The sequence below is a fragment of the Streptomyces sp. NPDC058683 genome (genome assembly GCF_042716195.1).
Taxonomy (GTDB): Bacteria; Actinomycetota; Actinomycetes; order Streptomycetales; family Streptomycetaceae; genus Streptomyces.
The window spans coordinates 1-50,441 of record NZ_JBHXSK010000073.1 but is presented as its reverse complement, the minus strand read 5'-3'; the positions used below and the strand labels follow the sequence as shown (position 1 = coordinate 50,441).

The following is a 50,441-nucleotide window of genomic DNA, read 5'->3' as shown; positions in this document are numbered from 1 at the left end:
TCGCCCAGTTCGGCGGCGAGTTCCTTGGCGGGGCGCTCCCGGTCGACGTGGTGGCGGGTACGGCCGGCGTGATGACAACCGCGGCTCCCGCCCGGCGTTCCAGCGGGACGACCGTGGCGATCGTGGTGGCTTCCGCCGCGACGACCGTGGTGACCGTCCCGCCTTCCGTCGTGATGACCGCGACGATCGTGGCGGGCGGAGTGACTTCCGTCGGGACGACAACCGGGGCGGTGGCGGTGGCTACCGGGGCCGGGACGACCGTCGGGACGACCGGCGCGATGACAGCCGTGGTGGCTTCCGAGGCCCCCACAGCGACGACCGAGGACATGGCCCCCGGCGAGACGACCGGCGCGATGACCGCCGAGACGACCGAGGCGGCTTCCGTCGGGACGACAACCGGGGCGGTGGCGGTGGCTACCGAGGCCGGGACGACCGGCGCGACGACCGTCGGGACGACCGGCGTGGCGACGACCGGCGTGGCGGCGGTTACGGACGCCGTGACGAGCGTGAGCGCGACCGGGACCGTGAGCCGATCAAGCGGCTGCCGATCCCGGAGGACGTCACCGGCGACGAGATCGACAAGGACGTACGCCAGGAGCTGCAGAGCCTGCCCAAGACGCTCGCGGAGGACGTCGCCAAGAACCTGGTGATGGTCGCGCGGCTCATCGACGAGGACCCCGAGGGTGCGTACGGCTACTCCAAGGTGGCCCTGCGGCTGGCGTCCCGTGTCGCCGCCGTGCGTGAGGCCGCCGGGTTCGCCGCGTACGCGAACCAGAAGTACAGCGAGGCGCTCGCCGAGTTCCGGGCCGCGCGGCGGATGACCGGCAGCGCGGACCTGTGGCCCGTGATGGCCGACTGCGAGCGTGGGCTCGGGCGGCCGGAGAAGGCGCTGGACATGGCCGGCGCCCCCGAGGTGCACAAGCTCGACAAGGCCGGCCAGGTCGAGATGCGGCTCGTCGCCGCCGGTGCCCGGCGTGACATGGGGCAGCTGGACGCGGCGATCGTGACGCTGCAGAGCCCCGAACTGGCGTCCAACTCCGTACAGCCGTGGACCGCGCGGCTGCGGTACGCCTATGCCGACGCCCTGCTCGCGGCCGACCGTGTGGGCGAGGCGCGGGAATGGTTCGCCAAGGCTGTCGAGGCCGACCGGGACGGCAGCACGGACGCCTCCGACCGGCTGGCCGAGTTGGACGGGGTCGAGTTCGTCGACGCCCTGAACGACGACGAGGACGAGGACACGGTCACGGTCACGGACGAGGAATCGGACGAAGACACGGACGAGGACACGGACGACGACGTGGACATGGACGACGACGTGGACATGGACGACGACGTGGACATGGTCGACGACGCGGACGAGTCCGAGGAGACCCTCGGCGAAGCCGCGACCGAGCCCGAGGCGGAGTCCAAGGCCACGACCGAGGCAGAGACCGAGGCCCAGGCCAAGTCCGAGGCCGAGGCCGACAAGGACTGATCACGGCGTTCGACAGAGGGCAGGCTCCGACCGGGGCCTGCCCTCTGTCGTTCTCGTCGCCGTTCTCAGATGTCGAGCGCCCGCAGCACCAGCCCCGACGCCGGCTTCGGGCCGAAGGACGTCGACTTGCGGGGCATCGTCACGCCCTGGCGGGCGAGGTCGCGGACGACCTCCTCGTGGACCGGGTGCAGGAGGACGGCCGTACTGCCGGCGCGTTCGGCCTTGGCGACCGTCGCCGCCGCATCGTGGATGTACGCGATGTGCGCGTTCGAGTCCTCGGGGATGCGCCAGACGTGGTCGAGGAGCGTGGCGTGCAGGACGGTCGCGTCGAGCGTGCGCCAGGCGGCCGGGCGGTCGGCGGGGACCGTGCGGGCCAGCAGATCCGGGTCCGGGCGGTCGATGAGGTGGAAGGCGCCGTCGCCGGCCAGCACGAACGCGTTGCCGGCGCACGCCGCGTCCGCGAGCGCCTCCTGGGCCTGCGGCAGGGGGACGTCGAGCCGTCGTACCCGGAAATGGTCCTGTACGGCCGCCAGGGCCTCCGCCACCGGCAGGCCGTGCAGCAGGCGGTGGATGGCGCGGACGCGCAGCGGGTAGCGCGCGGTGTCGACCAGGAGGACCAGGCCGTAGTCCCAGGGGCTGGGGGAGGCGTGCTCCGCGCGTAGACGCAAGTAGGTGGCCCACCGGTGGTGGCCGTCGGCGATCAGGGCCTGGTGGTGGGCCAGGTCGGACTGGACACGTGCCACCTCAGAGGGATCGGTGACCGACCAGAGGCGGTGGTGGAAGCCGTCCTCCGTGGTGGTGGCGAGGAGCGGCGGGCGGTCGGCCGCCTGTTCGACGACCTCGGCGGCCGTGCCGTTGCCCCGGTAGGTCAGGAGCAGGGGTTCGAGGTTCGCGGAGGTCGCGCGCATCAGCGCCGCGCGGTCGGCGACGACCGGGGGCATGACCTCCTCGTGCGGCAGCACCACGCCCTCCGACGGTTCCGAGACCCGCAGCGCGCCGATGACCCCGCGCTGGAGCATGCCGTTGCCGTCGTGCTGCTCGTAGACGTACAGGCCGGGTTCGGGATCCGTGGTGAGGATGCCCTCGGCCTGCCAGCGGTGCAGGGTGTCGGCCGCCTGTTCGGTGCCGGCGCTGGGAGTGCCGGCCTGCGGAAGGATCAGGCGGACGATGTTGTGCGGATCGGCGGACTGGAGGTGGTGTACGCCGTCGGGGCGTACGACGACGTCGTACGGCGGGGAAGTGACGGCGGCGAGGCTGCCGACCCGGTCGGGGTCGTAGCGAAGGCCTCGGAACGGGTTGAGTTCCAGGCCTCGGCGCTCCGTTGCTTCCGAGTGACCTGCAGTGTTCATCCCGGCATCGTACGTGTGTCAGTGGCGTGCGGGATGATCGATGGGGAAAGGCGGGACAACGAAGAGTGACTAGGAGCGATGGGGAATGAGCCAGGGTGTCGGGACTGGTCCCGAGGGCAGCGGACAGGCTCTGAGCACGGCGTATGACACGGCGCTGCTCGATCTGGACGGCGTGGTGTACGCGGGCGGCAGCGCGATCGCGCACGCAGTGGAGTCGCTGGCGGCGGCCCGCGCGGGCGGGATGCGACTGGCGTACGTCACCAACAACGCGCTGCGCACGCCGGACACGGTCGCCGGGCACCTCACCGAGCTGGGGATCCCGACCGGCGCCGATGACGTCATCACCTCGGCGCAGGCGGTCGCGCGGCTGATCAGCGAGCAGGTGCCGGCGGGTGCGCGGGTGCTGGTGATCGGCGGCGAGGGGCTGCGGGTCGCCCTGCGGGAGCGCGGGCTGGAGCCGGTGGACTCCGCCGACGACGACCCGGCGGCGGTCGCGCAGGGGTACGGCGGCCCTGACCTGGCGTGGGGGCGGTTCGCCGAGGCGTCGTACGCCGTCGCGCGCGGGGTGCCGTGGTTCGCGTCCAACACCGATCTGACGATTCCCAGCGGGCGCGGGATCGCGCCGGGCAACGGCGCGGCGGTGGAAGTTGTCCGGATCGCGACGGGTGCCGAGCCGCAGGTGGCCGGCAAGCCGCTGCCGCCGATGCACCGGGAGACGGTCCTGCGGACGGGTGCGAAGCGGCCGTTGGTGGTCGGGGACCGGCTGGACACCGACATCGAGGGTGCCTTCAACGGCGGGGTCGACTCACTGCTCGTCCTGACCGGTGTCACCGACGGGCGTCAGCTGCTCGCCGCGCCGCCGCAGCACCGGCCGACCTATGTCGACGCCGACCTGCGGGGGCTGCTCACCGGGCAGCCGGAGGTCACGGCGGCGGGCGACGGCTTCCGGTGCGGCGGCTGGACGGCCACGGCGGGGGCGGACCTGCTGGAGCTGAAGGGGGACGGCGAGGCCCTCGACGGGCTGCGGGCGCTGTGCGCGGCGGCCTGGACGGCGGCCGGGGACGGCTCCTGCGAGTTGGACGGAGGCAAGGCGCTGGCGCGGCTGGGGCTCTGAATCCGCGCTGCTCACCGGGACCGGGCATCGAGATCCAATGAGAGGGTAGGCTAACCTAACCGGGTGTTGGTCGACAGTCCTCCCGAACAGCGCGCGGAGACCGCCCCCGCGCCCCCAACCCGCCGGGCGATACGGACCCTTGGGCTCCTCGTCTCCGTCGTGATCCTGCTGCTCGTCGCGCTGGCGAGCATCGCGATCGGAGCGAAGGAGCTGCCGCTGGACCAGGTCTGGCACGGCCTGTTCCACGACACGGGGACCTACGGCGACGTGGTCGTACACGAGCGGCTGTCCCGGACCGTCCTCGGCCTGCTGGCCGGTGCCGCCCTCGGCCTGTCCGGGGCGGTGCTCCAGGCGCTCACCCGCAACCCGCTCGCGGACCCCGGCCTGCTCGGCATCAACGCGGGCGCGTCGGCCGCGGTCGTCACCGCCATCACCTACTTCGGTGTCACCACCCTCAACGGCTATGTGTGGTTCGCCTTCTTCGGGGCGGCCGCGGTGGGCGCGCTGGTGTGGTTCCTGGGCGGCAGCCGGGGCGCCACCCCGGTGCGGCTGGCGCTGGCCGGTACGGCGATCAGCGCCGCGCTCTACGGCTACCTCCAGGCCGTGATGATCACGGACGGCGCGGCGCTCAACAAGTGGCGTTTCTGGACGGTCGGTTCGCTGGCCTCCGCGAGCGACTCGACGATCGTGCAGGTGCTGCCGTTCCTCGCGGTCGGCACCCTGCTCGCCCTCGGCCTCGCCCGGCCGCTGAACGCGGTGGCGATGGGCGACGACACCGCCCGTGCCCTCGGCGCCAACCTGGGCCGCACCCGGGCCCTCGCCATGCTCGCCGCCGTCGTGCTGTGCGGCGCGGCCACCGCGGCCTGCGGCCCGATCGCCTTCGTCGGCCTGATGGTCCCGCACGTCGTGCGCTCCTTCACCGGCCCCGACCTGCGCTGGATCCTGCCGTACGCGACGATCCTGTCGCCCGTGCTGCTGCTCGGCGCCGATGTCGTCGGCCGGATCGTCGCCCGCCCCTCGGAGCTCCAGGTCGGCATCGTCACCGCGATCATCGGCGGGCCGGTCTTCATTCTTCTCGTACGACGGCGGAGGACGGCCCAGCTGTGAGGAACACTGCTGTGAAGACCACTGCTGCGAAGACCACCGCTGCGAAGACCACTGCTGCGATGACCACTGCTGCGAAGACCGCCGCTGTGAAGAACACGCGTACCCTGCGCACCCCCGGCGGGCTCTCCCTGCGGGCGGACCTGCGCGCGCTGGTCGTCGTGACCGCGCTGCTGCTGGCCGCGTGTGCCGCGAGTGTCGTGCTGATCGGCACCGGCGACTTCCCGATCTCCTTCGGCGACGTGGTGAGGACGCTGGCCGGCAACGGCACCCCGAGCCAGGACTTCATCGTCAACGAGCTGCGGCTGCCGCGTGTGCTGGTCGGTCTGCTGGTCGGCGCCTCGCTCGGTCTCGGCGGCGCGCTGTTCCAGGCCATCTCGCGCAACCCGCTCGGCAGTCCGGACGTCCTCGGTCTCTCCCAGGGCGCGACGTCCGGCGCGCTCGTCGTCATCGTGCTGACGTCCGGGGGCGCCGCCCAGGTCACGTTCGGCGCGCTGGTCGGCGGTCTGCTGACCGGTCTCGCCATCTATCTGCTCGCCTGGAAGCAGGGCGTGCACGGCTACCGGCTGGTCCTGGTCGGTATCGGTGTCTCCGCGGTCGTCACCGCGGTCAACGGCTATCTGCTCACCAAGGCCGACTTCGTCGACGCGACGCGCGCGGTCGTCTGGATGACCGGCTCCCTCAACGGCCGGGACTGGAGCCAGGTCTGGCCGCTGCTCGCGCTCTGCGCGGTCCTCGTCCCGCCGGCCCTCGCCAACGCGCGCGGCCTCAGGATGATGGAGATGGGCGACGACGTGTCCAACGCCCTCGGGGTGCGCGTGGAGCGGGTACGGCTGCTGCTGATGGTGTCGGCCGTGCTGCTGACCGCGGCCGCCACCGCCGCCGCGGGCCCGGTCAGCTTCGTGGCGCTCACCGCCCCGCAGCTCGCCCGCCGTCTCACCCGCTCGCCCGGCCCCAACCTGCTGCCCTCCCTCTGCATGGGCGCCACCCTGCTGGTCACCGCCGACTGGGCCTCCCAGCGTGCCTTCGGCGCCGACCAGCTGCCCGTGGGCGTGGTCACCGGTGTCCTGGGCGGCCTCTACCTGCTGTGGCTCCTTGTCACCGAACGCAAGGCGGGCCGGATATGAGCACGCGAGGCGGGCCGGGCATGAGCACGAACCCCGAGTCGGAGAGCAAGAACAAGAAGAGGAACCCTGTGAACCGCCTGTCCGCCGAGAACGTCACCCTCGCCTACGACCAGCGTGTCATCGCCGAGCAGCTGTCGGTGGAGATCCCCGACAACTCCTTCACCGTGATCGTCGGCCCCAACGCCTGCGGCAAGTCGACGCTCCTGCGCGCGCTGTCGCGGATGCTCAGGCCCAGCCAGGGCCGGGTGCTGCTCGACGGGCAGGTCATCCAGTCGATGCCGGCGAAGAAGGTCGCCCGCACCCTCGGCCTGCTGCCCCAGTCGTCCATCGCGCCCGACGGGATCACCGTCGGCGACCTGGTCGGCCGCGGCCGCTACCCGCACCAGGGCCTGCTGCGGCAGTGGTCCGCCGAGGACGAGCGGGTGGTCCAGGAGTCGATGGCCCAGACGGGGGTCGCCTCACTCGCCGACCGGTACGTCGACGAGCTGTCCGGCGGTCAGCGGCAGCGCGTGTGGATCGCCATGGCGCTCGCCCAGCAGACCCCGCTGCTGCTCCTCGACGAGCCGACCACCTACCTCGACATCCAGCACCAGATCGACGTCCTCGACCTCTGTGCCGAACTGCACGAGGAACAGGGGCGCACGCTGGTCGCCGTGCTGCACGACCTCAACCACGCGGCCCGTTACGCCACGCACCTCATCGCGCTGCGCGAGGGCGAGGTGATCGCCGAGGGCGCCCCGAACGACATCGTCACCGCCGAACTGGTCGAGGAGGTCTTCGGGCTGCGCTGCCAGATCATCGACGACCCGGAGACGGGCACCCCGCTGGTGGTGCCGGCGGCCCGGAAGGCACGTACGCGGGTGACGGTCACAGAAGCTTCCTGAGCCGGAACAGGTCCAGCAGGTTCGCGTCCAGCTTCACCCGGCCCGAGCCCCAGGCCCCGGCGAAGTTCAGCTCGCCGTCGACCAGGGCCACCAGGTCGTCGCCGGCCATGGCCAGCCCGATCTGCGCCTTCTCCCGGGGCGGCCCGGGGAACGTCTCCTCCACCTCGATCCGGCCGCCGGTGAGCCGGCCGGCGAAGGTGACGTCCAGGTCGGTGATGTGGCAGCTGACCGTGCGGTCCATGGCGGCGGCCGCGCGGACGTCGCCCTCGGCGCCGCCCATGGTGTGGGAGAGCTTGTCGAGTGCGGCGCGGCACTCCTCGATCGTGGCCATCGCGATCGACGGTACCCCAGCGGTTCGGGGTAGCGTCGGGGCATGACCGACTCTGTGCCCGAGGGCCGGGTGGCGGAGACGGCGGAAGCGGTCCCGGCCGAGCCCGAGTACGACCCCGCCGCCCCTGCCCCGCTGAACGTCCCCCGCACTCCCACCGGCAACGCCGAGGTCGACGCCCAACTCGACCGGCTGGGCGACACCGACCACCTCGCCACGGACGGGCATCTGGAGGTGTACGAGGATGTACACCGGGGGCTGCGCGACGCGCTGACCGCGCTCGACGCCCGCCCGGGACCTCCGGGCCCCCCGGCGCCCGCACCGCCGTACGGCACCAGGGCGCCCGCACCGTCGTCGTACCACCAGAGCAGGAGCTGAACCGAACGTGGCAGGAGTCGCACGCCGCCGTCTGGACGCGGAGCTGGTCCGCCGGAAGCTGGCGCGTTCGCGGGAGCACGCCAGCCAGCTGATCGCCGCCGGGCGGGTCTCCGTCGGCAAGACCCTGGCGACCAAGGCGGCCACCCAGGTGGAGACCGCCGCGGCCATCGTGGTGCAGTCCGACGACAACGACCCCGAGTACGTGTCCCGGGGCGGCCACAAGCTGGCGGGTGCGCTGGCGGCGTTCGTCCCGCAGGGGCTCGCGGTCGAGGGACGGCGGGCGCTGGACGCCGGCGCGTCCACCGGAGGCTTCACCGATGTGCTGCTGCGCGCGGGCGCCGCGCAGGTCGTCGCCGTCGACGTCGGATACGGACAACTCGCGTGGTCTCTGCAGAGCGATGAACGCGTCACCGTCAAGGACCGTACGAACGTACGCGAGTTGACGCTTGAAGCGATCGATGGGGAGCCTGTGGATCTTGTCGTGGGTGATCTGTCCTTCATCCCGCTCGGGCTGGTGCTGCCGGCCCTGGCGCGGTGCGTGAAGCCGGACGCCGACCTGGTGATGATGGTCAAACCGCAGTTCGAGGTGGGCAAGGAACGACTGGGCAGTGGGGGAGTCGTACGGAGTCCGCAGCTGCGGGCGGAGGCCGTGCGGGGGGTTGCCGACAAGGCGTGGGAGCTGGGGCTCGGGGTGAACGGTGTCACCGCCAGCCCGCTGCCCGGGCCGTCCGGCAATGTCGAGTACTTTCTGTGGCTGCGGGCCGGGGCACCCCGACTGGACCCGGCCGACGTTGACCGTGCAGTGGCGGAGGGGCCGCGTTGACACAGAACCGAGCTCGTACTGTTTTCCTGCTGGCCCACACCGGGCGGCCTGCGGCGATCCGCAGCGCCGAACTCGTGGTCAAGGGCCTGCTGGCAGCCGGAGTCGGCGTACGGGTCCTGGATTTCGAGGCCCGAGACCTGCCGCTCCCCGAGGAGGTCGAACTCGTCGAGGAGGCCTCGCCGCACAGCCTCGACGGCTGTGAGCTGCTGATCGTGCTCGGCGGTGACGGCACGCTGCTGCGCGGTGCCGAGTTCGCACGCGCCTCCGGGGTGCCGATGCTCGGCGTCAACCTCGGCAGCGTCGGGTTCCTCGCGGAGGCCGAGCGCGACGACCTCGACAAGGTCGTGGACCGGGTGGTGAGCAGGGCGTACGAGGTCGAGGAACGGATGACCGTCGACGTCGTCGTGCACCGCAACGGGGACATCGTGCACACCGACTGGGCGCTGAACGAGGCGGCCGTGCAGAAGGCGGGCGCCGAGAAGCTCCTCGAAGTCGTGCTGGAGATCGACGGGCGGCCGGTGACCGGGTTCGGGTGCGACGGGATCGTGCTGTCGACCCCGACCGGGTCCACGGCGTACGCGTTCTCGGCCGGCGGGCCGGTGGTGTGGCCGGAGGTGGAGGCGCTGCTGATGGTGCCGATCTCCGCGCACGCGCTGTTCGCGAAGCCGCTGGTGACGTCGCCGGACTCGGTGCTGGCGGTGGAGGTGCTGCCGCACATCCAGCCGGGCGTGCTGTGGTGCGACGGGCGCCGGACCGTCGAGCTGCCGCCGGGCGCGCGGGTGGAGGTGCGGCGGGGGGCGGTGCCGGTGCGGCTGGCACGGCTGCATCACGCGTCGTTCACGGACCGGCTGGTGGCGAAGTTCGCGCTGCCGGTCTCCGGGTGGCGGGGGGCGCCGCAGTAGCGGTTCGCGGCGGGTGGCCGGGGAACTTCGGCGGCTGCGGGTGGTTCGTGGTTGCTCGCGCAGTTCCCCGCGCCTCTTTGGGGCGCACCTCCACTCGCCCGGGTGACAGGGGGCCTCGCACTTCGTCGGCCGGACCTCGTAAGGTCTTCTCCGTGCTGGAAGAAATGCGGATACGGTCCCTCGGAGTCATCGACGACGCTGTCGTCGAGTTGTCGCCGGGGTTCACTGCCGTCACGGGTGAGACCGGTGCGGGCAAGACCATGGTCGTCACCAGCCTGGGGCTGCTGCTCGGTGGGCGGGCCGATCCCGCGCTCGTGCGGATCGGCTCCGAGAAGGCGGTCGTCGAAGGACGGCTCACCGTGCCCCCGGGCACCTCCGCGGTCGTACGGGCCGAGGAGGCCGGCGCCGAGCTGGACGACGGGGCGCTGCTGATCAGCCGTACCGTTTCCGCCGAGGGCCGCTCCCGGGCGCACCTGGGCGGCCGGAGCGTGCCCGTGGGGCTGCTCGCCGAGCTCGCCGACGACCTGGTGGCCGTGCACGGGCAGACCGACCAGCAGGGCCTGTTGAAGCTGTCCCGGCAGCGGCAGGCCCTGGACCGGTACGCGGGTGACGGGGTCGCCGTGCCGCTCGCCAAGTACGGCGAGGCCTACCGGCGGCTGCGGGCCGTGGCGGTGGAGCTGGACGAGATCGTCACCCGGGCGCGTGAGCGGGCTCAGGAAGCCGACATGCTGCGCTACGGGCTCGACGAGATCGCCGCCGTGGAGCCGCGGGCCGACGAGGACGTCGAACTCGCCGAGGAGGCCGAGCGGCTCGGACACGCCGAGGCGCTGTCGTCGGCCGCGACCGCCGCGCACTCCGCACTCGCGGGCAACCCCGAGGACCCCGAGGGCATCGACGCGGCCACCCTCGTCGCGGGCGCCCACCGCGCCCTGGAGGCCGTACGGTCGCACGACCCGGCGCTGGCCGCGCTCGCCGACCGGATCGGCGAGGTCGGGATCCTGCTCGGCGATGTGGCGGGCGAACTCGCCGGGTACGCCGACGACCTGGACGCCGACCCGCTGCGGCTCGCGGCCGTGGAGGAGCGGCGCGCCGCGCTCACCGCGCTCACCCGCAAGTACGGCGAGTACGGCGACGGCATCGGCGCGGTGCTGGCGTGGGCCGAGCGGGGTGCCGCACGGCTGACCGAACTCGACGGCGACGACGAGCGGATCGACGAGCTGACCGCCGAACGGGATGCCCTTCGTGCGGAACTGAGCGGCCTCGCACAGGCGTTGACCGACGCGCGCACCGAGGCCGCCGCGCGCTTCGCGGCCGCCGTCACCGCCGAGCTGGGCTCCCTCGCGATGCCGCACGCGCGCGTGTCCTTCGACATCCGGCAGACCGAGGACCCGGAGGGCGTGGAGGTCGGCGGGCGTACGGTCGCGTACGGCCCCTCGGGCGCCGACGAGGTCGAACTGCTCCTCGCCCCGCACCCCGGCGCCCCGCCCCGCCCGATCGCCAAGGGCGCCTCCGGCGGTGAGCTGTCCCGCGTGATGCTCGCGGTGGAGGTCGTCTTCGCGGGCACCGACCCGGTCCCGACCTACCTCTTCGACGAGGTCGACGCGGGCGTCGGCGGCAAGGCGGCGGTCGAGATCGGCCGCCGGCTGGCGAAGCTCGCCAAGTCGGCGCAGGTGGTCGTGGTCACGCACCTCCCGCAGGTCGCCGCTTTCGCCGACCGGCAGTTGCTGGTCGAGAAGACCAACGACGGCTCGGTCACGCGTTCGGGCGTGAAGGTCCTGGAGGGCGAGGAGCGGGTCCGGGAGCTGTCCCGGATGCTCGCCGGCCAGGAGGACTCGGAGACGGCCCGGGCCCACGCGGAGGAGTTGTTGGCCACGGCTCGGGCGGACAGGCCCTAGCGGGGCTGCCTGGCCGGCGCCGGGAGAAGGGGCCGGCGTGGTGGCTGCTGCGTGGCCGGTGGAGCGAAGAGCCGGGCCAGTGTGTCCAGGGGGGCGTCCAGGGCGTTCAGCGCGTCCATGGCCGTCCCCGCCGCCTGTGAGGGGGCGGCGGGACCTGGCGGTGCCGCGGGGAGCGGTTCGTGCTGCTGGTCCGTGGCCGGAGGGCGGCGGCCTATGGCGCGGCGCACTGCCAGGGCGCGGGCCTTGATCTCCGTCCGGCGACGGGTCAGGGCGGGGTCGTCGCTCAGCTCGGCCGGTGCCGACGCGACCGCGGTGGTCAGGGTGTCGAGCGGGGCGGCACACTCCTGCAGGGCCGCCGTGGCCCGCAGTGCCGTGTCGTTCGCCGCCCGGCCGGTGGTCAGGGCGGCCAGCACCCGCAGCGGTGCGGTGGCGAGGACCAGCTGGTCGACGCGGTTCGCGAACCGGGCCCGGGCCCGGCGCACGGCGCGTTCGTCGCGCCAGTCGGCCTCCAGCAGTTCGCCGAGGCCCGCCAGCGCGGCGGCGGTGCGGGCCCGCGCCACCGCGGCCGTACGGATCGGCAGGACCAGCCAGGACGATGCGAGGCCGATGCCCGCCCCGACGGCGATGCCGGCCAGCCGGGTGTGCAGAAGGTCGCCGGGGCTCTGCCCGAACCAGTCGTAGAGCAGGGACAGTACGGCCGTCACGCACGCGGCCCAGTACGCGTAGCTCAGCTCGCGCAGCCAGGTGGCCACGGCGAGCACCGCGAAGATGACGACGACGGCGGTGTCCGAACGAGGTCCGAACGATCCGGTGACGGCACCGGCCACCAGTGTGCCGACCGCCGCGCCGGCCGTGCGCCAGGCCCCCTTCACCAGTACGTCCCCTCGACTGCGCGCGCCGCTGCACACCAGGAAGGCGGTCAGTACGACCCAGGCCCAGTGATCGGGCCAGACGGTGCGGCCGACGACGAAGGCGGCGGTCAGGGCCGCCGCCATCTGCAGCGCCATCCTGGTGCTCGCCGGAAGGCCGGCGCGGGCCGAGGGCGTCGTCCTGACCGCCCAGACGGGCGGGGGAACGGGGACGAACCGGGTCCGGTGCGCCACCCAGGTCAGCAGGGTGCCCCAGACGACCGCGACCAGGGCCGTCACGGCCGCCCAGCCGGTCCGGGCGTGCCCGTCCGTGGGTGCGACCCCGGCGGGGATGACGAGCACGGCGACCAGGGGAAGCACCAGGAGCGTCCCGGCACGGGTGGCGTGCGTCCCGAAGCGGCGGATCCAGATCGCTCCGGCCACCCCGAGCACGAACACCGCGTCGCCCACGTTCGGGTGACGCTGGATCAGTGTGCTCAGCTCCGTGCCGCCGGCCACGGCACACGGCAGCACGGCGGCGGCCAGCAGCCGGTCGGTGGGGTCGAAGGCGCGCTGCACACGGCCGAGCGAGAAGGCGACGACGACGGCCTGTACGACGCTGTCGACGCGGAGTCCGGCCAGGTGCTCGATGAGCAGCGCCCAGCCGTACGTGCCGAGCACGGTGCCCATGACGACGGCCGTCTGCCGCAGGTACAGGCCTGTGGGGTCGAAGCGCAGGGTCTGGCGGAGCGAGCGCCAGAAAGTAAGCATTGTGTACCATCACCGCCGCTGTGAAGCTTGAGTTAAGGCAATCTGTCCGTTGGTTCGCCTACATTTATTCAGTGCTACCTTAACAACGTGGTGATGCTGAGACCAGAAGACCCAGAAGACGAGGACGCCGGAGACGCCGTGCGGGCGGGCGGCGCCGCGGGCCGGGACACCGCCGGGCGTCCCGGCGGCCGGCTGCCCGCGGAGGTCAGGCAGGGGGTCGTACGGCTCGCCCGGCGGCTCAGCGCGGAGCGGCCGGCGGACGGGCTCAGCCTCAACAAGAACAGCGTCCTCGGGCATCTGCTGCGCAACGGCCCGATGTCCGCGGGTGCCCTGGCCGCCGCGGATCACCAGCAGCCGCAGTCGCTGACCCGGGTCTTCGCCGAACTGGAGCGGGACGGGCTGGTCAGCCGTACCCGGGACAGCCACGACGGACGGCAGCGGATGCTGGAGCTGACCGAGGAGGGCCGCAAGACCCTCGCCGCCGACATGGCGCAGCGCGACGCCTGGCTGAGCCACGCCCTCGGTGACCTGACCGAGACCGAGCGGCAGGTGCTGCTGCTCGCCGCCCGCCTGATGAACCGTCTCGCCGACTCACCGGTCGCAACCCCTGACCCCCCGCCCCGACCCCGTTGACGGAGGCTTCCGTGCCCTGGTCCGACCACGCCATCTGGTGGCACGTCCACCCCCTTGGCTTCCTCGGCGCCGAGCGTGCCGCCCTGCCCCCGGACGAACCCCCGCGGCACCGGTTGCCGGCCCTCGCCGACTGGCTGGACCACCTGGTCCGGCTGGGCTGCAACGGTCTCGCGCTCGGCCCGGTCTTCGCCGCCGAGACCCACGGCTACGACACCGTCGACCACTTCCGCGTCGACGCACGGCTGGGTACCGAGGACGACCTGACCGAACTGGTCGAGCGGGCGAAGAGCCGCGGGGTCCGGATCCTGCTGGACGGGGTCTTCAACCATGTGGGCCGCTCCTTCGGGCCCTTCGCCGACGTGGTCCGCAAGGGCGCCGACTCGCCGTACGCGGACTGGTTCGTCCCGGAGGGCGACGACTTCCGCACCTTCGAGGGGCACCGCCACCTCGTCGCCCTCAACCACGCCAACCCGGCCGTCGCGGACCATGTGGTCGGCGTGCTCGACCACTGGCTCGACCGGGGTGTGGACGGCTGGCGGCTGGACGCCGCGTACGCCGTACCGCGGGCCTTCTGGCGCACCGTCACCGACCGGGTCAGGGCCCGCCATCCGCAGGTGTGGTTCAGCGGCGAGGTCATCCACGGCGACTACACCGCGTATGTGACCGAGGGCGGCCTGGACTCCGTCACGCAGTACGAACTGTGGAAGGCGATCTGGAGCTCGCTCAACGACGCCAACCCGCACGAACTGGCCTGGGCGTTCAAGCGGCACAACGCCCTGCTCGACACCTTCGCGCCGCAGACCTTCGTCGGCAACCACGACGTCACCCGTATCGCCAGCCGGCTGCGCGATTCCCGGCAGCTGGCCCACGCCCTCACCGTGCTGTTCACCGTCGGCGGGATCCCGTCCGTGTACGCGGGTGACGAGCGCGCGCTGCAAGGCGTCAAGGAGGAGCGCGAAGGCGGGGACGACGCGATCCGGCCCGCGTTTCCGGCCGGTCCCGCGGGCCTCGACCCCGGTCGGCTGCCGGTGGAACGGCTCCATCAGACGCTGGTGGGGCTGCGTCGCCGCAACCCCTGGCTGGTGCGGGCCCGCGCCCAGGTCCACACGCTCGGCAACGCGGTGCTCACCTACACCCTCACCGACCCCGCGGGCGGTGCCGCCGTCGCGGTCGGGCTCAACTTCGGCGCGGGGCAGGCCACGGGGTCGGTTCCGGCCGCGTCCTGGCAGCGGGCGGCCGGGGACGGGGACGTGGACGCCGTGTCCGGAACCGTGTCCCTGGCCGGTGCCGGCTGGTGCGTGGCCACCGCGCCGGAAATCCCCTGACATGCCGTGCCGGCGACCGGAAATATTTCGGAGCAGTCGACCGCATTGTTATCGATGACCAGAAGGGGGCGGTCACAAGGAGTCGGCCGGAAGGAATACCGGAAATGGTGTCCTCAATATTTGGGTGACGTCATCGTCGGAATCGAGGGATCTTTTTCCGGCTGGTTTCACGCCGCTTCGCGTCCGGGTCGTGCTTTGTTTCACGTCCGGGAGAGCCCGGCCCCCCGTCACGCCAGATAGGAGTCCTGGGCCCGGGCCCAGGCGTGCCGCCAGAGGGGCACCAGATGGCCCTGCTCCCCGCAGGCCGTGACATAGGCGACCAGGAGATCCTCCGACGGCATGCGCAGGCCGGCCAGGACATCGGCGACGGTGCTGCGCGGCAGCGGGCCCGCACCCAGGTCCCGGGCACGCTTCTGCAATTCCCGCAGGGATGGCTGACCGGCCGCCAGACGCACCCGGTGCATCGCCACCAGAAGGTGGGCCGGCTGATGGACGAATTCCAGCCTGCGCCGGGCGGAGAACGCCGGCGCCGGCTGCCCCGCGCTGCCCTGGGCGGGTCCCGCCAGCTGGGCGGCACGTTCCCAGCGCAGCCGAGCCTCCCGCCGGGTGGCCCCGCAGATCTGCGCATACGCCTCCACGACCTGGCGGCGGGGCAGCAGGGTGCCCCGGTCGGCGCGGTGCAGCGTCACGGCCGAACAGCCGGGCCCGGCGATCCCGTCCTTTTCGATCAACTGCGACATCCGCCGGTACGTCAGCCCGGAGCGCCGGCGCAGGAAGCGCAGCCACTCGGCCAATTCGTGATATGGCGCGGACTGTGGGATGGGAGCGGTGCTGCGTCCCACGACTTTCCCCCTGTAAATCGAGATTACGTTTCGCGGACGTTTCTCGGATGTTTGCCTTGTGGGTGACCTAGACGAATGCGGATCCGCAGGGGTTCGTGACGCGGATCAACCGTATGAACCGTGCCTGAGGAAGGTCAAGGGTAATTTACCTAGCTTTACCTTGGTGTACTGACTCCCCGCTTGATCGGGATTTCTGATTCATCATGTCCGAGAAGCGGAGAAACGCATTCCATGGGGCTGTGACACTGCAACGAGGGGTTTTCATACACGCGCGCAACGCCTCCGCGCCCGCTGTCCGGTGTGCCACGCCGGTGCCGCATTGCGATCGGATTCCGCGCTCTGTTGGCATGGATTCGCCGGCCGCAGGAATCCGGCCGTACCCACCACAGCAGACCTCCGTGGAGGAAACCCATGACTACGGCATCCAACGCCACCCTCGACGAGATCATCGAACTGCTCAAGGAAGTCAAGCCCGGTATCGCCGACCAGACCGTCGAGGCGGGCCAGTCAGTCGTCGAGGACCTGGGCCTGGACTCCCTCGACCTGCTCCAGCTCGCCCGCCGCATCAACCGCCACTTCGGTGCCGAGTTCGACCTGGACGCCTGGAACGCCGACGCCGACACGCACCAGCGCAGCGTCGCCTCGATCGCGGCCGCCGTCAGCGCCGTCGGCCGTGCCTGAGGCGGCCGCGGCCCCGCGGGTCGCCGTGGTGACCGGCGGCTCGCGCGGGATCGGCGCCGCCATCGCCCGTCGGCTCGCCGAGGACGGGTTCACCGTGCACGTGGTGTGCCACAGCGCCCTGGACGCCGGGCGTGCCGTGGTCAACGAGATCGAGGCCGGCGGCGGCCGGGCCACCCTGCACCAGGCCGACGTCGGCGACGAGGCCGCCGTGGCCGACCTGGTGGACAAGGTGACCGCACAGGACGGCGCGCTGCACGTCCTCGTGAACAACGCCGCCGTCATCGACGACCAGCTCCTCGCCGTGACCAGCACCGGCCGCTGGGAGAGGGTCTTGCGGACCAACCTCACCGGCCCCTTCCTGACCTGCCGGGCCGTGCTGCCGGTGATGCTCGACCAGGGCTGGGGGCGCATCGTCAACATCTCCTCCAACTCCGCGCGCACCCCCGGACCCGGGCAGAGCGCCTACGCGGCGTCCAAGGGCGGCATCGAGTCGCTCACCCGGGCCCTGGCGGTGGAGGTCGGCCGCAAGGGCATCCGGGTCAACTGCGTGGCGCCCGGCAAGGTGCGCACCGAGATGACCGCCGCCGTGGCCGACCGGCTCGGCAGCGACGGGGACGGCACCCGCTGGGGACTGCCGGAGGACATCAGCGGTCTGGTCGCGTTCCTCGCCCGGGACGAGGCCGACTACATCCAGGGCCAGACCTTCACCGTGGACGGCGGCCGCATGGTCATGCGCAGCGGCCCGGGACGGCGGTCCCGGTGAGCCGGGCCGGGAACACCGACAGCCGGGCGGTCTTCGTGAGCCGGGCCGGGAGCGCCGACGACAAGGGGGACCGGCCGTGGGAGACGTGAAGTACTGGGAGGACCTCGCGGCCGCGCCGGTACGCAGGTTCGGCCCGCTCGTCTTCAGCGGGGCGCTCCTCGACCAGCTCCTCGACCTGATGGGCGAGAAGCACCCGGTGCACGACAGCGACTCCTTCGCCCAGGGCACCGACCGCAGACAGCGGATCGTCCCCGGCGGCTTCATCCACTCGATCACCTCCGGCTGGGTCGTCCAGCACGGCTCGCCGGCGGCCATCGTCGGGATGCGCCGGTTCGGCTGGGACTTCGTACGGCCGCTCTACCCGGACACCCCCTTCTGGTTCACCACCTCCACCGACCGGGCGGCGGAGATCGACGACCGGATCGGCCTGATCGAGACCACCCGCCGGGTCTTCGACGAGAACGACCGGACCTATGCCATCGGACGCATGAGCGTCGTGCTGCTGCGGCGGGCCGAGCGGCCCGCCACCACGGGAAGGGCTCAGTGATGGGGACACCCAACGACAACCAGTACCAGCCGCTCAAGGGCAAGGTCGCCCTGGTGACCGGCGGTTCGCGCGGGATCGGCGAGGGCATCAGCCGCAAGCTCGCCGCCTGGGGCGCCACCCTCGCCGTCAACTACGTCGACCGGGAGCGCCCCGCCAAGGAACTCGCCGCCGAACTGGGCGAGCAGGGCACGGAAGTGACCCTGCACCGGGCCGACCTGAGCGACCCGGCACAGATCGAGAACCTGATCACGGAGATCGGCGAGATCCACCACGACCTGCACATCCTCGTCCAGAACGCGGCCGCCACGAAGTTCAGCCGCCTCACCGACGCCTCCCTGGCCGACTGGCAGTTCGTGCAGGACACCAACTCCCGGGCCACCTGGCTGCTCGCCAAGCACGCGCTGCCGCTGATGCGCGAGCGCCAAGGAGCCCGCTTCATCACCATCACCAACTCCACCACCACCCGGATCATCCCGCGCGCCGGCCTCTTCGCGGCCGCCAAGGCCGGCCTGGAGTCGCTGACGGACTACCTCTCCTACGAGCTGGCGCCCTACGGCATCGTCGCCAACTGCGTCCGGCCCGGGCTCGTACAGACCGGTGTCTTCAAGGTCCGCCCCGACTTCGCGCACGGCGTCGCCAAGGAACTGGCCGTCTCCCCGTGGCCGGGCGAGCGCATGACCACGCCGGAGAACAGCGCCGACGTCGTCGCCCTGCTCTGCCTGGAGGAGGCGTCCTGGATCGCCGGACAGACCATCACCGTCGACGGCGGCTACCGCCTGTGGGGCGGCATAGGCAGCGGAGGCCGCCGTGCCGAGTGACCGCCCCGACCGGCGCGTGACCGGCGGCCGCGCGGAGACCGACGCTCGCGTGACCGGCGGCCGCGCGGAGACCGACGCCCGCGTGACCGGCGGCCGCGCGGAGGCTGACGCCCGGGTGACCCCCGGCATCGTCGTGACCGGCACCGGGGTGATCTCCCCGGCCGGACTCGGCGCCGCCCGGCTGTGGGAGGCCATGGCGGCCGGCAAGACCTTCTTCGACGGGGGCGACGACGGCCCCCCGGCCTCCGGTCTGCCCTGGCCGGCCGCCGCCGTGGACACCTCGGAGATCACCTGGCCGGCCGGTCCCGTCTGGGCCAACGCCGGCAAGTACGCCAACCAGTCCGCCCGCTGGGCGGTCGCCGCCGCCCGTCAGGCACTCGAACAGGCCGGGATCAGCGGAGAGACCGAGGACGTCCGCGGCGGCACGGTCATGGCCGTCGCCAGCAGCGGGGACGAGCTCAGCGACGTCATCCCGCAGCTCGCGTCCCGCTACCGCACCGATTCCAGGCCCCTGGTGAAGTTCCTGCACGACGAGGTACCCGACTACTCCTACATCCGGGGCATCCCCTCCCAGCTCGGCCAGTTCGTCTCCATGGCCAGCGGCTTCCGCGGCTCCAACGTCGCCGCCTACGGCGAGGCCGCGGCCGGCGGCACCGGCGCGCTCGCCCTCGCGGTGCGCCTGCTGGAGTCCGGCGAGCTGGACCGGGTCCTGGTGGTCGGCGTGGGCGCGCCGCTGACCGTCACCGGCCTGGCCGCCTTCGACCAGGACGAGCCCTTCGGCACCCGTGCCGTCACCGGCGCCGGGCCCTTCGACGCCGAGCGCTCCGGCAGCCTCGCCGGACAGGGCGCCGCGGCCGTCCTGCTGGAGCGGGCCGAGGCCGCGGCCGGGCCCGCGCTGGCCCGGCTGCTCGGCTGCGAGGTGCTGGCCGCCTCCGACCTGCCCACGGCCATCGGACTCGCCGTCGATGCCGTGCTCGACGGCCGGGCCGCCCCGCCCACGGCGTGGTGGGCGCACGGCGCCGGATCGGTCCGGCTGGACGCCGTGGAGGCCGGGGCCGTGCTGCCCCGCACCGGGAGCGTGCCCGTGACCGGGTCCAAGGGCACCATCGGCAACGCGTTCGAGTGCTCCGCGCTGATCGACACCGCGCTGGCCGTCCGGAGCCTCACCCGGGGCGAACTGCCCCCGGTGGGCATGCTCGGCCACCCCGACCCCGCCCTCGGCGGCCTCGCCCCGGTCATCGGCGAGGTACGCCCGCTGCCCCCGGCGGCGACGGTCCTGCTGACGGCGCTCAACCAGGGCGCCGGCGCCACGGCGGCGGGCGCGCTGCTCCTCGCCGCGGCCGAAGCGGCGGCCGAAGCGGCGGCCGAAACCGCCGCCGACGGACGTACCGCAGACCACGGGAAGGCACGCGCATGACCGACCGCACCGACCTCACCGAGGCCGCCGACGACATCGTCATCACCGGTATGGGGGTGGTCACCCCGATCGGCGGCGACGTGGAGACCTTCTGGTCGGCCAACCTGGAAGGCCGCTCCGGGATCGTCCTGGAGGAGCGGATGGACACCACCGGGCTGCCCTGCGGCTGGACCGCCGGGCTGATCCCGGAGGACGTCAGGGAGAAGGTGGCCGCCGGACACGGCGCGCCCGGCCGCTCCTGGGGCGACGCCCTCATGCACGCCTGTGTGGAACAGGCCCTGACCGACGCCCGCCTGGACGAGCGCCCCGCCCTCGACGGCCCCGCGGCCCTGGTCTACGCACGGGTGTGGCCCGGCCCCACCGGATCGGATCCGCAGGACTACGTCACCCATATGGAGGACCTCGCCCGACGTTTCGACTCCGTCGGCAACCAACCCGCCGCGGTGCTGCGGTATCTGCGCGGCAGGAACCTGCCGCTGGAGACCCGTGACCTGTCCGTCTACCCGAGGGAGATCGCCGAGCGACTGGGCACGGCCGTCCTGCCCGTCCGGCTGGAGGCCACCTGCTCCGGCGGACTGCGGGCCATCGCCGAGGCGGCCCGGCTGCTGCGGTCCGGCCGGGCCCGCTACGCCGTCGTCTCGGCCGCGGTCTCCCGCAACACCCCCTACGTCCTCTCCCAGTACGGACAGCTCATGGCGCTGTCCCGCTGGAAGGGCGACCCGGCGCAGGCGTCCATGCCCTTCGACAAGCGCCGTACCGGCATGGTCATCAACGAGTCCGCCGGGGCCCTGGTCCTGGAGACGGCCGCGCACGCCGCCGCCCGCGGGCTCGCCGGGACCCATGCGGTCGTCGGGGGATGGGGGCTCGCGGTGGACACCAGCCACATGACCGCGCCCCGCGTGGAGATGGTCGAGCGCGTCATGCGCACCGCGCTCGCCGAGGCCGGCGCGACCCCCGACCAGGTCGAGGCCGTCAACGCGCACGGCACCTCCACCCGCCTCAACGACGTCACCGAGGCCCGCGCCCTGCACCGCGTCTTCGGTGAGCGGATGGCCGACCTGCCCGTCAGCGCGGTGAAGTCACTGACCGGGCACGGCTCGGCGGCCTCCGGTGTCGTGGAGACGGTGGCCTCCGCCCTCACCATGTGCCGTGGGGTCGTACCGCCGGTGCCTACCACCACCGAACCCGATCCGGCGTGCGCGGTCCGCACCTCGCTCACCCCGCAGGAACGGCCCGTCGCGGCGATGCTGAAGAACTCCTTCGGATTCGGCGGGCAGTACGCGTCGATGTTCTTCCGCCGACCCGCGGCGCCGCGACCGGCCCCGCAGCCGGGGTGAGCACGGTGGACCACCCGGACGGCCCGGAGTACCTCGGACAGGATTTCGAACGGGATCTCGAACGGGAGGAGACCGATCCCGTCGGCGCACACCGCGCCACCGTGGTGTGGCTGCACGGGGTCGGCCAGGTGCCCGCCGACCTGGTGGCCGTGGCCGACCGGCTGCGGCTCGCCGACGCGGGCGTGCGCGGGGTGTTCCCGCGCGCGCCCGTCGAGGCGCCGAGTCTGCTGACCGGGCTGCCGGTGCCGTGCTGGTTCCCGCAGAGCCTGTTCGCGCTGGACCGGATCGACGTCACCGGCCTGCTCGCCGCGCACCGCCGGCTGCGGCCCCTGCTGGCGGCGGAGACCGCACGGATCGGCGCCGAACGGACCCTGGTCGCCGGCTTCTCCCAGGGCGCCACGGTCGCGCTGACCCTGGCCCTGCGGCACCCCGAACCACTGGCAGGTACGGCCCTGTACGCGCCGTACCTGCCCCCGGACCTGTCCGCGCTGCTCCCGGAGGGCCGCCCGGCCCCCGCGAACAGCGGACTGCCGGTGTGGATCGGACACGGGGCACGCGACTGGATCGTGCCGGAGAGCAGCGGGGCGGGGCTGCGCGATCTGCTCGCCTCCTGGGGCCACCCGGTGATCTGGCAGCGCTACCCGGGCGGCCACGAGCCCTTCGCCGGGGTCCGGGCGTCCTTGCCGGCCTTCCTCAGCGAGGTGTTCGGGACCCCGGTGCCTCCGGTCGCGGACACCAACGGCCCCACAGCCCGGGCGAGCTGACATGACACCGGTCGTGCCGCCGGGCCCACCCTCGCCAGGAGAGGTGCGCGTCTGGCGCATCCCCCTGAGCGGTCCGGTGGCGCGCACCGGGCTCGCACGGGCGGCACAGGTGCTCGGCCCGGACGAACGGGCTCGGGCCGAGCGCCTGCTGCTGCCGGCGGACCGGGCCCGCTGGACGGCCGCCCGGGTCGCCCTGCGTACCGTGCTCGCCCGGTGCACCGGCATCGCCCCGGCCCGGATCCCCCTGGAGTACGGCCGGTACGGCAAGCCCAAGCTGCCCGGTCAGGGGCCCGACGGACTGGCCTTCAGCCTCAGCCACAGCCGCGACCGGGCGCTGCTCGCCGTGTGCCGGGGCGCTCCCGTCGGCGCGGACCTGGAACACCTCACGGCCGGGCCGTCGCGAGCGGCGGACCTGGACGACCTGGCCGCCGCCGTACTCGCCCCCGAGGAACTGCGCGCCTACACACGGCTGCCGGCCGCCCGGCGGCGCGCCGCCCTGCTGCGCCGCTGGACCGGCAAGGAAGCCGCGCTCAAGGCCACCGGACGCGGGCTGACCCTGGATGCCGCCCGGCGCCTGGCGGTGCCCGAGGGATCCGGTGCGCCCAGCGGCCTGCCCGGCGAGTGGACCCAGCTGCGCCCCTGGCCCGGGGCAGGGTTCACCGCGGCCGTCACCGTCCGAGGAAGGAACTGGAACCTTGTCTGCTCCGACTTCACCCACCTCGCCTTCGAAACCACCTGAACCAGGCGCCGCCCACCCCGACAGCCCGCTCGCCCTCACCCCGCCCGGCACCCGGATCGGGCTGCTCTTCCCCGGTCAGGGCGCGCAGCGCCCGGGGATGGACGAACCCTGGCGCGACACCGAGCACTGGCAGGTCGTCGAGCGGCTGTCCGAGGCCTGCGCCCGCGACCTCGGCGAGCTCCTGCTGCACACCGACGCCGACCGGCTGACCCGTACCGACAACGCCCAACTCGCCACCTTCACGCTGGATATGGTGGTGTTGGACGCGCTGCGGACGGCACTGGGCACGCTGCGCCCCGCCGTGTGCGCGGGGCACAGTCTCGGCGAGTACGCCGCGCTGACCGCCGCCGGAGTGCTCGACCCCGAGGACGCGGTACGGCTGGTCGCCGAGCGCGGCGCGGCCATGGCCGAGGCGGCGGCCCGGGTGCCCGGCACGATGACGGTGCTGGTCGGACCGGACGTGGCGCGGACGGCGGAACTCCTGGCCGGCCGGCTGCGCACGGCCGCGCGTGCCGAGGTCTGGGTGGCCAACGTCAACGGGCCCGACCAGGTCGTGGTCTCCGGCAGCCCCGCCGGCGTCACGGACCTCACGGAGCGGGCCACGGCCACCGGCGCGCGGGCGATCCGCATCCCGGTCGGCGGGGCCTTCCACAGCCCGCTGATGGCGGCCGCCCGGTCCCGCCTCGCCACCGCCGTCGCCCGCACCCCGGTCCGTCCCGGGCGGTGCCCGGTGATCGCCAACGTCGACGGCCTGGCCCACCAGGGCGACGCCCCCGCCGTCTGGCGTGCGCGGATGCTCGGCCAACTGGTGCTGCCGGTGCGCTGGTCGGACTCCATGGCGACCCTGGCCACCCTGCCCGGCGGCCCGCTGCGCCTCGTCGAGCTCGGCCCCGGCAGGACCCTGACCGGCATCGGACGCCGCCTGCTGCCGGCGCAGGTCCCGGTGCACCCGGTGGCCACCCCGGCCCAGCTGGCCGCCCTCGTCGCCGACGGCCGGCCGAACAGGTCGGCGGTCCGGGACCGGGGTGTCGCGGGTACGCCGGCCGGGTGAAGCCGGACGAACGACGAGGCCCGCGCGGCCCACCGCCGGAACACGCTCTGACCTTGGCACGCCGGTCCCGGCAGGTTCCGCCGGTCCGGGACCTCCTTCACCCGTACGGGTGGCGTGCTCCCGCGCATTGCCCCGGCCTGCCACCCCGTGTGGCTCCCCTGGTTCCCGGAACACCCGTACGTCCTGGCATCCTTGACGGGGACGCGGTGCCCGGCGGTGGCACGCCCGGTGACCCCTTCGGCCCGATACCTTCTCCACGTACCCTCGTGACCGCCCGACGCCGAACACAGGAGCCCGGCTGCGTGAGCCCCGTGAGCAGCAACGCATCGCACGGTCAGTCACCGCTGCGCACCGTGCAGGTGCTGGGCGGTGGCAACGCCGGCAGCAGTGCGCACGTGCGTTCGCTCGCCGCCGGTCTTGTCGCACGGGGCGTGCGGGTCACGGTGTGCGCCCCCGTCGAGGCCGACCGCGCCTACGACTTCTCGGGCGTCGGCGCCGACCATGTCCATGTGCCGCGCAGCAGTGACCCGGGGTCGGTGGCCGCGCTGCGTGCGGCCTGTACCGACGCCGACCTGGTGCACGCGCACGGTCTGCACGCCTCCTTCCGCGCCGTGCTGGCGCTCAGCGGCCGCCGTACCCCGCTCATCGTCACCTGGCACAGCCGGGCGGAGGCCGAGGGCGCCCGGGCGCATCTGCTGCGGATGCTGGAGCGGCGGGTGGTGCGGACGGCCGCCGTGGTGCTGGGCACCACCTCCGACCTGGTGGACCGGGCCCGCCGTACCGGCGCCCGGGACGCGCGGCTCGCCGCCGTGACGCTGCCCGGTCTGCGACGGCCCGTGGAGGAGGAGGCGGACCGGCTGCGGCCCAAGGTGCGGGCCGAACTCGGCGCCATGGGACGGCCGTTGCTGATCGCCGTCGGCTCCCTCGACCGGCACCGCGGCTACGACGTCCTGCTGGACGCGGCGCGTGCCTGGGGCCGGCTCGATCCGGTACCGCTGCTCGTCATCGCGGGGGAGGGGCCGCTGCGTACGGCGCTGCAGCGGCGGATCGAGGACGAGGAGCTGCCCGCCCGGCTCATCGGCCGCCGCGAGGACGTCACCGAACTGCTCGCCGCCGCAGATCTGGCGCTGCTGCCCAGCAGTTGGGAGTCGCGTTCGGTGCTCGCCCAGGAGGCCCTGCATGCTCGCGTGCCCCTCGTCGCGACCGCCGTCGGCGGTATCCCCGACCTGGTCGGCGACGCGGCCGAACTCGTCCCGTACGGCGACGCCACCGCCCTCGCCGACACCGTGCTGCGACTGCTCGGCGACCCCGAACGCTGCGAGGAGCTGCGGGAGAAGGGCGCCCGGCAGGCGGCGAGCTGGCCGACGGAGGACGAGACGGTCACCCAAGTGCTCAGCGTGTACGACGAGTTGACCCAGCCCCGGCCGTTGTAGCCGCTAGGGGACGTGCCGGCGGGCCCGCAGGGCGAGGCTCAACGCCAGTACCACCTGGGGGTCGTCGAGGTCGGTGCCCAGCAACTCGCCGATCCGGGCCAGGCGGTTGTAGAGCGTCTGCCGGTTGAGGTGGAGTTCGCGGGCCGTCTCCGCCTTGCGGCCGGCGTGCGCCAGATAGGTCTCCAGGGTGGGCAGCAAGGGCGGCTTGGAGCGGTTGTCGTGGTGCTGGACCGGGCCGATCGCCCGGTCGACGAAGGCCGCCAGGTCGGGGTGGTCGCGCAGCCGCCACAGCAGAAGGTCGATGTCGAGGCGGCGGGCGTCGTACCAGGGGCGGTCGGAGAGGCCCTGGGCCGCCGTCGCCGTCTCGGCCGCGTGCCGCAGGCCTGCCGAGGCGGCCGCCCAGCCGCCGGCCGCCCCGACCACCACGACCGGGGGAGCGGCCCCGGGGCGCTGCATCCCGGCGCGCTCCACGCCCGCCCGCAGCGCCGCCGCGACCCGGTCCGCGACCGTCGTCCGCTCGGCCTCCGAGCGCAGGCCCAGCAGGAGCGGGACGCGGCCCTCCACCGGTCGTACGCCGAGGAGCACGGGCACGCCCACGGCCGCCAGCTCCTCGCCGACCGCCCGGGCCAGCACCGCCCAGCCCCCGCCAGGGGACAGGGAGTCGCCGACCCGCATGACCACCGGCAGCAGCGGGCTGCTGCCGGGCTTGAAGCCGAGGACGCGGGCCTGGGCCGGGGCGTCCGACGCGGTGATGCGGCCCTCGGCGAGGTCGGTCAGGAAGTCGCCGCGGCCGCGGGCCGCCAGCTCCTCCTCCTGGCGGGCCTGCATCAGGACGACGGCCAGGATGCCGGCGGCCCGCTCGGCGGCGATGCGGTGCACGGGGGCGAGCGGCCCGCGTACCGGGAGCAGCACCAGCCGGGCGCGCACCGAGCCGGTCCCCGGCCCGCCGCCCGGCACGTCCACCAGGACCGCCCCGGTCGGCGGCGGCGCGTTCTTGTGCTGGCCGCGCAGCCCCTCCCACACCTGGAGCGGATCCGCGCCCTCGGGCCCCGGTCCGGCGGCGTACAGCAGCTGGCCGTCGGTGGTCTCCAGGAAGACCGGGTTGCCGCAGAAGCCGGCGAGGATCGCGAGGACCTGGGGGACTCCGCCACCGCCCAGCAGGGCCTCGGTGCAGCGGCGGTGCACCTCCTCGGCGCGCTGGAGGAGCGTGTAGTGGTGGTTGACGATCTCGGTGTGGATCTCCTCCGTCACCGTCACGAAGGGGACCTCGCGGTGCAGCACCACCAGCGGCAGCCCGGTCGCCCGGGCGGTGTCGACGAGGGTCGCGGGCAGCCGGGAGAAACGCGGACCCAGCTCCACCACCAGGGCGGCGATGCCCCGCTCGGCGAGCGTGCGCACGAACGCCCGCTGGTCGCCCGGCCGGGTGCCCAGGCCGTAGCCGGTGGTGAGCAGCAGCTCGCCGCCCTTCAGCAGCGAGGCGATGTTCGGCACCTCGCCGGCGTGCACCCAGCGCACGGTCCGGCCCAGCCGGTCGGCGCCCGCCAGGATCTCCGGGAGCCCGCTGCGCAGCCCGGGCAGCTCCAGCGCCCGCTGCACGGTGATCCCGCCCTGGGTGTCGAATCCGCTGCCCGTACCGCTGTCCATGGAGCGGACGCTACCTGGGCGAACGCCTTCCGGGCACCTTCCGCTAGAGCGGTTCGATGTTGTGGTTGAAGCGGAAAACGTTGTCGGGGTCCCAGGTCCGCTTCACCTTGCCGAGCCGCAGCGTGTTCGCCGTGCCCAGGCCGTCCCGCACCCGGTCGGGGCCCTCGTCGCCGATGAAGTTGAGATAGACCGCGCCGGTGGACCAGGGCCGCACGGCGGTCCGGACGCCCCGCACCCAGGCGACCGCCCGTTCGTCGTCGGCGGGCTCCGCCCACATGCCGAAGGGGTGCACGGCCCAGGACGCGCTCCGGTACGGCACCGGGTACTCGGCGGGCCCGGCCGCGATCGCGCCGCCCTGCGGGAACAGCACGTGCTGGGTGCCGGTCGGCACCGGCATGCCGTCCGCGCAGGCGCAGTAGGCGTCCACCGCCTCGTCGGGCAGCGCGGCCAGGTACTCGGCCGACCAGTAGTTCCGCAGCCCGGACGGGAAGTCGAGCATGCACTGGACCTCGGTGTACGGCATCGGGCCGACCACCTCCGCCTCGTGCGGCAGCGCCAGCAACGGTTCGGCGACCTTCCGCAGGCCCTCCTCGCCGCCGGCGTAGGTCACCAGGGCGACGCACACCGGCTTGCCCACCAGGTGCTCCGGTACGAACGGCAGCGGCGGGCCGGTGAGGTACTGCACCACGCCGGCCGCCTCGTCGGGGCCGGTGCGGATCACCTCGCGGAAGGTGCGCACCACGTCCGGGCCGGACTGCGGCGGATACAGCAGCAGCGCGATCGAGAACGCCGGCAGTTCGTGCAGTTCGAGGGTGAGGGCGGTGGCGACGCCGAAGTTCCCGCCGCCGCCGTGCAGGGCCCAGAACAGCTCCGGGTTCTCGTCGGCGTTCGCGTGCACGCGCTCGCCTTCGGCGGTGACCAGCTCGACGCCGAGCAGGTTGTCGACGGCCAGGCCGAAGGCGCGGTCCAGCCAGCCCGTCCCGCCGCCCAGCACGAACCCGCCGACGCCGGTGGTGGGGGCCCGGCCGCCGGTGGTGGCCAGGCCGTACGGCTCGGTCGCCCGGTCCAGATCGCTCGTCGTGGCGCCGCCCTGCACCCGTACCGCCTCCGCCGCCGGGTCGACGGTCACCGCGTGCATCCGGCGCAGGTCCACCACGAGCGCGCCGTCGCCGCTCGCCGCGCCCGCCACGCTGTGGCCGCCACCGCGCACCGCGATCGCCAGGTCCAGGTCCCGGCCGAACCGCACCGCGCGGACCACGTCGGCGTCGTCGGCGCACTGGGCGATCACGGCGGGCCGCCGGTCGATCATGGAGTTGAAGACGGCACGGGCGTCGTCGTACCCGACGTCCCCCGGCGCGAACACCGCACCGACCAGATCCTCACGAAGCGCGGCAAGCGCCGTGTGCGCCTTCGACGGGGGAGCCATGGCCGCCCCCTTCCGAAATCGGGGAGTCACTCCTGACCAGCCTAAGCGTGAGCGCCCCGTCAGGGGCACGGGGAAGCGTCGGACATGCGGCTGCCGCCGCGTGGGCGCGACCAGCCCCCACGCACCCGCGGACGACTACCCGCCGTACGCCCCCGACGCGGTCAGCCGCAGCGCCGTGTCGATCAGCGGCACGTGGCTGAATGCCTGCGGGAAGTTCCCCACCTGCCGCTTCAGCCGCGGATCCCACTCCTCCGCGAGCAGCCCGAGGTCGTTCCGCAGCGCGAGCAGCTTCTCGAACAGCTTGCGGGCCTCGTCGACGCGGCCGATCATCGCGAGGTCGTCCGCCATCCAGAACGAACAGGCCAGGAACGCCCCCTCGTCACCGGGAAGGCCGTCGACGCCCTCGTCGCCGCCCGAGGTCGGGTAGCGCAGGATGAAGCCGTCCGAGGTGGACAGCTCGCGCTGGATCGCCTCGATGGTGCCGATGACCCGCTTGTCGTCCGGCGGCAGGAAACCCATCTGGGGGATCAGCAGCAGCGACGCGTCCAGCTCCTGCGAGCCGTACGACTGCGTGAACGTGTTCCGCTCCTTGTCGTAGCCCCGCTCGCAGACGTCCCGGTGGATGTCGTCGCGCAGTTCCTTCCAGCGCTCCAGCGGGCCGTCCGCGTCCCCGGACTCGATCAGCTTGATGGTGCGGTCCACCGCGACCCAGGCCATCACCTTGGAGTGCACGAAGTGCCGGCGCGGCCCGCGCACCTCCCAGATGCCCTCGTCCGGCTCGTCCCAGTGGTCCTCCAGGTAGCGGATGAGCTTGAGCTGGAGGAGGGAGGCGTAGTCGTTGCGGGCGAGGCCGGTCATGTGGGCCAGGTGCAGGGCCTCGATGACCTCGCCGTAGACGTCCAGCTGGAGCTGGTGTGCCGCGCCGTTGCCGACCCGTACCGGGGTCGAGTTCTCGTATCCCGGCAGCCAGTCCAGCTCGGCCTCGCCCAGCTCGCGCTCGCCCGCGATGCCGTACATGATCTGCAGGTTCTCCGGGTCGCCGGCGACCGAGCGCAGCAGCCACTCGCGCCAGGCGCGGGCCTCCTCGCGATAGCCGGTGCGCAGCAGCGAGGAGAGGGTGATGGCCGCGTCACGCAGCCAGGTGTACCGGTAGTCCCAGTTGCGGACGCCGCCGATGTCCTCGGGCAGCGAGGTGGTGGGCGCGGCGACGATGCCGCCCGTCGGGGCGTAGGTCAGCGCCTTCAGCGTGATCAGGGAGCGGATCACCGCCTCGCGGTAGGGGCCGTGGTACGTGCAGTGCTCGACCCACTCCCGCCAGAACTCCTCGGTCGCCTCCAGCGACTGCTCGGGCTCCGGCAGCGCCGGCGGCTCCTTGTGCGAGGGCTGCCACGAGATGGTGAACGCGATCCGGTCGCCGGGGGCGACGGTGAAGTCGGCGTAGGTGGTGAGCGACTTGCCGTAGGTCTCCGCGGAGGTGTCGAACCACACCGAGTCGGGGCCGGCGACGGCGACCGTACGGCCCTCGTGCTTGTGCACCCACGGGACCACCCGGCCGTAGGAGAACCGCATCCGCAGCACCGAGCGCATCGGCACCCGGCCGGTGACGCCCTCGACGATCCGGATCAGCTGGGGCGCGCCGTCACGCGGGGGCATGAAATCGGTCACCCGGACCGTGCCGCGCGGGGTGTCCCACTCCGACTCCAGGATCAGCGAGTCGCCGCGGTAGGTGCGGCGGGCCGCGGTCGGCGGCTGGGAGTCGGCCGCGTGTGCCGGGCCGAGCCGCCAGAAGCCGTGTTCCTCGGTGCCGAGCAGACCGGCGAAGATGGCATGCGAGTCGAAGCGGGGCAGGCACAGCCAGTCCACCGTGCCGTCCCGGCAGACCAGGGCAGCGGTCTGCATGTCTCCGATGAGTGCGTAATCTTCGATGCGCCCGGCCACGTGCAACTCCAGTCGAACGGCCACGTCACCCCCCAGGCAAAAGGGGGCTGTCGCTAGTGCGGTCAAGGGGGGTTGTTGTTGTGCGTCGTTAAGCGGTGAAGCAAAGCAGCCCGCCGCGCCCTGAGGCAAAACGACAGTCATAGCTCAACGAACTGCCAAGCTCTCGTTGTTCCGGGGATGACGGGCGGGGGTGTGCCGTGTTTTCCGGCCGGCTCGGCAGCGAGTGTCCGAGCAGGATACGACGCACGTAGATGATCTGCGTGCCGCTCCGGGCAACCCGTGTGGGCCGAATGGGTGAGCCCTGGGTGAAAACCCGGTAAGCCAGGCCCCACGTCTGTGCCGATGTGTGTACGGAGCGTGGCCGGAAGCCATCTCTCCGCGGCGCTGATACCCTGGTAGCCCGTGGACCGGTGGGCACGAAACCCCCGAACCGCCGCGACGGCACCCCCGGAAACCTCCGGAGGGCGGCCGTACCGCATGACAGACCGCGACCACGGGAGCACCCTCTTGGCCATGCCGCCGAAATCTACGACGACCAAGCACATCTTCGTCACCGGGGGTGTCGCCTCCTCGCTCGGCAAGGGCCTCACCGCCTCCAGCCTGGGCATGCTGCTCAAGGCCCGCGGCCTGCGTGTGGTGATGCAGAAGCTCGACCCGTACCTGAACGTCGACCCGGGCACGATGAACCCCTTCCAGCACGGTGAGGTGTTCGTCACCAACGACGGCGCCGAGACCGACCTGGACATCGGCCACTACGAGCGTTTCCTCGACCGTGACCTGGACGGCTCCGCCAACGTCACCACAGGTCAGGTCTACTCGACGGTGATTGCCAAGGAACGGCGCGGCGAATACCTGGGCGACACGGTCCAGGTCATCCCGCACATCACCAACGAGATCAAGCACCGCATCCGCCGGATGGCCACCGACGAGGTGGACGTCGTCATCACCGAGGTCGGCGGCACGGTCGGCGACATCGAGTCGCTGCCGTTCCTGGAGACCGTCCGCCAGGTCCGCCACGAGGTCGGCCGGGACAACGTCTTCGTGGTGCACATCTCGCTCCTGCCCTACATCGGGCCGTCCGGCGAGCTGAAGACCAAGCCCACCCAGCACTCGGTGGCCGCCCTGCGCAACATCGGTATCCAGCCGGATGCCATCGTGCTGCGCTGCGACCGCGAGGTGCCGACCGCCATCAAGCGCAAGATCTCGCTGATGTGCGACGTCGACGAGGCCGCGGTCGTCGCCTGCCCGGACGCCCGGTCGATCTACGACATCCCGAAGACCGTGCACGGCGAGGGCCTGGACGCCTATGTCGTCCGGAAGCTGGACCTGCCGTTCCGCGATGTGGACTGGCGGACCTGGGACGACCTGCTCGACCGCGTCCACAACCCCGACCACGAGATCACCCTCGCCCTGGTCGGCAAGTACATCGACCTGCCCGACGCCTACCTCTCGGTCACCGAGGCGCTGCGCGCCGGCGGCTTCGCCAACAAGGCCCGCGTGAAGATCAAGTGGGTGACGTCGGACGACTGCAGGACCCCGGCCGGCGCCGCCGCGCAGCTCGCCGACGTCGACGGCATCTGCATCCCCGGCGGCTTCGGCGACCGCGGTGTGCTCGGCAAGGTCGGCGCGATCAAGTACGCCCGCGAGAACCGGATCCCGCTGCTCGGCCTCTGCCTGGGCCTGCAGTGCATCGTGATCGAGGCCGCGCGCAACCTGGCCGACATCCCGGACGCCAACTCCACCGAGTTCGACTCCGCCACCGGCCACCCGGTCATCTCCACCATGGCCGAGCAGCTGGACATCGTCGCCGGCGAGGGCGACATGGGCGGCACCATGCGCCTGGGCATGTACCCGGCCAAGCTGGCCGAGGGCTCCATCGTGCGCGAGGTGTACGACGGCAAGGAGTACGTCGAGGAGCGCCACCGGCACCGCTACGAGGTGAACAACGCCTACCGCGCGGAGCTGGAGAAGAAGGCCGGCATCCAGTTCTCCGGCACCTCCCCGGACGGCAAGCTCGTCGAGTACGTCGAGTACCCGCGCGACGTCCACCCCTACCTGGTCGCCACCCAGGCCCATCCGGAGCTGCGCTCCCGCCCGACCCGCCCGCACCCGCTGTTCGCGGGCCTGGTGAAGGCCGCGGTCGCCCGTCAGCAGGCCGAGGCCGAGCAGTCGAATTCGAAGTGACACACCGGTTGTACGGTGGCCGGGGCGCATACCTTCAAAGGGTGGGCACCCCGGTTTCATCCGGCCGGTGTTCCTGGCCGGTCTTCTGGAAGCGTGTGGGGAAGGGCAGGGCATGACGATCAAGGACACTCACGAGGAGTGGGAGATCCGGGCGACGGAGACCCCCTTCGTGGGCAACAAGACCTCCGTCCGCACGGACGAGGTGGTCATGCCCGACGGCTCGGTGGTCCGCCGCGACTACCAGGTCCACCCCGGCTCGGTCGCCGTCCTCGCCCTCGACGAGGAGGACCGGGTGCTGCTCATCCGCCAGTACCGGCACCCGGTCCGGCAGAAGCTCTGGGAGATCCCGGCCGGGCTGCTCGACGTCCCCGGCGAGAACCCGCTGCACGCGGCCCAGCGCGAGCTGTACGAGGAGGCACACGTCAAGGCCGAGGACTGGCGGGTGCTGACCGACCTCTACACCACCCCCGGCGGCTGCGACGAAGCCGTACGGATCTTCCTGGCCCGTGATCTCTCCGAGGCCGAGGGCGAGCGCTTCGAGACGGAGCACGAGGAGATCGACCTGGAGTACGCGCGGGTGCCGGTCGCCGAGCTGGTGCGCCTGGTGCTCGCGGGCGATGTGCACAACAACTGCCTGGTGACGGGCGTGCTCTCGCTGGTCGCCGCCCGCACCGGCGACGGCCTCGACACGCTGCGCCCGGCGGATGCGCCCTGGCCGGCCCGTCCCTTCGCGTCCTGACCCTCCGTCAGGCGGTCCGGTGTGACCATCGCCTGATCCGATCGGGCGATGTGCCCGCCGTGCTCCACCCGGAACGTCCGTGCACGTGAACTAGGCTCGACGCGATTGAGCCGAAACGCCCGAACCGGAGTCCCGGCGGGCATGCGTGTGCGGTGGGACGGGAGTGTGGCCCGTGACGGATCAGGCGGTGGACACAGGCGGCGCACGAGTGTCGGCGCCCGCGGCCACGGACGACGAATTCCTGGGCCGTACAAGGGAGTTGAAGGAACTGCGCGCCGACATCGAGCGCGCGGGCCTGGACACCATCGCCGGCCGCAAGGCCCCCCGCGCCCGGGTCCTACTCATCGCGGGCAGACCCGGTTCCGGCCGCACCGCCCTCGCCGGGGAACTCGTCCGACGGGTCGCCGCCGACTACCCCGACGGGGTGCTGCGCGCCCGCCTCGCCGAGCCCGACGGCACCCCCGTCCCCATCGAGCGCACCGCCCGTGAACTCCTCAGCGCCCTGCGGCTGCCCACCCCGGCCGGCGCCGCCGAGGACGACCTCACCCACGCCCTGCGCACCGCCCTCGCCGGGCGCCGGATGCTGCTCCTCCTCGACGACGCGCCCGGCGCCGAACACGTCGACGCACTGCTCCCGGACACCCCCGACTGCCTGGCCGTCGCCGTCTCCGGCGGTCCGCTCACCGGGATCTCCGACGTCCGCCCGTGCACCCTGGGCGGCCTCGACACCAAGTCGGCCGTGGAACTCCTCGCCCGGTACACCGGCTCGGTCCGCATCACCGTCGACCCGCGGTCCGCCGAGGCGCTGGTCGAGGTGTGCCAGGGGCAGCCGGCCGCGCTCACCCTGGCGGGCGGCTGGCTGGCGGCACACCCCCAGGTGGCCGTCTCCGACCTCGCCAAGCGGCTGCACGCCGACCCCGAGGACGCCACCGCCCTCGCCCGGGTCTTCCGGTTCGTCCACGACGACCTGGCCGCCCAGACCGCCCGGATACTGCGACTTCTCTCGCTGGCCCCGGCCGGCCTGGTCGACCCGCACACCGCCTCCTCCCTGGCCGGCTGCTCGGTCGACACCGCCCGCACCGCCCTGGACGAGCTGGTCCGCCTCAACCTGCTGCGCCCCGGGACCACCCCGCTGCCCCAGTACGAGGTTCCCGGCTGTCTGCACCCCCTGCTCCGGGGGCTGGCCGAGACCCAGGAACGCGCCGGGGAACTCCAGCTGGCCCGGGCCCGGATGCTGGAGCGCACGGTACGGCTGCTGCAGTCCTGCCGGGCGATCACCGAGACCGACAACCCGCAGGCCCGCGAGAAGCTCCAGGCCCTGCCCCGCGAGCTGCGCTTCCCCACCCCCCGGGCCGCCGCCGACTGGCTGCGGGACCGGCGCCCGGCCCTGCTCGCCGCGGCCCGCGCGGCGGTCGCCGACGGCGAGCTGGACACCCTGGCCCGCCGGCTGATGTCCCAGCTGGTCAAGGCCATGGCGGCACACTTCGGCACCCAGGCGGCCGCCCCCGACCTGTACGGGATCCACCGGCTCGTCCTGGATGTCGCCGAGCGCCGCCACCTGCCCCGCGAGCAGGCCGCCGCGCTGCTGAACCTGGCCGACCTGGACGCGCAGACGGGGCGTACCGCTGACGCTCTGGTGCGCTATCGGTCTGCTCTGGACGCCGGACGCCATGCAAATGACCCGTACGCGACCGGCCGCGCAATGGAATCCGTAGGTGGTGCCTACCAGGAGATGGGGGACTACGACCGGGCCGCCGACTGGTTCGGCCGCGCCCTCGCCCAGCGCCTCGCCCGCGACGAGCGCGCCGAGGCCGCCCGGCTCTACGGCCGCATCGCCGGTGCGCACACCTACGCGGGCCGCTACGGCGAGGCGCTGCGGGCCTGGCGGGCGGCCGTGTCCGGACACCGCAAGAACGGCGATGTGGCCGCCCAGGCGCGGGCGTTGAGCGAGCTGGCCCGGGTCCAGGAGTACGCCGGCCGGCCCGCGGAGTCGCTGCGCACGTGCCAGGAGGCGGTGGAGTGGGCGCGCCGCGCCGAGGACGCCCGGCTCCAGGCCGCGCTCCAGCTGCGGCTCGCCGACACGCTGGAGCGCCTTGGCGACTCCACCGCCGCGAGCCTGCACCGCTCCGCCGCCGAGCGCATGCTGGGTGAGGAGCCCCTCGACCTGGACTCCAACCCGGAACAGGGAGATAACACCTGCGAAATCCGTAGCGAGTCCGGCGAAGGTTGATGCAATGAAAGGCTAGACAGCCGGAACGCCTTCATTAAACTGGCTCTGCCGCCGGTTCTCCTGCGGTGTCTCCTGGTGTGTTCCCGCATGCCGGGTATGTGCTGTTATGCCCCCACACCCTCTGAGCCAAGGACCGTGATCGACGTGAAGGTCGGCATCCCCCGCGAGGTCAAGAACAACGAGTTCCGGGTGGCCATCACCCCCGCCGGTGTGCACGAGCTGGTGCGCCACGGCCACCAGGTCGTCATCGAGCGCGGCGCCGGCGTCGGCTCGTCGATCCCGGACGACGAGTACATCGCCGCCGGTGCGCAGATCCTGGACACCGCCGACGAGGTGTGGGCCACCGCCGACCTGCTGCTGAAGGTCAAGGAGCCGATCGCGGAGGAGTACCACCGCCTCCGCAAGGACCAGACCCTCTTCACCTACCTGCACCTGGCCGCGTCCAAGGAGTGCACCGACGCCCTCCTGGAGTCCGGCACCACCGCCATCGCCTACGAGACCGTCGAGCTGCCGAACCGCGCCCTGCCGCTGCTCGCCCCGATGTCCGAGGTCGCGGGCCGGCTCGCCCCGCAGGTCGGCGCGTACCACCTGATGCGCGCGGCCGGCGGCCGTGGCGTCCTGCCCGGCGGCGTCCCGGGTGTGCTGCCCGCCAAGGCCGTCGTCATCGGTGGTGGTGTCTCCGGTTGGAACGCCGTGCAGATCGCCATCGGCATGGGCTTCGACGTGACCCTGCTCGACCGTGACATCAACAAGCTGCGCGAGGCCGACAAGATCTTCGGCACCAAGGTCAAGGCCGTCATGTCCAACGCCTTCGAGCTGGAGAAGGCCTGCCTGGAGGCCGACCTGGTGATCGGCGCGGTGCTCATCCCGGGCGCCAAGGCCCCCAAGCTGGTGACCAACGAGCTGGTCTCCCGCATGAAGCCGGGGAGTGTTCTTGTCGACATCGCGATCGACCAGGGCGGCTGCTTCGAGGACTCCCGCCCCACCACGCACGCCGAGCCGACCTTCAGGGTCCACGAGTCGGTCTTCTACTGCGTCGCCAACATGCCCGGCGCGGTGCCCAACACCTCCACCTACGCGCTCACCAACGCCACGCTGCCCTACATCGTGTCGCTGGCGGACAACGGCTGGGTCGAGGCGCTGCGCCGCGACGCCGCGCTCGCCAAGGGCCTCAACACCCATGACGGCAAGGTCGTTTACCGCGAGGTCGCCGAGTCACTCGGCCTGGAGCACGTCGAGCTCGACACGCTGCTGGACTGAGCCGATCCGCCGAAGCGGTGACTAAGTCACCTTTTCGTAAAGGCGATACGTCAACAAGCCGCGTCAATCGCGCTCATCCGGCCGGACCTTGCCCGACAAGGTCCGGCCGGATGTGTGTATGGTCACTTTGCGACGCTCGGTCAACTCGCCTCGAACGTAACTCTTCGACCGATTCGCACACCGGTGAAACCTGCTGTGCGACGGCCGTACGCCCTTGACAGCGGGATGTTTCATTGCCGACACATCCTGCCGGGTCCGGCGGATTGTGTTGCTGCGAACGCCCGACACGCCATAGAGTCGCCGACTGTCGGCATGGTGCCACGCTGACCTGTCTAGAAGTTTCCTGGTCACCAAGGAGGTAAGACGACTTGTGAATGAGTCGACATTTTCTCCCGGGGGTGGTCAACCAGGAATGCCGGTGAGGGACCAGGGTCCCGCGGGGTTCGAGGCTGTCGGCTCCGTCGCGGTGCGCACCTTCGCAGCCCATCAGAGTTCGCTGACCACGCGGACAGCACACCAGAGCATGGATGGCCATCACGTGAACGCCATGGCCGGCGACGGAAGGGGCGCGCCCCACAGCCAGTTCGCCGACTACGACGAATTGCCCGACGGGCACTTCTACGACCCCGACGCCGAGTACGAGCCCGATCCGGAGTACGCGGCCACGCTCGCGCCCGACGCGGCCCGCCAGCGCCGCGAGCGCATCGGCCCGACCGGTCGCCCGCTGCCGTACTTCCCGATCCCGGGCCCGCTGACCAGTCACGGACCCGCGACGATCATCGCGATGTGCAACCAGAAGGGCGGCGTGGGCAAGACGACGTCGACCATCAACCTGGGTGCCGCACTCGCGGAGTACGGCCGGCGGGTGCTGCTCGTGGACTTCGACCCGCAGGGCGCGCTGTCGGTCGGTCTGGGCGTCAACCCGATGGAGCTCGACCTCACCGTCTACAACCTGCTCATGGAGCGGGGCATGGCGGCCGACGAGGTCCTCCTGAAGACAGCGGTCCCCAACATGGACCTGCTGCCCTCCAACATCGACTTGTCGGCCGCCGAGGTCCAGCTGGTCTCCGAGGTCGCCCGCGAGTCGACGCTGCAACGCGCCCTGAAGCCGCTGCTGCCCGACTACGACTACATCGTGATCGACTGCCAGCCTTCGCTCGGCCTGCTCACGGTCAACGCGCTGACAGCGGCGCACAAGGTGATCGTGCCGCTGGAGTGCGAGTTCTTCGCCCTGCGTGGTGTCGCGCTGCTGACCGAGACCATCGAGAAGGTCCAGGAACGGCTCAACCCGGAGCTGGAGCTCGACGGCATCCTCGCCACCATGTACGACTCCCGCACCGTGCACAGCCGTGAGGTGCTCGCGCGTGTCGTCGAGGCCTTCGACGATCACGTCTACCACACGGTCATCGGCCGCACGGTCCGCTTCCCGGAGACCACGGTCGCCGGCGAGCCGATCACCACGTACGCCTCCAACTCCGTCGGTGCCGCCGCCTATCGCCAGCTCGCCAGGGAGGTGCTCGCCCGGTGTCACGCCGAGTGAGTCTGCCGGGGGCCGACGAACTGTTCCGTACGACCGGGGGGATGGCGCTGCAGCCGTCCACTCCCAGGCGCCCGGCCAACGGCGAGGCCCGGGTGCCGGCTCCCGCGAGTCCCGCGGAGAGCGACGACACGGCGGCCGAGGCCGCCGACGACGCACCGCACTCGGTGCCCGTGCAGGGCGGCGACGGCGAGGGTGCGGAGCACGTGGCGGCGGGGGCCGAGTCGGCCGATGCCGGTGAGTCCCGCAACCACGCCCCGGCGCCTGCCGGGTCCTCGGTCACGGTCACGCCGTCGGCGGACCGGTCCGGGCGGCGGCAGGCGACGCAGGAAGGTTCTGGCGCCTCCGCCGAGCAGGCCCAGCCCCGCAAGCGCGGCGGCCGGGCGCCTTCCCGGCGGCCCAGCGGCCGCGAACGGCACGACGAGAAGATCACCGTCTATGTCTCCGCCGAGGAGCTGATGGACCTGGAGCACGCGCGTCTCGTGCTCCGCGGCGAACACGGACTGGCCGTCGACCGGGGCCGGATCGTCCGCGAGGCGGTCGCCGTGGTGCTGGCCGACCTGGAGTCCCGAGGGGACGCGAGCATCCTCGTACGACGGCTGCGCGGCCGGTAGAGGTAGCCTGCGGGGGCTATGACCTCGACCGACGCTCCCGTTTCCGGCCCCTCCGGCGGCCGTCGGCGTGTGCTGGGACAGGGGCCGGGCGCGGCGGCTGCGGCCGTTCCCGTGGAGCGGGAACCCGAGCCGGACGCGGTCGTACCGGAGCCGGAACCGACGCCGGAACCCGAGCCCGAGCCGGAGGCCGCTCCCGCCGAGGCTCCTGACGAGACCCCGGAACCGGAACCCGTCCCCGACGGTGTCTTCAAAGTCCGCCTTGCCAACTTCGAGGGTCCCTTCGACCTCCTCCTCCAGCTGATCTCCAAGCACAAGCTGGACGTCACCGAGGTCGCGCTCTCCAAGGTCACCGACGAGTTCATGGCGCACATCCGGGCCATGGGACCGGACTGGGACCTGGACCAGACGACCGAGTTCCTCGTCGTCGCCGCCACCCTGCTCGACCTCAAGGCCGCCCGGCTGCTGCCCGCCGCCGAGGTCGAGGACGAGGCCGACCTGGCGCTCCTCGAAGCCCGGGACCTCCTGTTCGCGCGGCTGCTCCAGTACCGCGCGTACAAGCAGATCGCCGACATCTTCAACCGGCGCCTGGACGAAGAGGCCCGCCGCTGGCCCCGTACCGTCGGCCTGGAGCCGCACCTGGCCGAACTGCTGCCCGAGGTCGTCATCAGCATCGGCCCCGAGGGCTTCGCCAGGCTCGCGGTCAAGGCGATGCAGCCCAAGCCCAAGCCCCAGGTGTACATCGACCACATCCACGCCCCGCTGGTCAGCGTGCAGGAGCAGGCCGGGATCGTGGTGGCGCGGCTGCGGGAGCTGGGCGAGGCCAGCTTTCAGGCGCTCATCGAGGACACCGACGACACCCTCACCGTCGTCGCCCGCTTCCTGGCCCTCCTGGAGCTGTACCGCGAGAAGGCCGTCGCCCTGGACCAGGAGACCGCGCTCGGCGACCTGATCGTGCGGTGGACCGGCGGGGACGGGCAGACCCAGCCGGTGGTGACCGACGAGTTCGACCGGCCGCCGGAGCCGCCCGAGCCGCCCAAGGAGGACAAGGCGTGACCGAGGACACCACACAGCTGCCGGCCGGGCTGCGCCCGGTCGCCGAACTCGACCTCAAGCCGGCCTTGGAGGCCGTCCTCATGGTCGTGGACGAGCCCGCCACCGCCGAGCACCTGGCCAAGCTCCTGGAGCGGCCGAAGCAGACGATCACGAAGGCGCTGCGGGCACTGGCGGAGGAGTACACCGCGCAGGGCCGCGGCTTCGAGCTGCGCTTCGTCGCGGGCGGCTGGCGGTTCTACACGCGGGGCGAGTACGCGCCCGCCGTCGAGCGGCTGGTCCTGGAGGGCCAGACCGCCCGGCTCACCCAGGCCGCGCTGGAGACCCTCGCGGTCGTCGCGTACCGCCAGCCGGTGAGCCGCAGCCGGGTCTCCGTCGTCCGCGGGGTCAACTGCGACGGTGTGATGCGCACCCTGCTCCAGCGCGGTCTGGTCGAGGAGGCGGGCGCGGAACCCGAAACAGGTGCGATCCTGTACAGGACGACGAACTACTTCCTGGAGCGGATGGGCCTGCGCGGCCTGGACGAGCTTCCGGAACTCGCGCCCTTCCTCCCGGAGGCGGAGGCGATCGAGGCCGAGACCCAGGAGGGCGTACCGTCGTTCGATCCGGACGCACCCGATGCGCCGGGAGCAGACGACGCAGACGACTAGACGGAAATTTGATGCGAAGCAGCAGCGGCAGGAACAGCAGCGGAAACAACGGCGGGAGCCGTGGTGGCAACAGCGGCGGCCGCGGCGGGAGCAGCGGTGCCCGCGGTAACTACCGCGGGGCCGGAAACGCCCGCGACGACAAGACGAGCGCCGGCCGGCCGAAGAAGCCGCGCCCGGAGGAGCGGCGCTACGACGTAGGCCCCGGCGCGACCCAGGACGGCCCGAAGTCGGGCCGCGGCGCCTCGGCACGCGGCGGCGCCAAGGGCGGCCCCAGGCAGGGCCAGGGCACCGGCCGCGGTCGTACGGCCCCGGCGAGCTCCCGTGAGTACGACGCCCGGGCCGAGGAGCGCAACCGGGAGCGGTACGCCGGCAAGCCGGACGTGAAGCTCCCCAAGACCTTCCCGGGCGCCGAGCAGGAGGGCGAGCGGCTGCAGAAGATCCTCGCCCGCGCGGGCTACGGCTCCCGGCGCGCCTGTGAGGAGCTGATCGAGCAGTCCCGGGTCGAGGTCAACGGCGAGATCGTCGTCGAGCAGGGCAAGCGGGTCGACCCGGAGAAGGACGAGGTCAGGGTCGACGGGCTGACCGTCGCCACGCAGTCGTACCAGTTCTTCTCGCTGAACAAGCCGGCCGGTGTGGTGTCCACCATGGAGGACCCCGACGGGCGGCAGTGCCTCGGCGACTACGTCACCAACCGGGAGACCCGGCTCTTCCACGTGGGGCGCCTGGACACCGAGACCGAGGGCGTCATCCTGCTCACCAACCACGGCGAGCTGGCGCACCGGCTGACCCACCCCAAGTACGGCGTGAAGAAGACCTACCTCGCGCACATCGTGGGTCCGATCCCGCGCGACCTGGGCAAGAAGCTCAAGGACGGCATCCAGCTGGAGGACGGGTACGCGCGCGCGGACCACTTCCGGGTCGTCGAGCAGACCGGCAAGAACTACCTCGTCGAGGTCACCCTGCACGAGGGCCGCAAGCACATCGTGCGGCGCATGCTGGCCGAGGCGGGCTTCCCGGTCGACAAGCTGGTGCGGGTCTCCTTCGGGCCGATCACCCTCGGCGACCAGAAGTCGGGCTGGCTGCGCCGCCTGTCCAACACCGAGGTCGGGATGCTCCTGAAGGAAGTCGACCTCTAGGACCCTGTAACCCCGCGAAGGGGCTTGCGCGGCTTTCTGACGGCCGGTTCCGGGTGGCCCGGAATCGGCCGCCGTCGTATCCGGGAACGGGACTCCAGCGGCCGCTGAGGGCTTGCGCGGTGACCTGGGACTCTTTATAGTCGTAACGACTATTAGTCGGATCGGGCAACACGAACCGAGCAACGAGACCGAGGGGGCGGGCGCATGCGGGGCTACGACAAGTACGCCTACGAACCCTTCGCCGTCACCGTCGACCTCGCCGTCCTCACCCTCCGCGCGGGTGCCCTGCACGTGCTGCTCGTCGAGCGCGGGCAGGAGCCGTACGCCGGCCGGTGGGCGCTGCCGGGCGGCTTCGTGCTGCCCCGGGAGTCGGCCGAGACGGCGGCCCGGCGGGAACTCGCCGAGGAGACCGGACTGTCGGACGTGTCGGGGCTGCACCTGGAGCAGCTGCGCACCTACAGCGAACCGGACCGCGATCCGAGGATGCGGGTCGTCTCCGTCGCCTTCACCGCGCTGCTGCCCGACGCGCCCGAGCCGCGCGGAGGCGGAGACGCGGCCCAGGCGCGCTGGCTGCCGTACGACCCGGCGCGGCCGCTCGCCTTCGACCACGACCGGATCCTGGCCGACGGCCATGAACGCGTCGGTGCGAAGCTGGAGTACAGCTGCCTGGCCACCGCCTTCTGCCCGCCCGAGTTCACGCTCGGCGAGCTGCAGAACGTCTACGAGACCGTGTGGGGCGTCGAACTGGACCGCCCCAACTTCCGCCGCAAAGTGCTCGCCACGCCCGGGTTCGTCGAGCCGGTGCCGGGTGCCGCCCGGCTGACCGGCGGCCGTGGCAAGCCCGCCGCGCTCTACCGGGCGGGCACCGCCGCCACGCTCCACCCACCCCTGCTCCGCCCGTCCCGGGAAGGACGCCCCGCATGACCTCGAACCTCGCGTACAAGCGTGCCGCCAGCGGCTCCCTGATAGGTCTCGCCCTCGGGGACGCGCTCGGCTTCCCGACCGAGTTCAACGACGTGCCCTCGATCCTCGCCAAGTGCGGGCCGTGGCGGGAGATGAAGCTGCTGAGGCCGGCCGTCGTCTCCGACGACACCCAGATGACGCTCGCGGTCGGGCACGGGCTGCGCACCGCCATGGACCGGGGAGTGCTCGCGCCTGAGCGGCTGGCGAGGCCGCTGCGGGAGGAGTTCGTGAAGTGGTACGAGTCGCCCGAGAACAACCGGGCGCCCGGCAACACCTGCCTGCGGGCCTGCGAGCTGCTGAAGGAGGAGGGGCGGGTCTGGCAGGACGCCAGTCAGATCGGCTCCAAGGGATGCGGGGCCAACATGCGGGTCGCGCCGGTCGGGCTCGCGCCCGGGCTGAGCGACGAACAGCGGGCCGGCGCCGCCCAGTTGCAGTCCGCCCTCACCCATGGCCACCCCACCGCCCTGGCCGCCTCCGACCTCACCGCGCGTGCCGTACGGCTGCTGGCGACGGGGACCGAACCGGCCGCTCTGGTCGGGCAGTTGCGGTCGTACGCCGTCGACAACCGCACCCACTACCACCAGACCTGGCTCGGCGACCTGTGGACCCGGAGCCAGGACGCGACCCCCGCGGCGTTCATCGCGCGCGGCTGGGACGAGTGCCTGGCGATACTCGACCGCCTTGAGGAGGCCGTGCGGACCGCCTCCCCGGAGGCCGACCCGTGCCTGGCCACCGGCGCCGGCTGGATCGCCGAGGAGGCCCTGGCCACCGGTCTGCTGTGCTTCCTGCTCTTCCCCGACGAGCCGGTGACGGCCCTGCGCCGGGCCGCCTGCTCCTCCGGCGACTCGGACTCCATCGCCTGCCTGACCGGCGCCTTCGCGGGCGCCTGGCTGGGCGTCGACGCCTGGCCGACGGAGTGGGCCGACCGCATCGAGTACCGAGGCGACCTGCAGACGCTCGGCGCGCTCTGGGACGCTTGACCACCACGACTGCAGGGGCTTCGCGGTCACCCAGCCACCTGCCCGAGCTGATCGCCGCCAAGGCCGCCCCCGCGCACGGCGGCGCCGATGTCGAGCACGCGCGCGTGGAGGCCGACGTGGAACGGCTGCACGGGCTGCTCGACCGGGCGCAGAACGCGTCAGCGCTGCCCGACGCGCTCAGGGCCCACGACGCCCTGCACGACCTCCTGGTGCGGGTACGGCCGCAGGGCTGAGTCGCGGCGGACCCGGAAGAGGAAGTCGGCCACGCGGGCGCGGTCGGGTTCCGGCGGGAGTGGGCTGCCGTGGCGGGCCCGCTCGGTCTCCTCGGCGAGGCGGGTCATGCGGGTCTCGACCTCCGGCCAGGGGACCTCGCCGCGCTTCACCGCCAGGAGGGACTCGCGCGCGTCGCCGACGTCGATCGTCAGCTCGCCCGTGCGCAGCAGGTCGCGGGCGCTCGTCAGGAGCCGCAGGAGATGCATCGCGTGCTTCCAGCGCGGGGCGCCGTGCACCCGGACGTCGGCGTCGAGCTTGCGGCGCTGGCCCAGGGCGTAGCGGGTGAAGGTGTCGTACGCCTGCCGGGAGAGGAAGGCACCGCGCAGTCCGCGCAGTTCGCGGCCGGTGTCGTCGAGGTGCTCGACCAGGGGCGAGTGCAGGCACTCCAGGATGTTCGGGTTGGCCCGCAGCGCCAGCTCGCAGAATCGCTCCAGCTCCCAGGAGAACCGCTCCTCGCCGGGGCCCTCCACATGTGTCGGCGGCTTCTCGAAGCGCCAGAACAGGGGCGTGGGGGCGAGGAACACGCCCCGGCGGTCGGTGTCGCTGTCCTCCGTGGCCAGACCGAAGGCCCTCGACCCCATGACACAGGCGTAGATCGTGTGGTCGCGTACCAGGTCCTCGGGCTGCATGCCCGGGAGCGTACGCAACCGGTCACGCGAGGGTGATCGAATTTCCGGTCACCGTGATGGACTCGGCCGGGAGCGGTTTCGTCGCAGGGCCGTGCGCGACCGAACCGTCGGCGATGTGGAACTTGCTGCCGTGGCAGGGGCAGTCGATGGTGCCGTCCGCCACCTGGGACACCGTGCAGCCCTGGTGGGTGCAGATCGCCGAGAAGGCCTTGTACTCGCCGCTCTTCGGCTGCGTCACCACGATCTTCTGCTCCTTGAAGATCATGCCGCCGCCCTCCGGGATCTGGCTGGTCTGCGCCAGCGCCTTCCCGGCGGTCGCGCTGGCGGATCCGGAGGAGGACGCCTCGGCGGAAGCCGATGCGGAGGCCGAGGCCGGCTCGGAGGCCGACGCGGAGGCGGCAGGTGATTCGGACGAGCTGGAGGAGCTGTTGTCGTTGCCGTTGCTGCATCCCACGCAGCACACGGCGAGCGCCGACGCGCCCGTCGTGAGCATTGTGCGGCGGGTGGAACCGTCGGTCATGTCGTCACTCCGAACGTGCGGAAGAACCAGAAGGCGGACGCCAGGGAGTCGCTCCGGGCGCAGCAGCAGCATCTTGGCACTGAAAGCACCTGAAGAAGAAGTAAGTCGTGATGGAGTGCCATAAAACGTGCTTTCCGTACGCCTGATAGCCCAACGCGTCCTGACGGTGCGGTGCGCGGGGCGTCTCATCGCGGGCGCCCCCCGAGCGGGACGGGCCTCCGCCGAGTAGCGGGACGCAGCGATGGGGACGACATTGACCAGGGGGTCCGCCGGCGTCCGCCGACGTCTTCTCGAAGGCTCTGAAGGACACCGAAAGGCACCGAAAGGCATGGTCATGGCAGGCAACGATCTGGAACGCATGCTCGGCAGCCTCCTGGGCGGCGACGGCAAGGACGCCGGGCTCCTGGGCGCGCTGATCGGCTCCCTCAGCCACGGCCAGGGCGGGGGTTCGCTGGGCGGCCTCCTCGACAGCCTGGCCAGGTCCGGTCTCACCGCACAGAAGGACTCCTGGGTCGGCACCGGCACCAACCAGCCCGTCACCGCCGACCAGATCCAGCAGGCCCTGCCCGACGACACCCTCCAGCAGGTCGCCGAGCAGGCCGGCGTGAGCCCGCGGAAGGCCGCGGACCGGATCGCCCGGGGACTGCCCCAGGTCGTCGACCGGCTCACCCCCGAGGGCGAGGTGCCGCAGGCTCCGATCGAGGACCTGGTCCGGCAGCAGTCCGGGTGAGCCGCCGTCTCAGCGGGCGGGCACCGCGCACGGGCCCGGCGCCGGCCTGACTAGGCTGGACGGACCAAGACGCCGACGTCAGAACAGGAGCAGTGCCGTGGCGGTACGAGCGGTCCGGGGGGCCGTCCAGCTGGAGCGGGACGAGGCCGGTCACATGGACGAGCAGGTCGGAGCGCTGCTCACCGCCGTCCTGGAACGGAACGGACTGACCCCCGACGACCTGATCAGCATCTGGTTCACGGCCACGCCCGACCTGCACAGCGACTTCCCGGCGGCCGCCGCGCGCAAGCTCGGCATCGTCGACGTGCCCCTGATCTGCGCCCAGGAGCTGGACATCGAAGGCGCCATGCCCCGGGTCGTACGGATACTGGCGCACATCGAGTCCGACCGGTCCCGCGCCGAGATCGGCCATGTCTACCTCGGCGCCGCGGCCGCCCTGCGCAAGGACATCGCCCAGTGAGGACCGCACTCGTCATCGGCACCGGCCTGATCGGCACGTCCGCCGCGCTCGCCCTCTCCCAGCGGGGCGTGGTGGTGCACCTCGCCGACCACGACCCGGAGCAGGCCCGCACGGCGGCCGCGCTCGGCGCCGGCACCGGCGAGACCCCGGACGGTCCCGTCGACCTGGTGATCGTCGCCGCCCCGCCCGCGCATGTGGCCGCCGTCCTCGCGGACGCCATGAGCAGCGGCCTGGCGCGCGGTTACATCGACGTGGCCAGCGTCAAGGGCGGCCCGCGCCGCGACCTGGAGGCGCGGGGCCTGGACCTGTCGTCGTACATCGGGACGCACCCCATGTCCGGCCGGGAGAAGTCCGGACCGCTGGCCGCCACCGCCGACCTCTTCGAGGGCCGCCCCTGGGTGCTCACCCCGACCCGGGACACCGACACCGAGGTGCTGAACCTCGCCCTGGAACTGGTCTCGCACTGCCGTGCCGTCCCGGTCGTCATGGACGCCGACGCCCACGACCGTGCGGTCGCCCTGGTCTCCCACATGCCCCACCTGGTCTCCAGCATGGTCGCGGCCCGTCTGGAGCACGCCGAGGAGGCGGCCGTACGACTGTGCGGGCAGGGCATCCGGGACGTGACCCGGATCGCCGCCTCGGACCCCCGGATGTGGATCGACATCCTCTCCGCGAACCCCGGTCCGGTCGCCGACCTGCTCGCGGACGTCTCCGCCGACCTCGACGAGACCGTGCGCGCGCTGCGGGCCCTGCAGTCCTCGGACGACGCCAAGCGGCACGAGGGCGGGTCCGGCATCGAGGACCTGCTGCGGCGCGGCAACGCGGGCCAGGTCCGGGTGCCCGGCAAGCACGGGTCCGCGCCCCGCGCCTACGAGGTCGTGGCGGTGCTCATCGACGACCAGCCCGGCCAGCTGGCCCGGATCTTCGCGGACGCCGGCGCGGCCGGCGTCAACATCGAGGACGTGCGCATCGAGCACGCGACCGGACAGCAGGCCGGTCACGTCCAGATCTGGGTGGAGCCCAGGGCGGTGCCGGTGCTCACCACGGCGCTGCGGGACCGGGGCTGGGCGCTGCGGCAATAGGCTGAATCCGGCGGTCGCGGGGGCCGGTAACCTTGTGCGGGGCGCGACGGCGCCCCGCACACCACCCACCACCCTGCACCCGGAAGGTGTCCCCCCGTGGAAAACGGCGCCGCAAAGCCCGTGATTGTCGCGATCGACGGCCCCTCGGGCACCGGCAAGTCGAGCACGTCCAAGGCCGTGGCCACCCAGCTCGGCCTGAGCTACCTGGACACCGGCGCCCAGTACCGGGCGATCACCTGGTGGATGGTGAACAACGGCATCGACCTCACCGACCCGACCGCCATCGCCGCGGTCGCCGGCAAGCCGGAGATCGTCTCCGGGACCGACCCGGCCCACCCGACGATCACCGTCGACGGCGTGGACGTCGCCGGCCCGATCCGCACCGAGGAGGTCACCTCCAAGGTCAGCGCGGTCAGCGCCGTCCCGGAGGTGCGGACGCGGATCAGCGAGCTGCAGCGGTCGCTGGCCCACGCCACCGAGACCGGGATCGTCGTCGAGGGCCGGGACATCGGTACGACCGTGCTGCCCGACGCCGACCTGAAGATCTTCCTCACCGCCTCCGCCGAGGCCCGCGCGGCCCGGCGCAGCGGTGAACTCAAGGGCGCCGACGTCAACGCCACCCGCGAGGCCCTGATCAAGCGGGACGCGGCCGACTCGACCCGCAAGACCTCGCCGCTCGCCAAGGCGGGCGACGCGGTCGAGGTGGACACCACCGCGCTGACGCTGGCCCAGGTCATCGAGTGCGTCGTCACCCTCGTCGAGGAGAAGCGGGCGGGGAAGTGAGCCTTCCGTCGAACGCGTCGAAAGCGTCGAACCCGTCGATTCCGTCACAGCGGGGCGCCGAGGTGGGCCGGCGCATCGGTGTCGGCCTCATGTACGGGCTGTGGAAGCCGCGCGTGCTCGGTGCCTGGCGGATGCCGGCGCACGGCCCGGCGATCCTCGCCGTGAACCACTCCCACAACATCGACGGCCCGATGGTCATGGGCGTGTCGCCCCGGCCGACGCACTTCCTGATCAAGAAGGAGGCGTTCATCGGGCCGCTGGACCCGTTCCTGACCCGGATCGGCCAGCTGAAGGTGGACCGGCAGTCCACCGACCGCACGGCGGTCACCCGTGCGCTCGGCGTGCTGACGGCCGGGGGAGTGCTCGGCATATTCCCCGAGGGCAGCCGGGGCGAGGGCGACTTCGCCTCGCTGCGCGCGGGCCTCGCCTACTTCGCGGTGCGCTCCGGGGCGCCGATCGTGCCCGTGGCCGTCCTGGGAAGCTCCGAGCGGAGCGGACGGCTGGTCAAGGGGCTGCCCCCGCTGCGCGCCCGCGTCGACGTCGTCTTCGGCGACCCCTTCGAGGCGGGGGACGGCAGCGGCCGGCGCACCCGCGGCGCACTGGACCAGGCCACCGAGCGCATCCAGAAGCAGCTCACCAGCCACCTGGAAAACGCCAGGCGTCTGACCGGACGCTAGGCGACACTAAGTAGTGGATCAGCCCGATACGGGGCCTATCCACCGATCACCACGATGAACGACGAGGTACGGACTTCATGAACGACCACATCCAGCCCGGCGACTCGGCTGAGCACGAGTACGACCACGGGGCGCTCGGCGACGCCGAGTACGCGGAGTTCATGGAGCTCGCCGCCGAAGAGGGCTTCGACATCGAGGACGTCGAGGGTGCCATCGAGGCGGCGGGCCACGGCCCGCTGCCCGTGCTCGCCGTCGTCGGCCGCCCGAATGTCGGCAAGTCGACGCTCGTGAACCGCATCATCGGCCGCCGCGAGGCCGTCGTCGAGGACAAGCCCGGCGTCACCCGCGACCGCGTCACCTACGAGGCCGAGTGGGCGGGCCGCCGCTTCAAGGTTGTCGACACCGGCGGCTGGGAGCAGGACGTCCTCGGCATCGACGCCTCCGTGGCCGCCCAGGCCGAGTACGCGATCGAGGCGGCCGACGCGGTCGTCTTCGTCGTCGACGCCAAGGTCGGCGCGACCGACACCGACGAGGCGGTCGTACGACTGCTGCGCAAGGCCGGCAAGCCCGTGGTGCTGGCCGCCAACAAGGTCGACGGACCCAGCGGCGAAGCCGACGCGGCCTACCTCTGGTCCCTCGGCCTCGGCGAGCCGCACCCGGTCTCCGCCCTGCACGGCCGCGGCACCGGCGACATGCTCGACGCCGTCCTGGAGGCGCTGCCCGAGGCGCCCGAGCAGACCTTCGGCACGGCGGTCGGCGGCCCGCGTCGGATCGCGCTCATCGGCCGCCCGAACGTCGGCAAGTCCTCCCTTCTCAACAAGGTGGCGGGCGAGGAGCGGGTCGTCGTCAACGAACTCGCCGGCACCACCCGCGACCCGGTCGACGAGCTGATCGAACTCGGCGGGATCACCTGGAAGTTCGTCGACACCGCCGGTATCCGCAAGCGGGTCCACCTCCAGCAGGGCGCCGACTACTACGCCTCGCTGCGCACCGCGGCCGCCGTCGAGAAGGCCGAGGTGGCGGTCATCCTGATCGACGCCTCCGACAACATCTCGGTCCAGGACCAGCGGATCGTCACCATGGCCGTCGAGGCGGGCCGCGCCATCGTCGTCGCCTTCAACAAGTGGGACACCCTCGACGAGGAGCGCCGCTACTACCTGGAACGCGAGATCGAGACCGAGCTCGGCCAGATCGCCTGGGCGCCCCGGGTCAACGTCTCCGCGCAGACCGGCCGCCACATGGAGAAGCTGGTCCCCGCCATCGAGACCGCCCTCGCCGGCTGGGAGACCCGCGTCCCCACCGGCCGGCTCAACGCCTTCCTCGGCGAGCTGGTCTCGGCCCACCCGCACCCGGTCCGGGGCGGCAAGCAGCCCCGCATCCTGTTCGGCACCCAGGCCGGCACCAAGCCCCCGCGGTTCGTCCTCTTCGCCTCCGGCTTCATCGAGGCGGGCTACCGGCGCTTCATCGAGCGCCGGCTGCGCGAGGAGTTCGCCTTCGAGGGCACCCCGATCCACATCTCCGTGCGGGTGCGCGAGAAGCGCGGCAAGAAGAAGTAGCCGTACGCCCGAGGGGCGGCCACCGTCATCGGT

General features: G+C 72.5%; 48 protein-coding genes and 1 pseudogene. 40 read left to right on the top strand and 9 right to left on the bottom strand.

Features of this window, described 5'->3' with window-relative positions; genetic code table 11:
- Positions 1-113 precede the first annotated feature (113 nt).
- On the top strand, positions 114-650 hold the full coding sequence (locus tag ACFWXC_RS48035) for a hypothetical protein (protein ID WP_384489731.1): 537 nt from the start codon (positions 114-116) through the stop codon (positions 648-650).
- Positions 533-1,474, top strand: a complete 942-nt coding sequence (locus tag ACFWXC_RS48030) for a hypothetical protein (RefSeq protein WP_384489737.1) — start codon at positions 533-535, stop codon at positions 1,472-1,474. The genes ACFWXC_RS48035 and ACFWXC_RS48030 overlap by 118 nt, the downstream gene beginning before the upstream one ends.
- 65 nt (positions 1,475-1,539) lie before the next feature.
- Here the strand turns inward: ACFWXC_RS48030 and ACFWXC_RS48025 are convergent, their stop codons facing one another.
- Entirely contained in the window at positions 1,540-2,823 is a 1,284-nt protein-coding gene (locus ACFWXC_RS48025) for a DUF1015 domain-containing protein (RefSeq protein ID WP_384489729.1), read from the bottom strand.
- Between the two features lie 85 nt (positions 2,824-2,908).
- Here ACFWXC_RS48025 and ACFWXC_RS48020 point away from each other — a divergent pair, with 85 nt between their 5' ends.
- The 4 genes from ACFWXC_RS48020 to ACFWXC_RS48005 all read left to right on the top strand — a co-directional run bounded on the left by ACFWXC_RS48020 (position 2,909) and on the right by ACFWXC_RS48005 (position 7,052).
- Positions 2,909-3,937 carry an HAD-IIA family hydrolase gene (locus tag ACFWXC_RS48020; protein WP_384489727.1) on the top strand — a complete coding sequence of 343 codons (1,029 nt, stop codon included), beginning with the start codon at positions 2,909-2,911 and terminating at the stop codon, positions 3,935-3,937.
- A 63-nt stretch (positions 3,938-4,000) separates the two neighbouring features.
- Positions 4,001-5,044 (top strand): FecCD family ABC transporter permease, encoded by a 1,044-nt coding sequence (locus tag ACFWXC_RS48015; protein ID WP_384489725.1) that lies wholly within the window; start codon positions 4,001-4,003, stop codon positions 5,042-5,044.
- Between the two features lie 59 nt (positions 5,045-5,103).
- Complete coding sequence (locus tag ACFWXC_RS48010; RefSeq protein WP_384489735.1) at positions 5,104-6,168, top strand: FecCD family ABC transporter permease; 1,065 nt, start codon at positions 5,104-5,106, stop codon at positions 6,166-6,168.
- A gap of 20 nt (positions 6,169-6,188) precedes the next feature.
- Complete coding sequence (locus ACFWXC_RS48005; RefSeq protein ID WP_384489723.1) at positions 6,189-7,052, top strand: ABC transporter ATP-binding protein; 864 nt, start codon at positions 6,189-6,191, stop codon at positions 7,050-7,052.
- On the opposite strand, the gene ACFWXC_RS48000 is transcribed toward ACFWXC_RS48005, so the two are convergent.
- On the bottom strand, positions 7,036-7,383 hold the full coding sequence (locus ACFWXC_RS48000; protein ID WP_351699480.1) for a sterol-binding protein: 348 nt from the start codon (positions 7,381-7,383) through the stop codon (positions 7,036-7,038). The genes ACFWXC_RS48005 and ACFWXC_RS48000 overlap by 17 nt on opposite strands.
- A gap of 42 nt (positions 7,384-7,425) precedes the next feature.
- Here ACFWXC_RS48000 and ACFWXC_RS47995 point away from each other — a divergent pair, with 42 nt between their 5' ends.
- The 4 genes from ACFWXC_RS47995 to recN all read left to right on the top strand — a co-directional run bounded on the left by ACFWXC_RS47995 (position 7,426) and on the right by recN (position 11,378).
- Positions 7,426-7,758 (top strand): hypothetical protein, encoded by a 333-nt coding sequence (locus ACFWXC_RS47995; RefSeq protein WP_384489721.1) that lies wholly within the window; start codon positions 7,426-7,428, stop codon positions 7,756-7,758.
- 7 nt (positions 7,759-7,765) lie between these two features.
- Positions 7,766-8,581, top strand: a complete 816-nt coding sequence (locus ACFWXC_RS47990; RefSeq protein WP_384489719.1) for a TlyA family RNA methyltransferase — start codon at positions 7,766-7,768, stop codon at positions 8,579-8,581.
- Complete coding sequence (locus ACFWXC_RS47985; protein ID WP_384489717.1) at positions 8,578-9,483, top strand: NAD kinase; 906 nt, start codon at positions 8,578-8,580, stop codon at positions 9,481-9,483. The genes ACFWXC_RS47990 and ACFWXC_RS47985 overlap by 4 nt, the downstream gene beginning before the upstream one ends.
- Before the next feature lie 164 nt (positions 9,484-9,647).
- Positions 9,648-11,378, top strand: a complete 1,731-nt coding sequence (gene recN, locus ACFWXC_RS47980; RefSeq protein WP_384489733.1) for a DNA repair protein RecN — start codon at positions 9,648-9,650, stop codon at positions 11,376-11,378.
- Here the strand turns inward: recN and ACFWXC_RS47975 are convergent.
- A complete protein-coding gene (locus tag ACFWXC_RS47975; protein ID WP_384489715.1) occupies positions 11,375-12,997 on the bottom strand; it encodes an FUSC family protein in 1,623 nt (540 codons plus the stop codon). The genes recN and ACFWXC_RS47975 overlap by 4 nt on opposite strands.
- Before the next feature lie 93 nt (positions 12,998-13,090).
- On the opposite strand from ACFWXC_RS47975, the gene ACFWXC_RS47970 reads away from it, so the two are divergent.
- Entirely contained in the window at positions 13,091-13,630 is a 540-nt protein-coding gene (locus tag ACFWXC_RS47970) for a MarR family winged helix-turn-helix transcriptional regulator (protein WP_384489713.1), read from the top strand.
- Positions 13,631-13,641: 11 nt separating this feature from the next.
- Complete coding sequence (locus tag ACFWXC_RS47965; RefSeq protein ID WP_384489711.1) at positions 13,642-14,955, top strand: alpha-amylase family protein; 1,314 nt, start codon at positions 13,642-13,644, stop codon at positions 14,953-14,955.
- A gap of 227 nt (positions 14,956-15,182) precedes the next feature.
- On the opposite strand, the gene ACFWXC_RS47960 is transcribed toward ACFWXC_RS47965, so the two are convergent.
- Entirely contained in the window at positions 15,183-15,797 is a 615-nt protein-coding gene (locus ACFWXC_RS47960) for a helix-turn-helix domain-containing protein (RefSeq protein WP_384489709.1), read from the bottom strand.
- Positions 15,798-16,208: 411 nt separating this feature from the next.
- On the opposite strand from ACFWXC_RS47960, the gene ACFWXC_RS47955 reads away from it, so the two are divergent.
- From ACFWXC_RS47955 to ACFWXC_RS47910, 10 genes are all read left to right on the top strand, one after another.
- The gene (locus tag ACFWXC_RS47955) at positions 16,209-16,478 is read left to right on the top strand and encodes a phosphopantetheine-binding protein (protein ID WP_384489707.1); all 270 of its coding nucleotides are present in this window, start codon (positions 16,209-16,211) and stop codon (positions 16,476-16,478) included.
- Positions 16,471-17,241, top strand: a complete 771-nt coding sequence (locus ACFWXC_RS47950; RefSeq protein WP_384489705.1) for an SDR family NAD(P)-dependent oxidoreductase — start codon at positions 16,471-16,473, stop codon at positions 17,239-17,241. The genes ACFWXC_RS47955 and ACFWXC_RS47950 overlap by 8 nt, the downstream gene beginning before the upstream one ends.
- A gap of 76 nt (positions 17,242-17,317) precedes the next feature.
- The gene (locus tag ACFWXC_RS47945; RefSeq protein WP_384489704.1) at positions 17,318-17,788 is read left to right on the top strand and encodes a hypothetical protein; all 471 of its coding nucleotides are present in this window, start codon (positions 17,318-17,320) and stop codon (positions 17,786-17,788) included.
- Positions 17,788-18,606 (top strand): SDR family NAD(P)-dependent oxidoreductase, encoded by an 819-nt coding sequence (locus ACFWXC_RS47940; RefSeq protein ID WP_384489702.1) that lies wholly within the window; start codon positions 17,788-17,790, stop codon positions 18,604-18,606. The genes ACFWXC_RS47945 and ACFWXC_RS47940 overlap by 1 nt, the downstream gene beginning before the upstream one ends.
- On the top strand, positions 18,596-20,023 hold the full coding sequence (locus ACFWXC_RS47935) for a beta-ketoacyl synthase N-terminal-like domain-containing protein (RefSeq protein ID WP_384489700.1): 1,428 nt from the start codon (positions 18,596-18,598) through the stop codon (positions 20,021-20,023). The genes ACFWXC_RS47940 and ACFWXC_RS47935 overlap by 11 nt, the downstream gene beginning before the upstream one ends.
- Positions 20,020-21,360, top strand: a complete 1,341-nt coding sequence (locus tag ACFWXC_RS47930) for a beta-ketoacyl-[acyl-carrier-protein] synthase family protein (protein WP_384489698.1) — start codon at positions 20,020-20,022, stop codon at positions 21,358-21,360. Before ACFWXC_RS47935 ends, ACFWXC_RS47930 begins: the two co-directional genes overlap by 4 nt.
- Positions 21,357-22,124 (top strand): alpha/beta hydrolase, encoded by a 768-nt coding sequence (locus ACFWXC_RS47925; RefSeq protein ID WP_384489696.1) that lies wholly within the window; start codon positions 21,357-21,359, stop codon positions 22,122-22,124. The genes ACFWXC_RS47930 and ACFWXC_RS47925 overlap by 4 nt, the downstream gene beginning before the upstream one ends.
- A gap of 43 nt (positions 22,125-22,167) precedes the next feature.
- Positions 22,168-22,863, top strand: a complete 696-nt coding sequence (locus ACFWXC_RS47920) for a 4'-phosphopantetheinyl transferase family protein (protein ID WP_384489694.1) — start codon at positions 22,168-22,170, stop codon at positions 22,861-22,863.
- The gene (locus ACFWXC_RS47915; protein ID WP_384489692.1) at positions 22,820-23,914 is read left to right on the top strand and encodes an ACP S-malonyltransferase; all 1,095 of its coding nucleotides are present in this window, start codon (positions 22,820-22,822) and stop codon (positions 23,912-23,914) included. The genes ACFWXC_RS47920 and ACFWXC_RS47915 overlap by 44 nt, the downstream gene beginning before the upstream one ends.
- Positions 23,915-24,216: 302 nt before the next feature.
- Positions 24,217-25,347, top strand: a complete 1,131-nt coding sequence (locus ACFWXC_RS47910) for a glycosyltransferase family 4 protein (protein WP_384489690.1) — start codon at positions 24,217-24,219, stop codon at positions 25,345-25,347.
- A 3-nt stretch (positions 25,348-25,350) separates the two neighbouring features.
- Here ACFWXC_RS47910 and ACFWXC_RS47905 read toward each other — a convergent pair whose 3' ends face one another.
- The 3 genes from ACFWXC_RS47905 to ACFWXC_RS47895 all read right to left on the bottom strand — a co-directional run bounded on the left by ACFWXC_RS47905 (position 25,351) and on the right by ACFWXC_RS47895 (position 30,355).
- Positions 25,351-26,991: a PucR family transcriptional regulator gene (locus ACFWXC_RS47905; RefSeq protein WP_384489688.1), complete on the bottom strand. Its 1,641-nt coding sequence runs from the start codon at positions 26,989-26,991 to the stop codon at positions 25,351-25,353.
- A gap of 43 nt (positions 26,992-27,034) precedes the next feature.
- Positions 27,035-28,417: an FAD-binding oxidoreductase gene (locus tag ACFWXC_RS47900; RefSeq protein ID WP_384489686.1), complete on the bottom strand. Its 1,383-nt coding sequence runs from the start codon at positions 28,415-28,417 to the stop codon at positions 27,035-27,037.
- Positions 28,418-28,552: 135 nt separating this feature from the next.
- Positions 28,553-30,355, bottom strand: a complete 1,803-nt coding sequence (locus ACFWXC_RS47895) for a glycoside hydrolase family 15 protein (protein ID WP_351740322.1) — start codon at positions 30,353-30,355, stop codon at positions 28,553-28,555.
- 513 nt (positions 30,356-30,868) lie between these two features.
- Between ACFWXC_RS47895 and ACFWXC_RS47890 the strand changes: the two genes are divergently transcribed.
- The 12 genes and pseudogenes from ACFWXC_RS47890 to ACFWXC_RS47835 form a co-directional block, all read left to right on the top strand.
- Positions 30,869-32,539: a CTP synthase gene (locus tag ACFWXC_RS47890; RefSeq protein ID WP_384489684.1), complete on the top strand. Its 1,671-nt coding sequence runs from the start codon at positions 30,869-30,871 to the stop codon at positions 32,537-32,539.
- Positions 32,540-32,651: 112 nt separating this feature from the next.
- Positions 32,652-33,278 (top strand): NUDIX domain-containing protein, encoded by a 627-nt coding sequence (locus ACFWXC_RS47885; protein ID WP_384489682.1) that lies wholly within the window; start codon positions 32,652-32,654, stop codon positions 33,276-33,278.
- A 172-nt stretch (positions 33,279-33,450) separates the two neighbouring features.
- Positions 33,451-35,508 (top strand): tetratricopeptide repeat protein, encoded by a 2,058-nt coding sequence (locus ACFWXC_RS47880; protein ID WP_384489680.1) that lies wholly within the window; start codon positions 33,451-33,453, stop codon positions 35,506-35,508.
- Between the two features lie 135 nt (positions 35,509-35,643).
- Entirely contained in the window at positions 35,644-36,768 is a 1,125-nt protein-coding gene (gene ald / locus ACFWXC_RS47875) for an alanine dehydrogenase (protein ID WP_384489678.1), read from the top strand.
- A gap of 412 nt (positions 36,769-37,180) precedes the next feature.
- The gene (locus ACFWXC_RS47870; RefSeq protein ID WP_384489676.1) at positions 37,181-38,308 is read left to right on the top strand and encodes a ParA family protein; all 1,128 of its coding nucleotides are present in this window, start codon (positions 37,181-37,183) and stop codon (positions 38,306-38,308) included.
- Positions 38,293-38,919: a hypothetical protein gene (locus tag ACFWXC_RS47865; RefSeq protein WP_384489674.1), complete on the top strand. Its 627-nt coding sequence runs from the start codon at positions 38,293-38,295 to the stop codon at positions 38,917-38,919. The genes ACFWXC_RS47870 and ACFWXC_RS47865 overlap by 16 nt, the downstream gene beginning before the upstream one ends.
- Positions 38,920-38,937: 18 nt before the next feature.
- Entirely contained in the window at positions 38,938-39,972 is a 1,035-nt protein-coding gene (locus ACFWXC_RS47860; protein ID WP_384489672.1) for a segregation and condensation protein A, read from the top strand.
- Positions 39,969-40,619, top strand: coding sequence for an SMC-Scp complex subunit ScpB (gene scpB, locus ACFWXC_RS47855; RefSeq protein WP_384489670.1), 651 nt, complete (start codon positions 39,969-39,971; stop codon positions 40,617-40,619). The genes ACFWXC_RS47860 and scpB overlap by 4 nt, the downstream gene beginning before the upstream one ends.
- An 11-nt stretch (positions 40,620-40,630) precedes the next feature.
- Positions 40,631-41,755, top strand: a complete 1,125-nt coding sequence (locus tag ACFWXC_RS47850) for a pseudouridine synthase (protein ID WP_384489668.1) — start codon at positions 40,631-40,633, stop codon at positions 41,753-41,755.
- Between the two features lie 204 nt (positions 41,756-41,959).
- Positions 41,960-42,679 carry an NUDIX domain-containing protein gene (locus ACFWXC_RS47845; RefSeq protein ID WP_384489666.1) on the top strand — a complete coding sequence of 240 codons (720 nt, stop codon included), beginning with the start codon at positions 41,960-41,962 and terminating at the stop codon, positions 42,677-42,679.
- On the top strand, positions 42,676-43,698 hold the full coding sequence (locus tag ACFWXC_RS47840; RefSeq protein ID WP_384489664.1) for an ADP-ribosylglycohydrolase family protein: 1,023 nt from the start codon (positions 42,676-42,678) through the stop codon (positions 43,696-43,698). Before ACFWXC_RS47845 ends, ACFWXC_RS47840 begins: the two co-directional genes overlap by 4 nt.
- 29 nt (positions 43,699-43,727) lie before the next feature.
- Positions 43,728-43,931 (top strand): annotated as a pseudogene (locus ACFWXC_RS47835) (nucleotidyltransferase domain-containing protein); the annotation flags it as partial.
- Here the strand turns inward: ACFWXC_RS47835 and ACFWXC_RS47830 are convergent.
- The gene (locus tag ACFWXC_RS47830; RefSeq protein ID WP_384489662.1) at positions 43,857-44,600 is read right to left on the bottom strand and encodes a DNA polymerase beta superfamily protein; all 744 of its coding nucleotides are present in this window, start codon (positions 44,598-44,600) and stop codon (positions 43,857-43,859) included. The pseudogene ACFWXC_RS47835 and the gene ACFWXC_RS47830 overlap by 75 nt on opposite strands.
- Before the next feature lie 22 nt (positions 44,601-44,622).
- Positions 44,623-45,120: a Rieske (2Fe-2S) protein gene (locus ACFWXC_RS47825; protein ID WP_384489660.1), complete on the bottom strand. Its 498-nt coding sequence runs from the start codon at positions 45,118-45,120 to the stop codon at positions 44,623-44,625.
- A gap of 328 nt (positions 45,121-45,448) precedes the next feature.
- On the opposite strand from ACFWXC_RS47825, the gene ACFWXC_RS47820 reads away from it, so the two are divergent.
- The 6 genes from ACFWXC_RS47820 (at position 45,449) to der (ending at position 50,408) form a co-directional block, all read left to right on the top strand.
- Positions 45,449-45,850 (top strand): YidB family protein, encoded by a 402-nt coding sequence (locus ACFWXC_RS47820; RefSeq protein ID WP_384489658.1) that lies wholly within the window; start codon positions 45,449-45,451, stop codon positions 45,848-45,850.
- Positions 45,851-45,947: 97 nt separating this feature from the next.
- A complete protein-coding gene (aroH, locus tag ACFWXC_RS47815; RefSeq protein WP_384489656.1) occupies positions 45,948-46,310 on the top strand; it encodes a chorismate mutase in 363 nt (120 codons plus the stop codon).
- Positions 46,307-47,392 (top strand): prephenate dehydrogenase, encoded by a 1,086-nt coding sequence (locus tag ACFWXC_RS47810; RefSeq protein WP_384489654.1) that lies wholly within the window; start codon positions 46,307-46,309, stop codon positions 47,390-47,392. The genes aroH and ACFWXC_RS47810 overlap by 4 nt, the downstream gene beginning before the upstream one ends.
- Positions 47,393-47,488: 96 nt before the next feature.
- The gene (gene cmk / locus ACFWXC_RS47805; protein ID WP_384489652.1) at positions 47,489-48,175 is read left to right on the top strand and encodes a (d)CMP kinase; all 687 of its coding nucleotides are present in this window, start codon (positions 47,489-47,491) and stop codon (positions 48,173-48,175) included.
- Entirely contained in the window at positions 48,133-48,852 is a 720-nt protein-coding gene (locus ACFWXC_RS47800; RefSeq protein ID WP_384489650.1) for a lysophospholipid acyltransferase family protein, read from the top strand. The genes cmk and ACFWXC_RS47800 overlap by 43 nt, the downstream gene beginning before the upstream one ends.
- 77 nt (positions 48,853-48,929) lie before the next feature.
- Positions 48,930-50,408, top strand: a complete 1,479-nt coding sequence (gene der / locus ACFWXC_RS47795) for a ribosome biogenesis GTPase Der (RefSeq protein ID WP_384489648.1) — start codon at positions 48,930-48,932, stop codon at positions 50,406-50,408.
- Positions 50,409-50,441: the final 33 nt, after the last annotated feature.

Bases quoted from the DNA above. Each gene is read 5' to 3' on its own strand.
- ACFWXC_RS48020 (WP_384489727.1), top strand. From the start codon at position 2,909: ATGAGCCAGGGTGTCGGGACTGGTCCCGAGGGCAGCGGACAGGCTCTG.
- ACFWXC_RS48025 (WP_384489729.1), bottom strand. From the start codon at position 2,823: ATGAACACTGCAGGTCACTCGGAAGCAACGGAGCGCCGAGGCCTGGAA.
- ACFWXC_RS47995 (WP_384489721.1), top strand. From the start codon at position 7,426: ATGACCGACTCTGTGCCCGAGGGCCGGGTGGCGGAGACGGCGGAAGCG.
- ACFWXC_RS47940 (WP_384489702.1), top strand. From the start codon at position 17,788: ATGGGGACACCCAACGACAACCAGTACCAGCCGCTCAAGGGCAAGGTC.
- ACFWXC_RS47975 (WP_384489715.1), bottom strand. From the start codon at position 12,997: ATGCTTACTTTCTGGCGCTCGCTCCGCCAGACCCTGCGCTTCGACCCC.
- ACFWXC_RS47845 (WP_384489666.1), top strand. From the start codon at position 41,960: ATGCGGGGCTACGACAAGTACGCCTACGAACCCTTCGCCGTCACCGTC.
- ACFWXC_RS48000 (WP_351699480.1), bottom strand. From the start codon at position 7,383: ATGGCCACGATCGAGGAGTGCCGCGCCGCACTCGACAAGCTCTCCCAC.
- ACFWXC_RS47905 (WP_384489688.1), bottom strand. From the start codon at position 26,991: ATGGACAGCGGTACGGGCAGCGGATTCGACACCCAGGGCGGGATCACC.
- ACFWXC_RS47840 (WP_384489664.1), top strand. From the start codon at position 42,676: ATGACCTCGAACCTCGCGTACAAGCGTGCCGCCAGCGGCTCCCTGATA.
- ACFWXC_RS47850 (WP_384489668.1), top strand. From the start codon at position 40,631: ATGCGAAGCAGCAGCGGCAGGAACAGCAGCGGAAACAACGGCGGGAGC.
- ACFWXC_RS48005 (WP_384489723.1), top strand. From the start codon at position 6,189: ATGAGCACGAACCCCGAGTCGGAGAGCAAGAACAAGAAGAGGAACCCT.
- ACFWXC_RS47870 (WP_384489676.1), top strand. From the start codon at position 37,181: ATGCCGGTGAGGGACCAGGGTCCCGCGGGGTTCGAGGCTGTCGGCTCC.
- ACFWXC_RS47930 (WP_384489698.1), top strand. From the start codon at position 20,020: ATGACCGACCGCACCGACCTCACCGAGGCCGCCGACGACATCGTCATC.
- ACFWXC_RS48010 (WP_384489735.1), top strand. From the start codon at position 5,104: ATGACCACTGCTGCGAAGACCGCCGCTGTGAAGAACACGCGTACCCTG.
- ACFWXC_RS47820 (WP_384489658.1), top strand. From the start codon at position 45,449: ATGGTCATGGCAGGCAACGATCTGGAACGCATGCTCGGCAGCCTCCTG.
- recN (WP_384489733.1), top strand. From the start codon at position 9,648: ATGCGGATACGGTCCCTCGGAGTCATCGACGACGCTGTCGTCGAGTTG.
- der (WP_384489648.1), top strand. From the start codon at position 48,930: ATGAACGACCACATCCAGCCCGGCGACTCGGCTGAGCACGAGTACGAC.
- ACFWXC_RS47890 (WP_384489684.1), top strand. From the start codon at position 30,869: ATGCCGCCGAAATCTACGACGACCAAGCACATCTTCGTCACCGGGGGT.
- ACFWXC_RS47885 (WP_384489682.1), top strand. From the start codon at position 32,652: ATGACGATCAAGGACACTCACGAGGAGTGGGAGATCCGGGCGACGGAG.
- ACFWXC_RS47830 (WP_384489662.1), bottom strand. From the start codon at position 44,600: ATGCAGCCCGAGGACCTGGTACGCGACCACACGATCTACGCCTGTGTC.
- ACFWXC_RS47970 (WP_384489713.1), top strand. From the start codon at position 13,091: ATGCTGAGACCAGAAGACCCAGAAGACGAGGACGCCGGAGACGCCGTG.
- ACFWXC_RS47900 (WP_384489686.1), bottom strand. From the start codon at position 28,417: ATGGCTCCCCCGTCGAAGGCGCACACGGCGCTTGCCGCGCTTCGTGAG.
- ACFWXC_RS47825 (WP_384489660.1), bottom strand. From the start codon at position 45,120: ATGACCGACGGTTCCACCCGCCGCACAATGCTCACGACGGGCGCGTCG.
- ACFWXC_RS47955 (WP_384489707.1), top strand. From the start codon at position 16,209: ATGACTACGGCATCCAACGCCACCCTCGACGAGATCATCGAACTGCTC.
- ACFWXC_RS47860 (WP_384489672.1), top strand. From the start codon at position 38,938: ATGACCTCGACCGACGCTCCCGTTTCCGGCCCCTCCGGCGGCCGTCGG.